Below are 57,343 nucleotides of genomic sequence, written 5' to 3' on the forward strand. Positions count from 1 at the left end.
TGACCTTGATCACCAAGGCCAGAGTCAGACGAAGATCACCAAGTGGGTCACTTTTGATCCGCCGTCAGAGGGTCAGCATTCGACCGTCGCCGAGACTCCTCGGCTGCCGGCCTGTCCGGCCGTCGCCGCTCGGTGATGAGCCATCAGAGCGAGCGTCAACCGAGCGTCGAGACGATCGGTCTCCCTTCGAGCCCGGAGAGGGAAAAGACCGCGCCGCCCCCGACACGGCCCCCCTGGAACACCAGGTCGGACGACGTTCGCGAGCGTACGGCGCGCTTCACGTCGTGCGGTTCGGGAAACAGGTCGAGCATTCCGGCGCGCTTCGACGATCCAGGAGAGTCCACAGGTCAGAAGCCCTTCTGCACAGGTTCCAAAATCGCCACGCACTCCACATGATGGGTCATCGAAAAGATATCGGCCTGAGTTCGTCGCAGAAAAGACCAGGTCAGAGCAATGCCGGTGATTCAGGGCGTTTCTGCAGGTGAGGGTGGGTGTCCCGGGTTCCGCGTGACTTTGAGTGAGTAGCTGACGCGGCTGGGAGGGCGGGGTTCATCCCGGCGTTTGGCTTCGAAGGTGTTCCTCGGTGGTTTCTTCAGTCGTTGACAGCGGCGGTCACGGCGTGGGGGCAGGAGGTCGTGGAGGAGTTCCTGGACGACTTCGAGCCGGGCGGCGCCCAGGGCCTGCGGGTTCGCTGCGGTCTGTCCGGCGGTGGTGAGCCGGGCGAGCCGCACCATCGTGGTGAAGGAGATCCGGTCGGGATCGATCTCTGCCTGTTCGGCCGCGTGGACCTTGAGCACGCACAGTGCCTGGTAGACGGTGAGCAGTGCGTAGATTTCCTGGCAGATGAGCTCGGGGGTCCTGGAGCGCAGGATGAAGCCGGCGCCCCGCAGTCGGTTCTTGAGTTCGGCGAAGCCGTTCTCGATCTCCCAGCGCTGGTGGTAGAGCTGGGCCAACTGCCGTGCGGTTGCTTGCCTGTGGTCGAGCAGGCTGGTCGCGAGGCGGAACTTCTCCACCTGCACCGGCCCGTGCCGGGGGTGGACGGTGACGGTGTAGTCGACGATGCGCACGAGGTGCCCGTCGGGCAGCCCTGTCGGGGTGCGGCCCTGGAAGCGGGCGTTGCCCAGGCGCTGGCTTTCGGCGGGGGTGGGCATGACGGACACGTACGAACCGTCGGGCAGAACCCACAGCGGCGGCAGGACAAGGTTCTTCTTGATCCGCCAGGCGAGGTGGCTCCCGGTCCCCTCGACCAGGCCCCACAGTTCATGGCCGGCGAAGTTGCGGTCGGCCAGCAGCAGTATGCCGGGCCGCAGGGAGGCGAGCAGGCGGCGGGCGAGCTTGTGCTCGCTGAACTGGGCAATCGAGTCGAAGGCGGCGTCGATGACGGCGTGGGTGCCGCACTCGACGAGGGCCATCAGTCTGACCTGTGGGTTTCCGCTCTTGTTGGTGCCGTCGCGGCCGGTGAACCCGAACTCGGTGGCGTTCTCGGGGGTGTCCGGTACGTCCAGCGCGGTGCCGTCCCAGGCGACCAGCCGCAAACCGAAGGCGAATGCTCCCGGGGTCGTGGGGGCCGCCTGGGCACCGCACCGGCGTTCGAAGAGGGCCTGGAACGGCTTGCCGCCCAGACACTGGCGGGCTCGGGTGAGGGCCGAGCTGGTGGGCAGGCGCTGAACGAGCCCGCCAGGCAGGTGCCGCAGTTTCCCGGTCAGAGCCCGCAGGACCGCCCGGTATCCCGGCGGCCCGGCGCTGTCGGAACTGCTGAACAGACACAGGGCCAGGACGAAGTAGACCACCGCGCGGGCCGGCAGAAGCCTGCGGCGGCGCTCAGTCCTTCCGGTCAACTCCAGTACTTCGTCGACTGCTTCGGGTGTGATCTCCTCGGTGAGTACGCCGAGCCGGATCCGGTCGCCGAACTGCGGCTCCGACCGCTTCCGGGGGCTTCGGGACGGCACCGGCCGGACCGCCGTGGTGACGGCTGGGGCAGCAGTGATGGCAGACTGAGCGCCCAACGGGGCTCCCTCGCAGACAGTCGGATCTTGGTCGATCTCCTGTCCTACCGGGAGCCCCGTTGCTCTGTCCCGAGATCATCCGGCACATCATCAGATCGTGGCGGACCGCCTGTGCATCCCAGGTTTCTACTCACCCAGAACAGCCGTCAACGCGCGCTCCACCTGCGCTGATGCACTAAATCACCGGCATTGCATTTCAGAGCCTCTTTGCAGCCGGTTCCAAAATAGCCACGCACTCCACATGCGACGTCATCGAAAAGACGTCAGCTGGCACCACAGCAAGCAAAACACCTGGTCAGAGGCGCGTTTCAGCTCTTCTCGTCGGCCATCCGGGAGCCGGAGCGTCAGCGAACCAACTACCCGACAGCCGTCGAGTGCAGGCAACCCGGACGTACTGACCTGTGGGAACTGTTCATCACCGGCTCGGCTCGTCCGCCCGAGACCCACACATCCGGTCACGCTGCCGCAATGACGGATGCGATGCTGCGGTGCCGGACGACGCCGTGCGCGAAATCGGGTACGCGTGACGTGCCCTCCCGCAGGTCCTCCAGGAACTGCCGGTAGGCGTGGGCAACTGCGTAGGCCGACGCGTCGGCTCGGGAGTCCAGTCGCGGGACGCGAACATACGATTCCGGCACCGTCATGGGGGCGAGCGCGGTGGACGTTCCGCGACCGCCCTCCAGGGTGAGCGGACTGAGCTGCGGGTGGCCGATCGGGGCGGTGAGGACGAGGTCGCCCTCGGTGCCGTTGATCTCCCAGCGAAAGTTGGTTCCTCGGGACATGCCTCCGCGGTAGTGGAAGGTGGCCACCGCTCCGCCCGGCAGCCGCCCCGAGGCCACCACCTGGTCCGCGGCGGTCATCGGCACGGGCCGTCCGCTCTCGGTGTCCACGGCCGACGTACGCCGCGACACCAGTTGGATCCGCAGTTCCTCGGGCTCTCCCAGGACCGACGCGAGTCCGTCGAGAGCGTGACTGAAGGGAATCGTCAGCAGTGTCGCGCCGTTCGCGGCGTCGAGCACATAGTGATCGCCGGGGCCAACGGTGGCACCCCAAGCGCCACCGGAGCCGACCACCGTCGTGGACAGCACCTCCCCCACATAGCCGTCGGCCACGAGATGCCGTGCGTAGGCGAGCACCGGGTGCGACCGCGCCTGGAGCCCGACGACGGTCGGCACGGCGCGACCGCGCGCCGACTGCGCCATGTCCTCGGCCTCCGCGAGCCCGTTGCCCAGCGGCCACTCGCACAGCACGCTCTTGCCGACGCTCAGCGCCGTCTGCACCAGTTCCCGGTGGTGCGGCACCTTCACCGCCACGACCACCAGGTCCACCTCGTCGCAGGCCACCAGTTCGGCAGCCGTCCCGAAGGCACTGGACACACCATGCTTCTGTCCGGAGCGCTCCGCCGATTGTTTCGAACTCGCACTCAGGGCCCTCAGCTCATAACCCGGGACGGCGCGCAGAGCAGGCAGGTGAGAGCGCCCGGCCCAGCTACCGTGCGCCCCAAGTCCTATGATCCCTACTCCGATCGGCTTCCCGGACCGGGCCAGCTCGGCAAGCAGTGACTCAGATGTGTTCATGATGCGTCACCTGTTTCTTTGTGTGAAGGGCACGGGCGTCACTCGCAGTGGCCATGGAGCAGATACGGAAGTGACCCTTCACGCGCCCGGTTCATGAGAGGCGGGGTCGCGTGTCGAGCAGGCGCCCGTGTGGGAGATGCACGCCCGGTGGGTGCGGAGGTCAGCGGATGACGCCGTGGACGGACGTGCAGGACACGGTGCGTTGTGGGTGTCGCGGAACTTCCGGTTCGGGTCACCGAACACGCTGACGGAGACCGTGTCGCCGGAAGGCCCGAAGCCTGAAGCCGGCCTGGCCGTCGGCGGTCAGTTCCACGTGCGTGCAGATGACTTCGGACCGCGCTCGCTGTCCAGCAAAGCCATGAGGGTTGCGGCGTAACGAGTCCCGGCCACCGCACCGGCCGGGACGGCCTCGTCCATCCTGCCGAGGTCAGCCTCGGTCAGGGTGACGTCGATCGCCGTCAGAGCCTCCTCGATGCGGTGCGGTCGGCGGGCGCCCAGGACGGCCACGATGGTGCCGCGCCCGCGGCCCCGGGCGATGACCCAGGCGGTGGCGAGCTGCGCGACGCTGATGCCGTGTGCGTCGGCGAACGGTCGCAGCCGGTCGACCAGGGTGAGGTTCGCGGCGAGGTTGTCGGGGTGGAAGCGGGGCAGCCAGTGGGCGCGTGGGTCACCTCCGGCAGGTTGTCGGTAGGTGCCGGTGAGCAGACCGTGTGCGAGGACCCCGTAAGCGGTGACGCCGATCCCCAGATCGCGGCAGGTGTCCAGGATGCCGTTGGTCTCGGGGTCACGGCTGAACAGGGAGTATTCGATCTGTACGTCGCAGATCGGGTGCACGGCGTGGGCACGGCGGATGGTCTCCGGCCCTACCTCGGAGAGCCCGATGTGGCGTACGTATCCGGCCTGGACCAGTTCGGAGACGGCACCGATCGTGTCCTCGATCGGAGTGTCGGGGGCGAGCCGGGAAGGGCGGTAGATGTCGATGTGGTCGGTGCCGAGGCGGCGCAGCGAGTAGGCGAGCGCGTTCTTCACATGGGCGGGACGGCCCTCGATGCCGACGAAGTTTCCGTCGGGGCCGCGCAGACCGCCGAACTTGACGCTCAGGAGCGCCTTTTCGCGATCGCCGTCGCGGAGGGCGCGACGGATGAGGTCCTCGTTGTGACCCATGCCGTAGAAGTCGGCGGTGTCGAGGAGGGTCACGCCGGCCGCGAGGGCCGCGTGGATCGTGGCGATGGCATCGGCCTCGTCAGCGGGCGCGGTGTGGTCGGACATACCGGCGCAGCCCAATGCGAGAGGGGCGACTTGCGGGCCGCCGGTTCCAAGGGTCCGGGTTCGCATGAATCCTTCTGCGGGATGGAGTGATGAGCACGGCCGTCAGGGGCCGACGAAGCGGCAGACACCTGCTAGCGTTGACATCTCAACACTAGAAAAGGTGAGTTGATATGTCAACACGGGACGTCGGGACTCCCGAGCCGGACGACGCACTGACCGAGGCCGCACTGGATCCCGTCGCCCTCTGGTCTGCCTTCAAGCGCGCCCACGAGATCGTCCGAACCCGTGTGATCGCGGACGCCGCCGAGGCGGCGGGCCTCTCCGAGCCGGACCTGACGATCCTCGCCGCCCTGAACAAGGGCGGGGGGTCCCTGCGCCAGAGCGAGCTCGCCGCATCGCTCGGCTGGGACCGCACCCGCGTCTCCCACCAGCTCACCCGCATGAGCAAGCGTCAACTCGTCATCCGCGAACGCGCCGGCGGTGTCATCGTCACCCTCACCGACACCGGACGCCAGGCCATCACCGCCGTGCACCCCGGCCTCGACGCCGCGGTACGCCGCCACTTCACCGACAAGCTCTCCGCGCAGGAGATCGAAACACTGAACTCTGTTCTCCACCGGCTGTAGCCGCCGGACCACGAAGGCGACAAACCGCACGGGCACGATCACCGGCCCCCGGCCAGATGGTCCTGCCTCCTCTGCTCGACCTGATACACGTCAGCGGGTACGCGCAGGACGCGGCCCACTGCTTCCATGAGCCCAGCGCCCTTCAACCACCGGAAGTCCGGGTCGTCGCCGACCACGTGACCGATCCACTGCCGCGCCGGCCGGGCCGCCACGGGCACGACCACCCGACCGACCCTGAGAGCTCGTCCCGCCGGTCAGAGGACCCGACTCACCAGGTCGCCCCCTTCTGGGCCGCCTCCCGTTCCGCCAGGAAGCCACTGCACCCCGGACGTACCATCGGCGCCTCACCTGCACTGGAGGGATGCGCCACGAACACGATGCCCTCGGCCGCCTCACCCCTCCACCAGAGGACCCGGTTCTCCCGCGAACCCGACACATGACGCTAGGAGTGGGACGCCGAGGACCGCCTGACCGCTGCCACCACTCCTTACGGCGCCCGTCGGCGTTGTCGCTACATTCTCTGGGCCATCACGGCGTCGCAGGACATACCTCATCTCGCGGCGCTCACCTGGGCCACCGCGGCCTGACTCCTGCCCGAACGGAACGCATCCCCACGTTCGGATGCCCGGCGCGCCTACGGCGAAGGGAGCGGGCCGCTCCATGAGCCCATCGGGGCCGACGGTGCACAACACCCATACGCCCCGTTCAGAACGAGCGTCAACTGAGCGTCGAGGCGCTCGGCCTCTCTTCGTACGAGCGAGGGAAGACCGCACCGCCATCCCGGCACGCCCCTCCTGGAACGCCAGGTCAGACGGTGCGCCCCGCATACTACGCGCTTCACGTCATACGCTCCGGGAAACAGGTCAGCGCTCCTGCCGGAAACCTGAGAACCAAGGAAGAACAGCAGCTCAGACGCCCTTCTCGGCAGACTCAAGAATAGCCACGCACTCCACGTGCGCCGTCATCGGAAACAGATCGAACGCCCGCAGCGTCCGCACCCGGTACCCCCCGTCCCGGAAGTACCCCAGGTCCCGCGCCAGGGCCGCCGGGTCGCACGCCACGTACGCGATCCGCCGTGCCCCGAGCGAGGTCAGGTGGTCCACCGTCGCCCGTCCGGCGCCCGCGCGGGGCGGGTCCAGGACGATGAGGTCGACCTCGGTGATCCCGGTGCGCGGCAGGACGCTCTCGACCTTGCCCTGCTCGATCCGGACCCGGTCGAAGTCGGCGAGGTTGTGGCGGGCGTCCTCGACGGCGCGCTTGCCGGACTCGATGCCGAGCACCGCGCCCTTCTCGCCGAGCCGGTCGGCGAGGGCGCCCGCGAAGAGGCCCACGCCGCAGTACAGGTCGAGGGCCGTATCGCCCTTGCGGGGCAGCAGGCCCTGCATGACGGCGGTCACCAGGGTGTCCGCCGCCTTCGGGTGGACCTGCCAGAAGCCGCCGCTGCCGACCCGGTGGGTACGGCCGTCGGCGCGCTCCCGGACGAAGGGGCGGCCGTGGACGCGGTGGACGCCGCCGTCCTTCTCGCCGACCCGCATCACCGACACCGGCCGGTCCAGCTCCACGATCGGCAGGCGTGCGCCCGGCCGCGGAGTGAGGATCACCTGACGGTCCTGCGAGCCCGTCGCCGCGATGGCCTCGATCGAGGCCATGCCGCTCCAGTCGCGTTTCTCCACACCCAGCTCGCTGACGCCCTCCGCGGCGATCATGCAGTGGTCGATCGGCTCGACCTCGTGCGAGCGGTGCCGGCGCAGTCCCGCCCGGCCCGTGTCGGCGTCCACCGCGTACTGCACGCGCGTGCGCCACTGCGGCACCTGGCCCGCCGGCAGCTTGTCGCCCTCGGCCGGCATCACCGTGCCGTCCCAGCCGGCCTCCTCGGGCGTGAGGCCCGCGAGCCGCTGGAGCTGCTCGGCGATCACCTCGCCCTTCATCCGCCGCTGGGCGCCGGGCTTGGCGTGCTGCCAGTCGCAGCCGCCGCAGCGGCCGGGGCCGGAGAAGGGGCAGGGGGCCTCGACCCGGTCCTTGGAGGCCTCCAGGATCTCCACCGCGTCCGCGCGCAGGAAACGGGCGCCCTGCTCGCCCTCGGTCACCCGGGCCACGACCCGCTCGCCCGGCAGCGTGTGCCGGACGAACAGCACCTGCCCCGAGTCGGTACGGGCGATGCAGTGGCCGCCGTGGGCGACGGGGCCGATCTCGACCTCGTACTCCTCGCCCACCAGCGAGCCCACCAGCGAGCCCTCCGGGGCGCCCGCCGGGGAGCCCGCCTGCGACTTCTTCGGTTCTGCCTGCATGGCGGGGTGACTCCACAACGTCGAACGAGGAACGGCCGGACAACAGCCCACCAGTCTACGTGGCTGTCGTCCGGCCGTTCACCATGAGCCGCCCCGCACGGGGATCGGCCCGGTCAGCTCGTGGGGCCCGTCCCCGGCGAACCCGAGCCCGGCGAACCCGGCCCCGGGGCGCTCGAACCCGACGGCTCCTTCGCCTGCCCCTCGACCACGGGGCCGCGCCGGACCGAGCCCGGTGCGCTCCAGTCCTGCCGCTTGCGGGCCCGGTTCTTCGCCGCTTCGGAGGACTGGAGCTGGTAGGGCACCGACGTCACCATCACGCCCGGCGTGAACAGCAGCCGGCCCTTCAGCCGCAGCGCGCTCTGGTTGTGCAGCAGGTGCTCGTACCAGTGGCCGACCACGTACTCGGGGATGATCACGGACACCGCGTCGCGCGGCGACTCCCGGCGCAGGCTCTTGACGTACTCGATGACCGGTCGCGTGACCTCCCGGTAGGGCGAGTCCAGGACCTTCAGCGGCACCTCGATACCGCGCCGCTCCCACTCCTCGCGCAGCGTCTTCGTCTCCGCCGGGTCGACGTTGACGGTGAGTGCCTCCAGGGTGTCGGAGCGCATCAGCTTCGCGTAGGCGAGGGCGCGCAGCGTCGGCCGGTGGATCTTGGAGATCAGCAGCACCGAGTGGACGCGCGAGGGGCGGACGCTGTCGTCGCTGGGGCCCTCGGGGGCGGCGATCTCGGCGGCCACGCCGTCGTAGTGGCGGCGGATCGCGGTCATCGTGCCGTAGAAGATCACCATGCCGAGCAGGGCGACCCAGGCGCCGTGGGTGAACTTGGTGACGAGGACGACGATCAGGACCAGGCCGGTGAAGAAGGCGCCGAAGGTGTTGATCGCCCGCGAGCGGATCATGTGGCGGCGCTTGGCCGGGTCGGTCTCGGTCGCCAGGTGGCGGTTCCAGTGGCGGACCATGCCGGTCTGGCTGAGCGTGAAGGACACGAACACGCCGACGATGTACAGCTGGATCAGACGGGTGGAGTCGGCGCCGTACAGGACGATCAGCAGGGTCGCCGCGCCGGCCAGGAGCACGATGCCGTTGGAGAAGGCCAGGCGGTCGCCGCGGGTGTGCAGCTGGCGCGGGAGGTAGCGGTCCTGGGCGAGGATGGAGCCGAGCACCGGGAACCCGTTGTAGGCAGTGTTGGCCGCCAGGAAGAGCACCAGGGCGGTGGCCGCGGCGAGGATCACGAAGAAGAAGCTGGTCTTGCCGAAGACGGCCTCGGCGACCTGGGTGATCACCGGGTTCTGGACGTAGTCGGAGCCTACGGCCACGCCGTTCTTCATCAGGTCGGCGGCCGGGTTCTCGGCCATGCGGACGTCGGTGACCAGGGCCAGGACGATGATGCCGCAGAACATCGTGACGGCCAGCAGGCCCATGAGGGCGAGCGTGGTGGCCGCGTTCTTCGACTTGGGCTTGCGGAAGGCCGGCACGCCGTTGGAGATGGCCTCCACGCCGGTGAGCGCGGCACAGCCGGAGGAGAAGGCCCGCAGCAGCAGGAAGAGCAGGGCGAACCCGGCGAGCCCCTGGTGCTCGGGCTTGATCGTGTACTCGGCCGTGGGCGCCTGCATCGTGTCACCGAGCACCAGCCCCCGGAAGGCACCCCACGCGATCATGATGAAGACGCCCGCGACGAACACGTACGTCGGGATCGCGAAGAGCTTCCCGGACTCCTTGACGCCCCGCAGGTTCATCAGCGTCAGCAGCACGACGACGGCGGCCGCGCAGGCCACCTTGTGCTCGACGACGAAGGGCACCGCGGAGCCGAGGTTCTCGATGCCGGAGGCGATGGAGACGGCGACGGTCAGGACGTAGTCGACAAGCAGCGCGCTGGCGACGGTGAGGCCGGCCTTGGCGCCGAGGTTGGTGGTGGCCACCTCGTAGTCACCGCCGCCGCTGGGGTAGGCGTGCACGTTCTGCCGGTAGGAGGCGACGACGGTGAACATCAGGACGACGACCGCGACCGCGATCCACGGGCTGAAGTGGTAGGCCGACACACCCGCGATGGACAGGACCAGCAACACCTCCCCGGGCGCGTAGGCCACGGAGGAGAGGGGGTCGGAGGCGAAGACGGGTAGGGCGACGCGCTTCGGCAGGAGCGTTTCTCCGAGCCGATCACTGCGCAGTGCGCGCCCGATCAGAATCCGCTTGGGCACGTCGGTCAGTTTGGACACAACAGTGGATCGTATGCCTTCGAACACCGGGCCGCCCACCCTCCCCCGGGGTCGGGCGGGTGATGCCGTGCCGCGTCTGCCTCACGGGTGAAATCAGCCACGGCGCGGCTACGGAGTGTGCACCCGGAGCGATCGCCATGCCTATATGACAATCCCCCGCCCGCTCCCGTCCCTGGGAGGTTCCATGCACACCACCGCGGAGCTGATCGGTGCCGCAGGCACCCTTGTCGGCCTCGGCATTCTCACCGCCCTCAGCCTGTGGAGCATCAGCCGTCGCTGAGGCCGCCGACCCTGCACGGGGGTGCCGTCCACCGACCGCACGTGTGTAGCTTGGTCGGCGGTCTGAGACCCTGTTACAGCCAAGTCAGCAACACTTGACCTCGGAAGGACGGTCGTGCACATCGTCATCATGGGCTGCGGCAGAGTGGGTTCCGCTCTCGCCCAGACCCTGGAGCAGCAGGGGCACACGGTCGCCGTCATCGACCAGGACCCCACCGCCTTCCGACGTCTTGGCTCCTCGTTCGGCGGCCGCCGGGTCACCGGGGTTGGCTTCGACCAGGACACCCTGCGCGAGGCCGGCATCGAGGAGGCCGGCGCGTTCGCCGCCGTCTCCAGCGGCGACAACTCCAACATCATCGCCGCCCGGGTGGCCCGCGAGATGTTCGGCATCGAGAACGTCGCGGCCCGCATCTACGACCCCCGCCGCGCCGAGGTCTACCAGCGCCTCGGCATCCCGACGGTGGCCACGGTCCGCTGGACGGCCGACCAGATGCTGCGCCGTCTGCTCCCCTCGGGCGCCGAGCCGCTGTGGACCGACCCGACCGGAGGGGTCCAGCTCGCCGAGGTGCACGCCTCCGCCGCCTGGGTCGGCCACAAGATCAGCAAGCTTCAGGAAGAGACGGGCGTCCGTGTGGCGTTCCTCACCCGCCTCGGTGAGGCGGTCCTGCCGACCTCGCAGACGGTGCTGCAGGAGGGTGACCTGGTGCACGTGATGATGCGCACCGACGAGGTGGAAAAAGTGGAGGCGTCGTTCGCCGAGGGTCCGACGGAGGGCGGTCACTGATGAGGGTCGCCATTGCCGGGGCCGGTGCCGTGGGCCGCTCGATCGCGGGCGAGCTGCTGGAGAACGGCCACGAGGTCCTGCTCGTCGACAAGGCGCCGACCGCCATCTCGGTCGAGCGCGTCCCGCAGGCGGAGTGGCTGCTGGCCGACGCCTGCGAGATCACGTCCCTGGACGAGGCGGCGCTCCAGCGCTGCAACGTCGTGATCGCCGCGACGGGCGACGACAAGGTCAACCTGGTCGTCTCCCTGCTGGCGAAGACGGAGTACGGCGTTCCGCGCGTCGTCGCCCGGGTCAACAACCCGAAGAACGAGTGGCTGTTCAACGAGGCCTGGGGCGTGGACGTCGCCGTCTCCACCCCGCGTCTGATGTCGGCCCTGGTCGAGGAGGCGGTGAGCGTCGGTGACCTGGTCCGTCTGCTCCGCTTCAGCCACGGCGACGCCAACCTCGTCGAGCTGACCCTGCCCGAGGAGTCGGCGCTGGCCGGCACCCAGGTCGGCGATGTCGAGTGGCCCGAGGACACCTCCCTGGTCACCATCATCCGCGGCACGCGCGTCCTGACCCCGTCCCGGGAGGACTCGCTGGAGCCCGGCGACGAGCTGCTGTTCGTGGCCGCGCCGGCGCGGGAGGAGCAGTTGGAGGACCTGTTGTCGGTGCGGCGGCAGGAGACCGGCGACTGATCCCTCGGGGACACGACCGATCCCTCGGGATACGACCGATTCCCCGGGGATACGACGACGAGGGCGCCCCCGGTCTCCGGGGGCGCCCTCTCGCTTGCCTCGGGCGGGACGGGGGGCCGGGCGCCGGGACCTACATCCCCCGGCGGTGACGCCCGCTCTCGGTCTCGCCCCGCTCCGCCGCCGCCGTCGCCTTGCGCTCCTCCTCCGCCTTCTCGGCGGCCTCCATCTCCGCGAACACGTCGATCGGCGCCGGGGCCTTCGCCAGGAACACCCACGTCAGCCACACGGCCAGCAGGAACGGCGGGATCTTCAGCGCGATCAGCACCCACCCGAACTGGGTCGTGTCGGCCCACCAGTACAGCGGGAAGAGGATGGCGCACTTGCCGAGCAGGATCAGACCCCAGGCGTAGCTGGCCTTGGCGTACGCCTTCTTGCGGCCCGGGTTGCGGGTGCGCCAGGAGAGGTTCTCCTTGAAGACCGGCCCGAGGATCAGCCCGAGGAGCGGCACCCCGCACAGGGTCGTCACGAGGTACGCCAGCGACAGTCCCAGCGTGTAGAGCATGCCGGGCAGGTAGAAGTCCTTGGCGTTGCCGGTCATCATCGCGAAGACGACACCGAAGGCGACACCGAAGACACCGCTGAAGGCGTGCTTCACGGTGTCCTTCATGGCGAGACGGACCACGACCAGGACCAGCGACACCGCGAGCGCGGCGATCGCCGACATGTGCAGGTCCTTGTTGACCGTGTAGATCGTGACGAAGAGCAGGCCGGGCAGCACCGTCTCGACCATGCCCCGCACCCCGCCGAACGCCTCGAACAGCGCGGCCTCCGTCACCGTGCGGGCGTCGTCCTGCTGAGTGTCTTCGGTCGGCTTGTCGAGCGACGTCACCGGCTACTCCCTACCGAGGGGTCTCAGTTCGTACTTGGGGTTGAACAGCACCCGGCGGCCCCGGCTCATGGAGATCCGGCCCGATGCGATGAGGCGGCGCCCCGGCTCTATCCCGACTATGGAACGCCGGCCCAGCCACACCACGTCCAGTGCGGCCGTGCCGTCGAAGAGCTCGGCCTCCAGGGCCGGGACTCCGGCGCGCGGCCGCAGGGTGACCGTGCGCAAGGTACCAGTAACCGTCACGATCTGCCGGTCCTGGCAGTCTCCGATCCGGATACAGCCGGCGGTGTCCGCGTCCTCCCGCAGCTCCTCGGACTCCAGGTCCTCCTGCGACGAGGAGAGCCGGTCGAGCATGCGCCGGAACCGGCCTGCCGGCTTTTCGGAACGAGGAACAGCACTCATACCAGAAGCGTACCGGGGCGCACTGTCACGACCGTACCCGCCTTCCGGGCCGCCGGACGGCTCGGTTCACACGGTGCTGTCCCCGGGCATCAGCGTCTCCTGGGCAGCGGAAAGGGCCGCACCCCACAGTCGGGTGCGGCCCTTTCCGGAGAACCTGGCGGCCGGCACGCCCGGCGGACCGGGCGGCGGTACGCCTAGCGGACCTCGGTGATCTCCGGTCCGCGCTGGAGCTGGCCCATGCCGCCGGAGAAACGAGAGCCGGCCTCCTCCTGCTGGACGCCCTCCGGAACCATCTGGGCGTCGTTCGGGAGCTTGAGGACAATGGGGTCGCGGGGGGCCATCGGGCCATCGCCGCGGACCACGACCGTGTCCCGGAAGATCTGCTCGAGCAGGCCGGCCGCCTGCGGCTGCACCGCGCCCTGGCCCGAGATCACACCGCGCAGGAACCAGCGGGGGCCGTCCACGCCGACGAACCGCACGACGTGGAAGCCGCCGGTGCCGTCCGGCAGCTGCACCGGCACCTGGGCCCGCAGCTCCCATCCCAGCGGGCCCTCGACCTCGTCGACGATGCCGCCCTGCTGGGTGATGCCGGAGCCGATCTCCTCGCGCACCTCGCCCCAGATGCCCTCGCGCTTGGGCGCGGCGAAGGCCTGGAGCTGGATGGCGCTGTCGCGCAGCACGACGGTGGCCGCGACGATCGCGTCGCCCGCGACCTCGACCCTCAGCTCCATGCCGTCGACACCGGGCACGAAGAGCCCGCCCAGGTCCACCCGGCCCTCGGCGGGGTCACGCACCTCCGAGCTGTCCCAGGGCCCGTCGGGACGGGGCTCCGGCTCCAGCCGGACGCGCTCGCGTTCGCCCTCGCCCTCTACTTCGTCCGCCTCAGTGTCGACACTGTCGACGACCTGCTCGGCCTCGCCGGCCGCGTCCTCGGCGGCACCCTTCTTCTTGCGACGTCCGAACACGTCACTGTCCTTCCCGGTCGGATACGACCGAAGCGTATCGATTCCCACCCGTCGCGCCGCCCACGGCGGCCTGACCGCTTGTGCCGCTCCCGCCGTCCACCGCGGAGTGGCCACCGGTGGACCCGAAGCCCCCCTCGGCCCGCACCGAGTCGGGAAGTTCCGCGACCTCCTGGAAGCGGACCCTCTCGACCTGCTGGACGACCAGTTGCGCAATCCGGTCGAAGCGCTCGAACCGCACGGACTCGCGCGGGTCGAGATTCACCACGATCACCTTGATCTCCCCACGGTACCCGGCATCAACCGTCCCCGGGGCATTCACGAGGGCGACGCCGCACCGGGCGGCGAGCCCCGAACGAGGGTGCACGAAGGCCGCGTACCCCTCGGGGAGCGCGATGGACACTCCCGTGGGCAGGACCGCCCGTTCCCCGGGCGCCAGCTCCCGGCTCTCGGTGGTCCGCAGATCGGCCCCCGCGTCCCCGGGGTGCGCGTACGCCGGAAGCGGGACGTCGGGGTCGACGCGCCGGATCTGCACGGTCAGGGGAGGCCGGCTCACGGGTTCACCTCGAAGGCGCGGGCGCGCCGGACCTGGTCCGGGTCGCTCATGGCGGCCTGGATCTCCTCCTCGCGGCCGTGGTGGACGAAGTGCTCCACCTTGACCTCGACGAAGAGCGCGTCGGCACGGACGGCGACGGGCCCGTCGGGGCCGCCGATCCGCCCGGTCGCGGTCGAGTAGATCTTCCGCCCGGCCACCGCCGTCACCTCGGCCTCCAGGTGCAGTGTCGTGCCGACGGGTACGGGTCGCAGGAAGTCGGTCTCGAGCCGTCCCGTCACGGCGATCGTCCGCAGCAGCCAGTTCAGTGCGCCGAGCGTCTCGTCGAGCGCGCTGGCCAGGACACCGCCGTGGGCGAGACCGGGCGCGCCCTGGTGTGCGGGGCGCACGGTGAACTCGGCGGTGACGGCGACTCCCTCGCCCGCCCGCGCCTCCAGGTGCAGCCCGTGCGACTGCGCGCCGCCACAACCGAAACACTGTTCGTAGTGGGCACCGAGAAGCTCGCCGGGCGCGGGGGCATCGGGGTGCCGAACCGGTTTCACGGCGTCGGCCGGAGGCTGAAGAGCTGCGGAAGTACCACTCACAGCCGCAGACCTTACCCGCGCGTCGGCCGATACCGGTCACCGTGCCAAGCTTGGCTCCATGCAGCTCTCCGCCACCCCCTACGAAGAACGTCTCACCGCCCCCCGCTCGTGGTGGCTCGTCTCGTTCCTCGTGGGCGTCTCCTTCGCCCTGATCCTGCTGCCGTTCGGCACCCTGCCCCTGCTCGGCGGCCTGGTGGGCGGCACCGCCTTCGCGGCGGTCGTGGCCAGTTCCTACGGCTCCGTCCGCATCCGGGTCGTCGGGGACTCCCTGATCGCGGGCGACGCGAAGGTGCCCGTCACGGCGCTGGGTGAGGCGGAGGTGCTGGACCGCGAGGAGGCGCGCGCCTGGCGCACGTACAAGGCCGACACCCGGGCCTTCCTGCTGCTGCGCGCCTACATCCCGACCGCGCTGCGCGTGCAGGTCACCGACCCGGACGACCCGACCCCCTACCTGTACCTGTCGACGCGCGAGCCGGAACGCCTGGCCGAGGCCCTGCGTACGGCCCGGGAGACGGCGGCGTAGCCCCACCGGCAGGCCGCCGCACACGACCGGCAAGGCCCCCTGCCGGCGCCCTGGTGCGCGGCGTACGGCACCGGGGCGTGCGGCGCCGCGAGGAGGCAACGGCGCGGGGACTTCCGGTGCCCCGCCGCACGCGCTGCACGGCGTACGGCGCCGGGCGTGTGGGCGGCACGGAGAGAAGAGGGCGGCGCAGGGGCACCCGGAGGGCCGTCACGCGCGGTCAGCGCGGCGTACGGCGCCGGGGGCGGCGGGGCCGGGCAAGTGGGCCAGGGCACTGCGGGCAGCGCGGCGGACGGCGCTCGGGGCGCCGGGGCAGGGCAGCCGCGGGCAGCCCACAACAGGCACAACAGGCGGCGCCAGAGTCGGCGGGCAGCGGACGGTGCCGCGGACGGCGGACGGTACCGCGGACGGCGGCAAAGGCACTCGCAGCTGTCGCCCACACCGCGCGGAACGCCTCACCCGCACCGCACGAGATGTGCTCAGTCCTCCGACGGTCCGGGGGTCTCGTCGCCGATGGGCAGCGGGTTCTCCGGCTTCTCCAGGGGCGGGAGGGCGGGCAGCGCGTCCCACGGCACCTGGATCTTGCGCAGGTCGGTCCGGACCTTGGCGGCGAGCTTCTTGGTGTCGCGCCGGTTCATGAGCGCGCCGACCGCGGCGCCCACCAGGAACGGCATCAGATTCGGCAGGTCGCGCACCATGCGCTTCATGATCTGCTGGCGCAGTTCGCGCTTCATCTGGCCGCCCAGCGCCCCGTTGAAGGAGGCGGGCTTCAGCACGTCGACGCCGCGTTCGCCGGACCACGAGCGCAGGTACGCGGTGCTGCGGTCCTTGAGGTTCCCCGGCGGGCGGACGCCGTACACCTCGTGCAGTTCGGCGATCAGCTTCAGCTCGATCGCCGCGACGCCGGTGATCTCCGCGGCGATCTCGGTCGGCATCGCGAGCGGTACGGGCATCATCGCCGCCGCGCCGATACCCGCTCCGACAGTGGACGTGGCGTGCGCGGCGCCCGCCACCAGCTTGTCGGCGAGCTGCTCGGGCCCGAGGCCGGGGAACTGCCTGCGGAGCGTCCGGAGATCCCGTACGGGGACCCGCGGGGCCAGTTCGATGACACGGTCGGTGAGATGGGCCAAGCCCGCCCTGGCCCGGCCGCCGCCCTTGCGGACGCCTTCTCTGGCCAGGTCCACGGCCTTGTCCCGGACCACCGCAGCCCGTCGCCGGGCGACGGGCGCGGCGCCCGGTGCCGGGAGGCCACCCCGGTCACCCGTAGCTTCGAGCGAGGCCGATCCCGCCGGGACCACTCCCTGGCCGGATGAGCCTCGCTCGTCGTCACGCACGCCGTGAGGGCCGTCGGACGGCCCCTTGTCCGCTCCCGGAAAGGGGAAGCGGCGCTTCCGAGGAGGGGTCGAGCCAGTCACGGCCGACCCGCCCTCAGTCGCAGTCGCGGCAGATCGGCTGGCCGTTCTTCTCGCGGGCCAGCTGGCTGCGGTGATGCACGAGGAAGCAGCTCATGCAGGTGAACTCGTCCTGCTGCTTCGGCAGCACACGGACGGCCAGTTCCTCGTTGGAGAGGTCTGCGCCGGGCAGCTCCAGCCCCTCGGCGGCCTCGAACTCGTCAACATCGACGGCGGAGGCGGACTTGTCGTTCCGCCGGGCCTTCAGTTCTTCAAGGCTGTCGGAATCGACATCGTCATCGGTCTTGCGTGGGGTGTCGTAATCGGTTGCCATTTCGCCTCTCCCCCTCTGGGTGTCTGCGGTGTCTCCAGCGCACGTAACGCGTGAGAGGCCGGACTTGTGCCCGCCTCGAGGCGGAGATTTTGCCTCACATCAAGGTCTGTTACTCAATCGACACCCAACCGGACTCCTCTTGAGTGATCGGGTTGGATGGCGATGGGGACCGTACACGGTCCGAATGTCGCACTTCAAAGGGGCCTCACCGTGTACTTCCCGTGATCAGGACCCCCGAAAACCCGGAGTTTCCGGGCTTTCCGGCCACCTCCATGATCACTCTGAGTAGATGGCCGGAAAATCGCCCTTGTGATCGATCACACACGAGGGAGCTGGATCACAGCCCCGAAAATTCCGCGCAAAGCGAACATCCCCGCGTGTGTCGGCGACATGATCTCAGAGAGGAAGGGTGACCCGCATCACGAGCCCTCCCCCCTCACGCGGCTGGGCCGTGATGTGACCGCCGTGCGCCCGCGCCACGGACCGGACGATGGACAGGCCGAGGCCGACTCCCTTGTCGCTTCCCGTGCGCTCCGTGCGCAGCCGCCGGAACGGCTCGAAGATGTTGTCTATCTCGTACGCCGGCACGACCGGTCCCGTGTTCGACACGACGAGCACCGCCTGCCCGTGCCGGACCTCGGTGCTCACCTCGACCCAGCCGTCCTCGGGGACGTTGTAGCGCACGGCGTTCTGCAGCAGGTTCAGGGCGATCCGCTCCAGCAGCACGCCGTTGCCCTGCACGATCGCCGTCTCCCGGGTGCCGCGGACCTCCACGCCCTTGGCCTCGGCCTCGCCGTGCACCTGGTCGATGGCCTGCCCGGCGACCTCGGCGAGGTCGACCGGTTTGCGCTCGACGATCTGGTTGTCGCTGCGGGCGAGCAGCAGCAGGCCCTCCACGAGCTGCTCGCTGCGCTCGTTGGTGGCCAGGAGCGTCTTGCCGAGCTGCTGGAGCTCCACGGGCGCGTTCGGGTCGGACAGGTGCACCTCGAGGAGCGTGCGGTTGATCGCGAGCGGGGTCCTGAGCTCGTGCGAGGCGTTGCCCACGAAGCGCTGCTGGGCGGTGAAGGCGCGCTGCAGTCGCTCCAGCATGTCGTCGAAGGTGTCGGCCAGCTCCTTGAGCTCGTCGTCCGGTCCGTCCAGCTCGATACGGCGGGACAGGTCCGAGCCTGCTACCGCGCGGGCGGTGCGCAGGATCCGGCCGAGCGGGCTCAGGACGCGGCCGGCCATCGCGTAGCCGAAGGCGAAGGCGATGACGGCCAGACCGAGCAGGGCGAGGAGGGAGCGGCTGAGGAGGTCGTCCAGGGCGTGCTGGCGCTGCTCGTTGACGCAGTCGTTCAGCGCCTGGTTGAGCTCGGACGCGGGCAGCTCGGCGCTGCGCACCTTGCAGACGTCACTCGTCACCCCGCCGGAGACGATCTTGAAGGGCAGGTCGCTGCCCACGTTCAGCGCGTGCGCGGCGAGCAGGTAGATGATCGACAGCAGCAGGATGCCCGCGATCAGGAACATCCCGCCGTACAGCAGTGTCAGCCGTATCCGGATGGTCGGGCGCAGCCACGGAAAGGGGGCTTGGGGCCTCCTGGGGTCCCAGGTGGGCTTCGGAGGCGCCTGGGGAGGCGCCGGGGTGGCGGCCACGGGATCAGATCCGGTAGCCGGAGCCGGGGACGGTGACGATCACCGGGGGTTCGCCGAGCTTGCGGCGCAGGGTCATGACGGTCACGCGCACGACGTTGGTGAACGGGTCGGTGTTCTCGTCCCAGGCCTTCTCCAGCAGCTGCTCCGCGGAGACGACGGCGCCCTCGCTGCGCATCAGCACCTCCAGGACGGCGAACTCCTTGGGGGCGAGCTGGACCTCCTTGCCGTCGCGGAAGACCTCGCGGCGGTTGGGGTCGAGCTTGATGCCGGCGCGCTCCAGGACGGGCGGCAGGGGCACGCTGGTGCGCCGGCCGAGGGCGCGCACGCGGGCGATGAGCTCGCTGAAGGCGAAGGGCTTGGGGAGGTAGTCGTCGGCGCCGATCTCCAGCCCCTCGACCCGGTCGCTGACGTCGCCGGACGCGGTGAGCATCAGCACGCGCGTGGGCATGCCGAGTTCGACGATCTTGCGGCAGACGTCGTCGCCGTGCACGAGCGGGAGGTCGCGGTCGAGGACGACCACGTCGTAGTCGTTGACGCCGATGCGCTCCAGGGCGGCCGCACCGTCGTACACGACGTCGACGGCCATGGCCTCCCGGCGCAGTCCGGTGGCCACCGCATCGGCGAGCAGCTGCTCGTCCTCGACGACGAGTACGCGCACGTCGCTTGTCCTTCCTGTGTCTGCCCGCGGGGCGCTCCGTGGGCGCACGCGGGCAGGGGTCTTGGTGAGTGTGTGGTCCCATCCTGCCCTTTTCGGCCATAAGTCGGCGGTAAGGCGGGGGTCCCGGGCGATGAACGACGGGTGAGGGGCCCGGGAATGCGAGATTTTCTCGTCGGGTTGAGGTTTCCGCGGAAGAGAGCTGGGGGAGGACGGCTTTACACCCCGCGATCACGCTCTGCATGTGCCGTAGCACCATGTGGCACTCCGACCGCTTTCCGCAGAGCGGGCGTGGGTGCCCGGCACCGTCGCCGCCCAGCGGGGCAGCGCGCTGGGCATCCACCGGAGACGTGATCGCCTCTTCCCAACCGGCACACCCCCGTGCCACCGACCCACGACCCAAGGACGAGGGGGCGCAGCATGGACGCATTCACCGCAGGACTTCTGCAGCGCATAAAGGCGACCGAGTCCGACCTGACGCGGGCTCGCGACGAGGGCGACGACTTCCTCGTCGAGGTGGAGCAGGGCGAGCTCGACGACCTGCGCCGCCTCGCCGCCGAGCACGGTGTGGAGGTCGGCGCGTACGCCGTCTGAAGCAGTTCGCGCATGCGAGGGGCCCCGGCGAATCCAGCGCCGGGGCCCCTTCGCGTGGGCGGCGCCCGCCTCAGTCGTGCCAGGCCCCGAAGTCCTCCAGCAGCCGCTGGAGGGGCTCGAAGACGCCCGGGGTACCCGTGACCGCCAGATCGCGTGAGGGGCGCTCTCCGGGGCGTCCACCGGTCAGCGCGCCCGCCTCCCGGGCGATCAGGTCGCCCGCGGCCAGGTCCCAGGGGTGCAGTCCGCGCTCGAAGTAGCCGTCGAGGCGGCCGGCGGCCACGTCGCACAGGTCGGCGGCCGCGGAGCCGCCGCGCCGGATGTCGCGCAGCAGCGGGATCAGCCGACGCGCGACGTCGGCCTGGTGGGCGCGCACCTCGGTGACGTAGTTGAACCCGGTGGAGACCAGCGCCTGGTCGAGGGGCGCCGTGGCGCGGCAGGCGAGGGTGCGCTCGCCCTCCCAGGCGCCGGTCGCCCGGGCCCCTCCTCCGCGCACCGCGTGGAAGGTCTCGCCGCGCATCGGGATCTCCACGACTCCGACGACCGTCTCGCCGTCCTGTTCGGCGGCGATGGAGACGGCCCAGGTGGGCAGTCCGTAGAGGTAGTTGACCGTGCCGTCGAGCGGGTCGATCACCCAGCGGACGCCGCTGCTGCCCTCGCTGGAGGCGCCCTCCTCGCCGAGGAAGCCGTCGTCGGGGCGGTGCTCCGCGATCAGGCCGGTGATCAGCTTCTCGGCCGCGATGTCCATCTCGGTGACCACGTCGATGGGGCTGGACTTGGTGGCGGCGACCGCGAGGTCGGCCGGGCGGCCGTCGCGCAGCAGCTCGCCGGCCCGGCGGGCGGCCGTCAGGGCGAGGTCGAGCAGGTCCGTGTGCAGGGGGTCGGTCACGGCGGTCCTCACGCGTAGGGGCTGTCGGCGCCCGCCGCGGCGGGCCGAGGGGCACGGGCCGGGCAGCAGCCGACCGGGCAGAGGTCGTGACTCGCGCCGAGCGCGCCCAGGGCGCACGGGGTGACCGGCCGGCCGCTCTCGGTGGAGGCGCGCTCCAGGACGAGCTCGCGGACGGCGGCGGCGAACCGCGGGTCGGCGCCCACGGTGGCCGAGCGGCGCACGGGAAGGCCCAGTTCGCCGGCCTTGGCGGTGGCCTCGGTGTCGAGGTCGTACAGGACCTCCATGTGGTCGGAGACGAAGCCGATGGGGGCCATCACGACCGCCGGGACGCCGGCCGCGTGCCGCTCCTCCAGGTGGTCGCAGATGTCGGGCTCCAGCCACGGGATGTGCGGGGCCCCGGAGCGCGACTGGTAGACGAGCTGCCAGGGGTGGTCCACGCCGGTGCGCTCGCGGACGGCGTCGGCGATCAGCCGGGCGACGTCCAGGTGCTGCCGGACGTACGCGCCGCCGTCGCCGTGGTCCTCCACGGGGCCGGAGGTGTCGGCGGCGGCGGTGGGGATCGAGTGGGTGGTGAAGGCGATGTGCGCGCCGTCCCGGACGTCCTCGGGAAGGTCGGCGAGGGACCGGAGCACACCGTCGGTCATGGGCTCCACGAAGCCCGGGTGGTTGAAGTAGTGCCGCAGCTTGTCGATCTTCGGCAGGGGAAGGCCCTCGGCCTCCAGGGCGGCCAGCGAGTCGGCGAGGTTCTCGCGGTACTGGCGGCAGCCGGAGTAGGAGGCGTAGGCGCTGGTGGCGAGGACGAGGATGCGGCGGCGGCCGTCCTCGACCATCTCGCGCAGGGTGTCCGTCAGGTACGGGGCCCAGTTGCGGTTGCCCCAGTAGACCGGAAGGGCCAGGCCGTGGTCGGCGAAGTCCTTGCGCAGGGCGTCCAGCAGGGCGCGGTTCTGGTCGTTGATGGGGCTGACCCCGCCGAACTGGAAGTAGTGCCGGCCGACTTCCTTGAGGCGTTCCTTGGGGATGCCGCGCCCACGCGTCACGTTCTCCAGGAACGGGACCACGTCGTCCGGGCCTTCCGGTCCGCCGAAGGAGAGCAGGAGCAGGGCGTCGTAGGGGGTGGCATCGAGCGCGTCTGGCATGTCTCGATCCTGCCACCCGGCACTGACAGCCGGAAAACGGCGGGGTGCCGCACAAAAGCGACGCCCGCGGCGGCACGGGGGGAAGGCCCCGCGCGCCGCCGGCGGGACGGGGCGGCAAACGGCAGTGGGGCGCGGGCCTGCGGACGGCGGCGGGCCGGGAGCGGCCGGGGCCGCCGACGGCAGCGGGCCGGGGCGCCGCGGGAGGCGGACCGCACGCCTCGGGGCGGCGGACGGCGGCGGGGCGCGCGCCTGCGGACGGCGGCGGGCCGGGAGCGGCCGGGGCCGCCGACAGCGGCGGGCCGGGGCGCCGCGGGAGGCGGACCGGACGCCTCGGGGCGGCGGACAGGGGAGCCGCGGTCGGCGGGCCACCGGACGGGGGTGGCGCCCGCGTGGAGGGTGTGAAGGGGAGGTGCGTTAGGGTTGCCTAACTCGTAAGCTGTATGAGCTGCGTTCGCGCCTTACCCCCGCGGTCGCGTCCCCCGCATGCCCGACCGAGCCCCGCAGAGCCGCCTTTCCTCGCGCCGTGCCCAGCCGCCCCGCACGCGTGACCGGACCCCCCGGAGACCTCCGTTGCCCAGCCCCTACCGCGCCCTGTTCGCCGCTCCCGGCTCCAAGGGTTTCTCCGCCGCGGGGTTCCTCGGCCGGATGCCGCTGTCGATGATGGGCATCGGCGTGGTCACGATGGTCTCCCAGCTGACCGGGCGCTACGGGCTCGCGGGCGCGCTCTCGGCGGCCATCGCGCTGGCGGCCGCGGCGATCGGACCGCAGATCTCACGCTGGGTGGACCAGTACGGACAGCGCAGGGTGCTGCGCCCCGCGACCCTGGTCGCGCTCGCCGCGTCGGCCGGGCTCCTGCTGGCCGCGCACTTCGACTGGCCGGACTGGGTGCTGTTCGTGTGCGCTGCCGGGATCGGCTCCGTGCCGAGTCTCGGCGCCATGATCCGGGCGCGCTGGGCGGCCGTGTACCGGGGGACTCCCCAGTTGCACACGGCGTACTCCTTCGAGTCCGTCGTGGACGAGGTCTGCTTCATCTTCGGGCCGATCATCTCCATCGGGCTGTCCACCGCCTGGTTCCCCGAGGCCGGGCCCCTGCTGGCGGCGGGCTTCCTCGCCGTCGGCGTCTTCTGGCTGACCGCCCAGCGGGCCACCGAACCGCCGCCGCACCCGCGCGCGCGGGGCGGCGGCGGCACGGCGCTGCGCTCGACGGGCCTGCAGGTCCTGGTGGCGACGTTCGTGGCGACCGGGGCGATCTTCGGCGCGGTCGACGTGGTCACCGTCGCCTTCGCCGACGAGCAGGGCCACAAGGGCGCCGCGAGCCTCGTCCTGGCCCTCTACGCGGCGGGATCCTGCGCGGCGGGCCTGGTGTTCGGGCTGCTGCGCTTCAAGGGGGCGCCGGAACGACGCTGGCTGCTGGGCGTGTTCATGATGGCCGTGAGTATGATCCCCCTCCTACTGGTCGGGAACCTGCCGTTCCTGGCCGTGGCGCTGTTCGTTGCGGGTCTGGCCATCGCTCCGACGATGATCACGACCATGTCCCTCATCGAAGAGCACGTACCTCGCGCGCAACTGACCGAGGGCATGACCTGGGTGAGCACCGGGCTCGCCGTCGGCGTCGCGCTCGGCTCCTCCGTAGCCGGCTGGGTCATCGACGCGGCCGGCGCGCGGGCCGGGTACGGGGTGCCGGCGGTGGCCGGTGCCGTCGCGGCCGCCGTCGGTTTCCTGGGGTACCGCCGGCTCGGCAGGCCGGCTCCGGGTCGGGGAGGCACCGTTGAGCAGCACAGCGAGCGGGAAGAACGGCACGTGGCGTAACTGGGGCGGCACCGTCGTCGCGCGCCCCGCCCGGGAGGTCGTGCCCGCCTCCGCCGACGAGCTGGCCGCGGTCGTGCGCCGGGCCGCCGAGGACGGGCTGAAGGTCAAGGCGGTCGGCACCGGCCATTCCTTCACGTCGATCGCCGCGACCGACGGGGTGCTGATCCGCCCCCACCTGCTGACCGGCATCCGTGACGTCGACCGCGAGAACATGACCGTCACGGTCGAGGCGGGCACCCCGCTCAAGCGGCTCAACCTGGCCCTGGCGCGCGAGGGCCTGTCGCTCACCAACATGGGCGACATCATGGAGCAGACCGTTTCCGGGGCCACCAGCACCGGCACCCACGGCACCGGCCGCACATCGGGCTCCATCGCCGCCCAGATCACGGCGCTGGAGCTGGTCACGGCCGACGGTTCGATCCTCACCTGCTCGAAGGACCGGCACACCGAGATCTTCGCCGCGGCCCGGATCGGACTGGGCGCGCTCGGCGTCGTCACCGCGATCACCTTCGCCGTGGAGCCGGTCTTCCTGCTCACCGCGCGGGAGGAGCCGATGCCGCTCGACGCGGTGCTCGCCGACTTCGACGCCCTCTGGGCGGAGAACGAGCACTTCGAGTTCTACTGGTTCCCGCACACCGGCAGCACCAACACCAAGCGCAACAACCGCAGCGCGGGCCCGCGCAGGCCGGTGGGGCAGCTCGCGGGCTGGTTCGAGGACGAGTTCCTCTCCAACGGTGTCTTCCAGGCGGCCCAGTGGGCCGGCCGGGCGGCACCCGCCACGATCCCGGCGATCGCCCGGGTCTCCAGCAGGGCGCTGTCCGCGCGCACCTACACGGACGTGCCGTACAAGGTCTTCACCTCCCCGCGCCGCGTGCGGTTCGTGGAGATGGAGTACGCCGTGCCGCGGGCGGCCGTGACCGGGGCGCTGCGCGAGCTGAAGGCGATGGTGGACCGCTCGGGCCTGCGCGTCAGCTTTCCGGTCGAGGTGCGCACCGCGCCGGCCGACGACATCACGCTGTCCACCGCCTCCGGACGGGACAGCGCCTACATCGCCGTCCACATGGCCAAGGGGACGCCGTACCAGCCGTACTTCACGGCGGCCGAGCGCATCTTCACCGCGCACGACGGGCGGCCGCACTGGGGCAAGGTGCACACCCGCAACGCCGAGGACCTCGCCCGGGTCTACCCGCGGTTCGCGGAGTTCACCGCCCTGCGGGACCGGCTGGACCCCGACCGTCTGTTCGGGAACGACTACTTGAGGAGGGTCCTGGGGGCGTAGCGGCCCCGGCGGGCGGCCGGTTCCGTTTCGGACGGTTGGGTGAAGTTCGACACGTTCAAGATCGCGGAAATCGGGCAGGGGGCGGCCAAGTCGCACCTCTTGCCAGAAGTTGGGCGGCGCGCCGATCCACGCGCGTGGCCCGAATGGAGTACTGTTTCGAGCCCTGGGCCCGGTCTCCCACCAGGATGTCCGGGGCCTTGCTGGACCGCCAGGAGGGGACGAGTTTGCACAGAGTGGCCGATCGGTCACTCAGCGTGGTGAAATGGTAACCGTGTCATAACGGCGAACCAGGGCCTGTGCCCGACACGCCGGGCAACTCGGCAAGGTTGTGGCAGGCTGCACCCGGGCAGGCCACACTCGACTAGCGGAAGCAGCGACGCACGTGACGTCGGCAGGCACCACCCGGGAGGTCCCCATGCCCGAACTGCGTGTCGTGGCCGTCTCGAATGACGGCACACGGCTGGTGCTGAAGGCTGCGGACAGCACGGAGTACACGCTTCCGATTGACGAGCGTCTGCGCGCCGCCGTCCGCGGCGACCGTCCCCGCCTCGGCCAGATCGAGATCGAGGTGGAGAGCCATCTCCGCCCCCGCGACATCCAGGCGCGTATACGAGCAGGTGCCACGGCGGAGGAAGTCGCGCAGATGGCGGGCATTCCCGTCGACCGCGTCCGCCGCTTCGAGGGTCCGGTTCTCGCCGAACGCGCCTTCATGGCCGAGCGTGCCCGCAAGACGCCCGTCCGCCGCCCCGGTGAGAACGCGGGACCCCAGCTCGGCGAGGCCGTCCAGGAGCGGCTGCTGCTGCGCGGCGCCGAGAAGGACACCGTCCAGTGGGACTCCTGGCGCCGGGACGACGGCACGTGGGAGGTCCTCCTCGTCTACCGGGTCGCGGATGAACCGCACTCGGCTAGCTGGACGTACGACCCGCCGCGCCGGCTCGTCCAGGCCGTCGACGACGAGGCCCGGTCCCTGATCGGCGAGTCCGACGACCTGGCCGCTCCGGAGCCCAGCTTTCCGTTCGTGCCGCGCATCGCCCGGCTGCCGCGCGACCGCTCGATGGACCGCGCTCTCGAACGGCCGACGCTGCCCGCGCAGGCCTCCGAACCGGCCGAGGAGAGCACCGGCGAGCGGGAGCGGGACTCGCTGACCAGCCTGCTGGAGGCGGTCCCGAGCTTCCGCGGCGACCTGGTCGTGCCCGAACGGCCGTCGGAGGAACCGGAGGAGCCCGCCGAGGAACCGGTCGAGGAGGAGCCCCCGGCACCCGCCGCGTCCGCCGGCTCCGCCTACGCCGACGTCCTCATGCCGCGTTCCGTCACCAGCCACCGCGACCGCCTGGTCGGTGCCACCGACCGCCAGGCCGAGGCCGACGGCGTCCGTCCGGGCCGCCGTGCGGCGGTGCCGAGCTGGGACGAGATCGTGTTCGGCACCCGGCGCAAGAAGCAGGAGTAGGTCCCCAGGGACGTCGCCGGTTCGCACGAGGAGTCATACGTGAGGGGGGTCCGCACCGTTCGGTGCGGACCCCCGAGCGTGCCTCACATCACTGCGGGTCGGGACCCACGGCGACCGGTCGGGACGGGTCCGACGACCACTCCGACCACGAGCCGACGTACAGGGCCGCCGGAATGCCCGCCACCGCCAGCGCCAGTACCTCGTGGGCGCCGGAGACGCCGGAGCCGCAGTACACGCCCACCGCCGTGCCGTCGACCGCTCCCAGCGCCTTGAAACGGTCCCCGAGCTCCTCGGCGGGCAGGAACCGGCCGTCCGGGCCCAGGTTCTCGTTCGTCGGCGCGGAGACGGCGCCCGGGATGTGCCCGCCGACCGGGTCGATCGGCTCGACCTCACCCCGGTACCGCTCCCCCGCGCGGGCGTCGAACAGCACACCGGAACGGGCGAGCGCCGCGGCGCCGTCCGCGTCGAGGAGGCCGTCGGACGCGGGCACCGGCCGGAAGTCGCCCTCCGCCGGCACGGGCGCGTCCGTCGAGAGGTCCCCCGTCCAGGAGGGCAGCCCGCCGTCCAGGACGCGCACATCCGGGTGCCCCGTCCAGCGCAGCAGCCACCACGCGCGGGCCGCCGCCCAGCCCTGGCCTCCGTCGTACACGACCACCGGCCGGGCCGCCGACACGCCCGCCCGGCGCATCGCGGCGCCGAACTCCTCGACGTCGGGCAGGGGATGGCGGCCGCCCGTGCCGGGCGCTCCGGCCAGTTCCCGGTCCAGGTCGACGTAGACGGCGCCGGGCAGATGGCCGGAGGCGTACGCGGCGAGGCCGTCGAACGGCGGCTCCCCGGCCGCCTTCGCCACGCCGAGCTGCCAACGGACGTCGAGCACGACCGGCGGGTTCTCCCCCGCCAGGGCGCTCACGAGTTCGGATGCGGAGATGATGGCGTTCATGGCCCCATCCTTGCGCACGGGGTGGCCCCGCCGCCGAGGTCCGGCTACTCTGCTCCGCCGGACAGGACCGGTCACCTGGCGTGCAGAGTCGGGCACCTGCCGTACCAGTCGATCGGCAGTCGCCGGAAATATCACGGAAACGGATCATTAACTGCCTATCGGGCACCCTCCCGGCGCGGGCCGCGCTGCGGCGGCGCGCCCGGGGCGCGCGGCGTCCCGGGTGGTGCGAGCATCGGCACGAGGGCCGGAGGGCGGCAGCGACGCGGCCACCGCGAGGGGCCGAGGAGAGAGCGACGATGACCGAGGCACGTGGATCGGCCGGACGAGACGGCGAGGCACACGCCCGGTACGCACCCGGCACACCCTGCTGGGTGAGCCTGATGGTGCACGGACTGACCACCACCCAGGAGTTCTACGGCGGCCTGTTCGGCTGGGAGTTCCGGCCCGGCCCGCAGCAACTCGGCCCGTACGTGCGGGCCCTGCTGGACGGCCGTGAGGTGGCCGGCATCGGCCAGCTTCCCCCGGACCGCCGCCTGCCCATCGCCTGGACCCCCTACCTCGCCTCGGACGACGTCGACAGGACGGCCGAAACGGTGCGCCTGTGCGGCGGCACGATCGGAGTGGGCCCGCTGGACGCCGCCGAGGCCGGACGCATGGCCATCGGCTCCGACTCCTCCGGCGCCGTCTTCGGCATCTGGCAGGCGGCCGCCCACCTCGGCACGAACATCAGCGGCGTGCCCGGCACACCCGCCTGGAACGAACTGCTGACCTTCGAGTCGGCGAGCGTCGCCAAGTTCTACGAGACGGTGTTCGGCTACGAGCGGGAGCGCGCGGCCTCCGACGACACCGACTACGTCACCCTGCGCGTCGCCGGCCGCCCGGTCGCCGGCATCCGCGGCCTCGGCCGGACGCTGCCCCGTGAGCGGGGACCGCACTGGACGACGTACTTCGAGGTCGCCGACGTCGAGGAGGCGCTCGCTCTGCTGAGCGACCTGGGCGGGCAGGTCCTCGCACCGGCGCGCGACACGGCGCACGGCAGGGTGGCGACGGTGGCCGACCCGGAGGGGGCGCGGTTCGCGCTGGTCCGGAGCCCGCGCTGACGGAGACGGGGGGCGGGCCGGAGGCCGGCCCCCAAGTCGCTCGGGCAAGGGGGACCGACCGTCCCCCAGCCGTAACCCCGGCGGCTCGTGTGCCCCTCAGCCCGCTCCCAGGGCCGTCCTGGCTTCGCCGCCCTCCCAGCCGCCGGGGGTGCGCCACATCACGTCGATCGTGAACACATCACGGATGGAGTCGGCGGACCACGGTTCGGCCGGTGGTCCGGTGAGTACGAGACAGAGGTGGTCGATCTTGGCCGACCGGGTGTGGTCGACGCACCTGACGTCGACGACGGTGGAGGCCTCGGGCTGGCGGTCCGCGCGCAGGAGCGCCGCCATCAGTTCGAAGCGCACGGCTTCGTGGCGCAGGACGGCGGAACGCCCCTGACGTCGCCCCGGAACAGGTCAGCTGAGATCGATCACTCGTGCGGGCTGTCCCTTCCACACGTCGGGCGCTGCCGTGGCGATCACAGCCCCGTTCGGCCGCTTCGCCGTCGGCTCGACGGCATACCGGGCGTGAGCGGGAGCCCAGGACGTCTCACGGGCCACGGCGAGCGAGGCGGGCAGATCCAGGTCCAGCAGCGTGACGCCGGGAAGCGCGGCGACGTGCTCCGCCGTACCGGGCCGCACCCGATCGGCCTTCACCAGCGCACAAGCGGGGGCGTACAGGAACCAGCCCGCCTCGGAATGCGCACGGTGGATCAGGCGTGAGGCGAGCGTGTTTCCCCGGCCCGCCGCCACCATCGCCGTCTCGTCCAGGACGATGTGCAGACCCTCGGTCACCTGGGCCCCGCCTCACCGAGTCGTCGGTCCAACTCGGCGTCGAGTTCCACCTGTTCGCTCGCGCTCGAGTCATAGCCGTTCCATGCCCGTAGGGCGGCGCGTGCCTGGTCGGCGCGGGCGGCTCGTTCCTCGCTAGTGCTCTGACCGCATAGGTTCGCCGGTTCGGATGCCTTACAGGTTGTTCGCGTAGAAGCTGGTGAGTCGTTCGACGGCGGCGTCGACGTATGCGGGTTCGTCGTACATCTCGTAGTGGCCGGCGCCGTCGATCACCATGAGGTCGACGGGGTTGAGGGCCAGCTTCCACAGCTGCATGCCCATGTCGTAGGAACCGGTGTTGCCGATGCGTCCGGCGAGGACGACCTGCAAGGGCTGGGTCATGAGCCGATCGGCCAGGTGGAAGGCGTCGTAGCCCAGCAGGAGGGAGTCGCTGCGCAAGAGGCGCCGGTTCGTGGAGTGTTCGTTACCGCCGCGCTCGGTGCGGTAGTAGGTGACGGCCTGAGTGGTGTCGATGTCGGTCAGACCCGCTGCCGCGGCGTCCTCGAGGGTGTCGGGCAGCCAGTTCACGCGGGTCGTCTCGCCGGAGCGGGCCTCTTCGGTGCGTGCGCCCGCGAGGGCGTCGAGTGCAGCGGCCGGACCGTCGGGGGAGAAGCTGCGGAACGCGTTGCCGATGTTGACGGGGACGACCGTGCCGACCGCTTTGATGCGGTGGTCCGTGCGGGCGGTGTGGACGGCGTAGCCGCCACCGGCGCAGATGCCGAGGACGCCGATGCGCTGCGGGTCGATGCCGGGGGTCGTGGTGAGCAGGTCGATGGCGTAGGAGATGTCCTCGCCTCGGCGGTAGGGGTCTTCGAGGTCGCGGGGCTCGCCCTGGCTCTGGCCCTGGTGGGCGGGGTCGAGGACGAGCGCGGCGATGCCCCGGGCGGCGAGACGGGAGGCGTAGTTGGCGCCGATCTGCTCCTTCACGCTGCTGCCCGGGGTGGAGAGCACCACGGCGCGCAGCGGTGCGCTGCTGTCGGCGTTGTCGGGCAGGTGGAGGTCCGCGGCGAGGTCGATGGGACCGCGCGGGATCGTGAGGTACTGGATCACGCCTGGCTTCCTTCGTGAGATTGTTGTTCCATAGAAGTCCAGTACAAGACGATGTCTTGTACGATCTGGAACTAATACGAAACTGTACCACCTGGAATGGAGGATCGCATGTCGGTCAACGGGGCGCAGCTGTGGACGCTGAACCAGCGGCTGCTGGCAGTCGTGATGGATGCCTGCACGGAGGAGCTGGCCGAGCTCGGGCTGGAGACGAAGGAGTTTTTCGTCCTGGCCGAGGTGGAGGCATCGCCGTACCCGGCCGAGATCGCGACCGCGCTCCTGCTGCCCAAGGCCAGCGTGACGGTCTACGTCCGCAACCTCGTCACCAAGGGCTTCATCCGCCGCGAGATCGACGAGGCGGACCTGCGGCGTCACCGGCTCGTACTGACCGACGAGGGCACGAAAGCACGCGATCGAGCACTTGCAGCCCTCGCGGCGGAGTACGACCGCAGGCTGGCGAGGGTCACCCCCCAGGACCGCGTTGAGCTGCAACGCATCCTCAAAGCGATGCTCGCCTCGCCCGCGTCAGCCCGTATGCGCGAGTGATTCGCCTGTCCGGTGCCCTGCTGCACCATCGGGCTGCGACCGCATGGATTCGTCAGACCGTTCAGGCTGCGGCTGCGAGGGGGCATCCGCCCCAACGAATGCCCTTCTCGCTGCGGACGCGAGCGCGTTCCCGGCGTTGTGCGGCGAGTATGTCGGGGTGGCGGGCGTTGGCATTGCGCCAGCGCAGGTAGGCGTGCAGCGCCCGGGTCTGCACCGTGTGATGCGGATGGTTGGAGTTGGCGAGGGTGAACTGCCGCAGCGGGCCGAAGTGCGCCTCGATCGGGTTGGCCCAGGACGCGTAGGTCGGGGTGAAGCACAGCTCGACCTTGTTCTTCTTCGCCCAGCGGCGGATGTCCGCGCCGGTGTGGGCGGACAGGTTGTCCAAAATGATGTAGATCGGGGCACCGTCGGGCCGGGCGGCGCGGATCGACTTCAGCGCGGCCAGCGTGTTGGCGGTGCCCTTGCGGCGGTGGTTGACGCCCCACAGCCGGTCGTCGCCGACGGAGTAGCAGCCGTGGAAGTAGGTCACGCCGTGCGTGCGGCGGTAGGTCGCCGGTAGACGGTCGGGCTTGCCCTGCCTCGCCCAGCAGGAACCTGTGGTCGGCCTGATGCCCAGGGGCCCGAACTCGTCGAAGGCGAAGACTCGGTCCGGGAAGTGCTCCAGCACGTGCTCGATGCGGTCGAGCTTGGCGTCGCGCTCGAGGTCGGGCGACTCCTTCCATGTCTTGGTGCGCTGGAAAGTGATGCTGCGGCGCAACAGCAGGCACCGTAAGGCTTCACGGCCGATACGGATGACGCGTCCGTGCACGCGGCGCAGGTAGGCGGCGAGTTTACGGACCGACCAGCGGGTGAAGGGCTGGCCAAGCTTGGTGGGGCGGGTGGTGGCCGTCCGGACGACGAAGTCCTCGTCGTCAGGGCTGAGCAGGCGGGGACGGCCTCCCGCCCATCGAGGGTCCAGACAGGCCAGGCCGATCTCGTTGAACCGGTGGATCACGTCCCGCACCGTGTCCTCGTCGGCCTGGACCAGCTGGGCGATCACCGGGACGCGGTTCCCGCCGGCCGACGCGAGCAGCATCATCGCCCGCCGACAGCGCACCGAGCCTGTACTTCCCCGGCGCACGATCTGCTGCAACTTCTGCCCCTCCTGATCGGTCAGTCGGCGCACCTTTACAGGCTCAGCCACCACACCTCCAGCGGTCGGAACGGACGTCATCGCCCATCCAACCGTTCCAACCGCCAACCCGGCGAACCTTCCCGGTCAGAGCACTAGTGAGCAGGGTTTCGGCGAGGTGCGACAGGTAGCCCCGCAGGGACATGCCCTCGGAGGAAGCTATCCGGGCAAGCCGGTCGCGGGCTTCGACGGGGATGCGGATGGTGGCGTCGGACATGCGGACCTCCTCACCCATCGAGGGTACGGGTACGGGTACGTACCGGTACCGGCGGATTCCCCAGCCCCGAGCTGGCTCACCACTCACCAGGCGACGGAAGGAGGCACTCCGCCCAGACGGTCTTGCCCGGTCCGTCCGGGCACGGGTGCCAGTCCCAGCGGGCCGCGAGCTGCGAGACGAGGAGCAGTCCGCGGCCGGTCTCCTCGGTGCCGTCGCCGGCGTGTTCGGGGGCGGTGGGGCGGCGGGGACGGCGTTCGGTGCGGGTGTCGGTGACCTCGACGCGTACGGTGCGGCCGTCGGGGGTGGCGTGGAGGCGGAGGCGGAAGTCCCGGCCGGGGACATGGCCATGGCTCACAGCGTTCGCGGTGAGCTCGGCGACGATCAGCACGATCGCGTCGTGCGGGTCGGTGCCGTACAGGATGCCCCACGCGTCCAGTCGGTCGGCCGCGAGGCGGCGGGCGAGGCGGGCTCCGCGGGGTGTGGAGGTGAAGCACATCCCGAAGGAGCGGCCCGGTGGCGTGGGCGCCTTCAAGGAGGTGCAGGGAGTGGTGGGTTGGGTGATGGGTTGGGTGGTGTCGGTGGGATTGATGGGTTTCGTCGTCACGCCCCTCACGATCCCGTCGGTCGCGTAGCGTGACCAGTGGTGACGCAGCGACAGGGGCGGCTGTACGCGCCATGTCCGCGCGAGTACGCGCTGCGCGCCGTGACGGCGCCCCGGGCCGGGGCGTTGGGGCAAGGAGGCGGTGATGGACATGGCGGAGCGCGAGGACGCGGTGGCGGAGGCCGAGGCGGCTTCCGGATCGCAGGAGAACGGCAACTCGGGAACGGTCGTGAGCCTTGGAGACGGCTGGGACAACGACGACGGCCGGGCGGCGACCGGAGGAGGACGCCGGGCGAGGCGTCGTCGTCGCGTTCGGGCAGACCATGAAGACGCTGCGGCTGCGGGAGGGCCTGGAGCGCGGGGAGTTCGGACGGCGGCTCGGCTACTCGGCGTCCACGGTCGCGTCGTTCGAGCAGGGGCGGAGGATTCCGTCACCCCGGACGATCGAGCGGGCCGACGAGGTGCTGGGGGCGGGCGGGTTGCTGTGCCTGTGGAAGGAGCAGGTGGAGCGGGCGCAGTATCCGGTGTTCTTCCAGGGGATGGCCGCCTTGGAGAAGGAGGCCATCGAGCTGGTCGCCTACGACACCCTGGTGGTCAAGGGTCTGCTCCAGACCGAGGATTACATGAGGGCACTGCTCGCCATGAGGCGTCCCCCTCTGGACGAGGAGATCATCGAGCAGCGAGTGACTGCGCGTTTGGCCCGGCAGGACATCTTCGACCGTCGGCCCGCTCCACTCCTGAGCTTCGTGCTCGACGAGGCGATCCTGCGGCGCCCCTACGGAGGCAAGGCCGTGCTGCGCGGGCAGTTGGAGAACCTGCTGCTGATCGGGCAGAGGCGCAACGTCGAGATCCAGGTCATGCCGGTCGACCGGGAGGACAACGCCGGTGTGAACGGACCGTTCACCGTGGTGACGCGGAAGGACGGCAAGAAGTTCGTGTATGCCGAGGCACAAGGCATCGGCTCGCTACAAACCGACCCGGAGCAAGGGGTTCTGGCCGCCGCCCGCTATGGGATTATCCGATCACAGGCTCTCAGTCCGCGAGAGTCACTGGAGCTCATCGAAGGGTTGCTGGGATCGCTATGAACAACGCTGAGTCCTCGACCGTCGCCTCCGGCCTCGCCTGGTTCAAGAGCAGCTACAGCGGAACCGAGGGCGGTGATTGTGTAGAGGTTGCGCCTGCTACGGCAGTTGTGCACGTCCGGGACTCGAAGGCCGAGGCCGGTCCCATGCTCACGGTCTCGCGTGAGGCCTGGGCGGGGTTCGTCGGGCTGGCCTCGTCGGAGGCGTCCGTCTGACCCTTGTACGGGCGTGAGAGCCCTGCCGGTTCCTTTCGGACGGCAGGGCTCTCGTATGCCGGGGAACGGCGCTTCGGATCACACCGTGAGCTTGACCGCTTCGATCCACGAGTCGTTGTCCCAGGTGCCGGCGTAGCTGAAGTTGTACGTGGTGGAGCCGGGGTCGTTGCACACCGAGCTGGTCCAGCCGTCGTCCTTGACGTAGGCGGACTGGCAGACGGTGCTGGCGCCGTCATCGACGTTGATGATGTGCCCCAGCATGTTCGGGGCGTCCTTCTCGGTGCTTCCGACGTAGTTGTCGACGCCGTCGGCGGCACTCGACCAGGGACCGGGGTAGTACCCCTCGCCATTGGTCGACGCGGGGTTATGGACGTAGGCGTTGCCGGATGTGCCGTTGGTTGCGGACACGGCGACGTTGACGGCCTTGAGCGGTGTCCCCGAGCCCGCCGAGCCCGCCGTCACGCCGTCGCACACGGCCTCGGACCAGCCCTGGTCCGACGTATAGACGCGGTAGCAGATGTGCCGTGCGCTCGGGTCCTTCGCGGCCAGTTGCAGGACCGCGGTCGCCGCGGTCTCCTCCTGTGCCTCGGTCTCCTCCTCCTCGGAACCACCACCCCCGGACCCGTCTCCGGCTCCGTCTCCGTCTCCGTCGGCCTGCTGTGTCTCGGCCGTGACCGGGGGTGCCGTGACGTCGGCGGACGGGGCCTTCGGTGCCTCTGGGGTCGGTGAGGCGGAAGGCGGCAGCGTACTGATGGCGGCTTGTTCGAGCCTTTCGGTGGCGGCGCTGCGCACCTGGGGCTTGTAGGCGATCCACAGCATCACGGCCGTGATCGCCAGCGCCATGGAGAAACTGAGGAAGACCGCCAGCCAGCGCGGCAGGAAACCCCGCTGCACATACGTGCCCTCCACGGCCAGCGGCGGCACACCCGACCGCTGCACCGCCAGGGTGTAGGGCCGGTTCTCCGCCGACCCGAACCAGGTGATCTGCCGCGGCTTCAGCGTCGTCTCCACGAACGCCGCGCGGCCCGGCTCGATCTGCACATTGCTCGGACGTATCTCGTACGACAACTGATCACCGTTGTCGCTGCCGCTCACCGACGCCGTCAGCTTCGTGTTGCCCAGGTTGTCCACGGCCAGTCTCGGACGGCCACGGAAACGGCCCTTCACCGTCGGCGGCACCAGCTCCGCCCGCATTTCCGTGAACGGAGTGATGGTGAGGTTCCCCTCGGGAACCGTCGTCGCCTCCGGATGCTCCGTCGGCGTGATCCGCACCGCGTACGGATTCGGCCCCGCCGTCGCGTCCGGCGTACGCGGCGGAGCGAACGTCAGCTCCACCGACCCCGTCGTCCCCGGATACAACCGCAGCGACTGCGGCTCCACGACGGTATAGGGGGCGACAGAGCCCACCGCCTCGAAGCGGTACTCGTCCACCACGTCACCGGTGTTGCGCAGACGCAGCCGTACCGTCGTACTGCCACCCGGGTCCACGGTCGCGGAGGCGGGTTCGAGGGAAGTCCAGAGGCTCACTCCCGGACTTTAAACGCAGCAAAGGCGCCGAGTCAGGAAGCAATGGGGCAAGAAGAGTGCCCGAAGAGGCGGGACCGGCTGCCCCGCTCTCAGTGGGCGTCAAGTTCGTTCGGGAGAGCCGGCGGGGATGCGCACGGTCTCCACCCAGCCCGGGGGCTGGGGTGCCTCGGGGCCGATCAGGGCGGCGACGAGGCGGCAGGACGGAGTTTCGTCGGGCCAGGGCGTGTACCCGTCGGTGAGGACGACGACGATGCCCGGGCGGTCCCGGGCGGCGAGGGCGGCGGCGATGCCGACGCGCATGTCCGTGCCGCCACCGCCGCCGAGGGCGATCTGCTCGGTGGCCGTCACCCGGGAGACGGCGTGCACGTCGGCGTCGCAGGCGAGGACGGTGACGCGGTTGCCCCGTACCCCGACCTCGCGCAGGACGCCCGTGACCTCGCCCAGGGCGGCGGCGAGTTCCGCGTCGCCCATCGAGCCCGAGGTGTCGACGACGACGGCCACCCGGGGCAGCGGACGGCGCAGGCTCGGCAGGACGACGCCGCGCAGCGCCGGTGTGCGGCGCGACGGGCGGCGGTAGGTGTAGTCGACGGCCCCGCCGGCCCACGCGGCGGCCTCCCGGACGGCGCCGGACAGCGCCTGCCGCCAGTCCACCGTGGGTTCGAGGACCTCCTCGGCCCAGCGCTGCCAGCCCGCGGGCAGGGTGCCGCGGCTGCGCTGGTGGGCGCGCATCGCCTCGGCGGTGTGCCGGCGCAGCGCCTGGGCCTCGACCTCGCCGAGCCGGGCGGGGCCCGCCGATGCCGGGAGTTCCCAGGGCGTGGGACAGCCGTGGGCGCCCGATCCGCAGTCGTGTCCGCGTACGTGCGCCGGCAGCCGCTCCAGGTACGCCTCGAACAACTGACCGGCGGGCAGGCCGAAGAGGCGGGGTTCGGCGCGCCCGTCGGGCAGGCGCAGACCGTCGGCGAGGAGGTCGTCGTTGATCTCGCAGTCCTGCGCGACGTTGACGCGGTGCCGGTCGCGCTGGTCGGCGGCGGGGAGCCGGTCGGCGCGGCCGTGGTGGTCACGCAACAGGTGCGCCACCTCGTGCACCCACACGCCCGCGAGCTCCTCCACGGGGGTCGCGTCGACGAAGGCGGGTGACACGTAGCAGCGCCAGTGCCGGTCGACGCCCATCGTCGGCACCTCGGGGCTGGGCACGAGGGTCAGGGCGTACAGGGCCGACGCGAGATACGGCCGGTCGCTCGCCGCCCGGTAGCGGGCAGCGAGCAGCTTCGTCATGTCCAGGTCCCCGCGGGATGCCGGCATGCCCGCGCGCCTCACCGGCCGCCGGGCAGGGCCCCGGACATCTGTAGCAGGTCCAGGAAGCCGTCGATGCCGGCCGGCACGGGCCAGTCGAGCCGGCGCATCGCCGCCAGGTCGGTGGCGGCCCGGGCGGCCACGTCCGGCACGCCCGCGTCCACCGCCTTGGCCAGGACCGTCCAGCCCGCCTCCCAGCGGGGCCGGGTGAGATCGCTCTGGATGGCGGCGACCACCGCGATGAGGAAGGCCAGTTGGCGGTCGCCGCGCTCGGGCAGCGCGAACGCCTCGGGGTCGGCGAGGACGCGCTCGGGGTCCGGCAGGTCGAGGTTCTCCAGGTACGACAGCAGTTCGATGCCCGCGCCGTCCCCGACGGCGCCGGTGAGCGCGGCGGCCAGCGCCTCGCGGCCGGCGCCGGTCGCGTACCCCGTCGCGAGCAGCCGCAGTGCCATCTCCCAGGTGCGCGGGGACGGCCAGGAGCGACCCCGGCTCTCGGCGTCGGCCGGGATGTGGTGGACCAGGCCCGGCCGGGCGGTGAGGAAGCCGGAGACGGCGCCGCGGGCCCGCGCGACGGCGCCGGGCACCTTGGCCGGGTCGACCGCGGGGACGGCCACCTCCGGCCAGGTCCCCGCCATGCCGCGCGCGACGGTGCGGGGATCGTGGGTCCAGTCGAGGTGGACGAAGCGGTTGGCGAGCGGCGGGCTCAGGTGCCAGCCGTCCGCGGCGCTGGACGGCGGATTGGCGGCGGCGACGATGCGCACCGCGTCGGGCAGGAGGAGGCTGCCGACCCGGCGTTCGAGGACGACCCGCAGCAGCGCGGCCTGCACCGCCGGAGGCGCCGAGGACAGTTCGTCGAAGAAGAGCAGGCCCTGCCCGGCACGGGTCAGCCGGACCGCCCAGTCGGGCGGGGCCATGGGCACACCGGTCACGGCGGGGTCGTCCCCGACGATCGGCAGCCCGGCGAAGTCCGACGGCTCGTGCACGCTGGCGATGACCGTCTCCAGCGGAAGGCCGAGCCCCGCGGCGAGCTGCTCCAGACCGGCCGACTTGCCGATGCCCGGTTCACCCCACAGCAGGACGGGCTGATTGGCCGTCACGGCCAGGGCGAGGGCCTCCAGTTGGGGGTTGGCGGCGGGTTCGGTGCGCCGGGTGCGCAGCCTGCCGACCAGGTCGTCCGCGGCGGCCAGCGGGTTCGCCCCGGTCCGGGCGGCGGTGGGGGTGGTGGGGGCGGTGCTCACAGGTCCTCGTCCTCGCCGTCGTTCTCGTCCTCGCCGTCGTTCTCGTCCTCGCCGTCGTCGTCCTCGTCGTCGTCCTCGTCGTCCTCTTCCCTCTCGTCCATCCACTCGTCCCACCAGTCGGCGCCGACGCCCGGGTGTTCCTTTTGGACGCGCTCCTGGAGGAAGGCCAGGTCGTGGCGCTTGTAGCGGCGGACGGTCTGGGCCAGTGAGAGCTCCGACTCGTCGACCACGTCGATCCGGGCGCCGACGGCGAGGAACGCCTCCACGAGGGCTCTGGAACCACCGTCGTTGACCGCCACGAACAGCGGTGTGCGGTGCCGGTGGTCCAGCGCCTCGAGGTCTAGTCCCTCGGCGAGCAGCCGGGGCAGGAGCGGCTCGTGGTCGAGCTGGTGCAGCACGTGGAGCAGCGTGCGCCCGCCGGCGTCGCGGACCCGGGGGTCCACGCCCGCGTCCAGGAGGGCGAGCACGCCGTGGGTGTCGCCGTGCTGGGCGCGCAGGAAGAGGTCCTGGCGCTGGGCGCGCAGCGCCTTCGGCAGCCGGCCTTCGCCCGACGTCCACGTCTGCTGGACGGCGAAGCACCCGGCGACGGCGCCGCCGAACGCGCGCAGGGCCTGCTCGCGCCGCTGTTCGTCGTCGCTGTGCGGCATGGTCAGCAGACCGCCCGGGCGGAATCCCACCTCGTGCCATGCGCCGCGGCACCTGACCCGGACGGGGGCGGGCGTGGCGGGACCGGGCGGGCCCACGGGACCGCCGGTGACGTCGAGGGCGGGGAACAGCGCCTCGCGGACCAGTGGGTGCAGATGCTGCGGCTCGACCCCGCCGGCCCGCATCAGGTCGAGGTCGGGGAGCCTGCGCCAGAGGGCTTCGGCCAGGAAGGGCACGTTCTCCGTGTCGCCCTGGTCGGCGGCCCTGGCCCGCAGCCCGGTGCCGGGACCGGACGCCGCCGGCTCCAGCAGGACGTTCGTCCGCCAGTCGCCGGCGATGACGAAGCGGTCCCCGAGGCCCTGGTCCGCCAGTCGGCGGATCTCCGGCGCCAGGCGGGTGTGGTCGAGCGCGAGTCCGCCGATGAGCTGCTCGGGGTCGACCCGGTACCAGCCGGGGCCGGTCGGGGGTGTCAGGTCGAGTTCGATCCCGGCCACCGCGAAGGCCGCCCGGACGTCGCCGTTCTGGTGCAGCAGGGTGACCCACTCGGCGCGGGCCGCCGGGTCCGCCGGGCCGGGGTCGGCGGTGGGCAGTTCGTCCGCGGTGCGCGGCCTGCCGTCGGGGTGGAAGAACGGCGGCCGTTCGCCGCCGCACCGCGAGGCCAGTCCGGCGGTGTGCCGGGCGTCCCACAGGTACCGGGCGTGGCGCCAGTCCTCGGTGAGGCGCCCGAAGACGCCTACGGCCTTCTCGCCCACGCCCGTCCCGAACCGCAGGGTGATCCGCTGCGGGCCCTCGATCATCTCGGGCGTGGTGAGGTGGAGGTAGGGCGTGGAGCGGGGGCGTTCGGCCGCGTCCACCGGACGGTAGCGGGCGAGGACCACGGTCCGGCTGGTGTCGAGTGTGGTCCGCCCGCCGAGCAGCCGGGGCAGGTGCCAGCGCACCAGGTCCGGTACCAGGTGGCGAAGGTCGTCCTCCAGAGCCGCGGCGACGTCGTGGCCCCAGTGTTCGGCGACCTCCGGCAGGTCGACGGCGACGTCCACGCCGGCCGCCGCGCACGCCCCGCGCCAGTCGCCGGCCGCACGGCGTTCGGCCGCGCGCTCGATCATGTCCCGGGGCACCGCGTAGCGGCGGATCCGCCGTCGGCTCGCCGCCTCCTCAGGAGGGAAGCTCAGGAGTTCGGGGCGGGGGCGGGGGCGGGGGCTCAACGGTAGACACTTCCTATCGCGCGCAGGTCCGGGTGGGCCCCGGCCGCAGGCCGCAGGCGCCGGCCGAAGGACCGCTTGACCTTCCGGGGCAGACCGGGGCCCAGACCGACGTACTCCAGCGGCGAGTCGTCCGGCACGGCCGCCAGCAGGGACTTCGCGCCCCGACCGGTGAGCCCGGTGTGGCACAGCTCCAGCCGGCGCAGGGGGCTGCCCGGGAGCGCGGCGGCCAGCGCGCGGGCGCCGTCGTCGCCGGTGGAGTTGGTGGTGGCGCCGAGGCTCCGCTCGGACATCGGCCGGCCGAGGTCGAGCGCCTCGATCCCGGCCAGGGCTCCGGCGAGGGCGCGCGCGCCGGCGGGGCCGATGCCGTTGCCGCCCAGTCCGAGACGTACGGGCCGCGTGGAGTCGGCCGCGGCCGCGAGGACGGCGGCACCTTCGTCGCCGAGGTGGTTGGCGGGCAGGTACAGCTCGCGCACCCCCGCGTCGCGGATCAGTGCCGCCAGCAGCCCGGCGGCCTCCGCGGTCAGGCCGTTCCCGCCGAGGAAGAGGCGTTCCACCGGGCGGGGGCGGCTGGTGAGGGCGTCGAGCAGGGCGCGCAGCCCCTCGGTGGTGAGGCCGGTGTTGACCAGGTCGAGGGTGCGCAGCGTGGTGTTGCGGCGGAGCATCGCGGCGAGGGCGAGGGCGCCGTCATCGCCCACCGGATTGCGCTTGAGCCACAGCGCGCGGACCGTGTCGTCCGTCGACAGCGCGGTGGCGAGCGCGCCGGCTCCTTCCGGGCCGATGCGATTGCAGCCGAGGTAGAGCGTGCGCAGGCCGTGGCCGTCGAGGAGTGCCCGCGCGACCGTCGTGGCTCCCTCGTCCCCGATGGAGTTGGTGCCGAGCAGGACGTGCGCGGCGTGCGGGGAGGAGGCGGCGACGGGCATCAGGCGGGCGGCTCCGGCCGGGCCCAGCCCCTGCTTGCACAGGTCGACCCGTCCGTCGGCGCGCACGGTGCCGAGGGGGAAGGTCTCGTCGGTGTCGACCGTCTGCGCCGACCTCAGCCGGGCCAGCAGCGGGTCCAGCCGGGTGGGATCGACGACCGGGATGTCCGGGTGTTCGATCGCCGGGCAGCGTACGGGTGTCGGCTGCGTCATCACCACTCCACCGGTCCATCGCCGGTGCCCGGCTCGCCGAGGGCGGCATCGCCCCCCGCCCGCCCAGGACGGACCGACGCCTATCGATTTCCTCCACGACAAGGGCGGCAAGGCTGGCCGGATTCGAACCGACGTCCTCCAGCTCGATGCTAGGGCGCGACGACCTCTGCGCTACAGCCTTGCCTGGGGTGATCATAGCCATATTCGTTGCGGCGGCGAGGAGTTGTCGGCGACTTCGGCGCCCGGGAACCGGCCTCGGGCAACCGGCCTCCGGGCAACCGGCCTCCGGGCAACCGGCTTCCGGGCAACTGGCCTCCGGGCAACTGGCTTCCGGGCAACCGGCTTCCGGGCAACGGACATGCCGGCGGTGCCTGCCGCGGGCGGCGGTTCGCGACGCGCCGTCGACCGGCGCGGTGCGCGCGTGCCGGCTGAGCGGGGATCAGGCCGGTGTGACCGGCAGCACGTCGGGGGAGAGTGCCGCGGCCCGGGCCGTCGCCGCCGTCATGCGGCGGCGGTGGTGGCGGCGGCAGAGCACCTCGTACCCGACGGTGTCGGCCTGGTCGACGTCGCCGACGACGACCTGGGCCCCCTCGACGACCATCACGCCGCCGACCGTGCGGGCGTTGTGGGTGGCGCGGTCGCCGCACCAGCACAGCGCCTCGACCTGGAGGACCTCGACCCGGTCGGCGAGTTCGACGAGCCGCTGCGAGCCGGGGAACAGCTTGGAGCGGAAGTCGGTCGTGATGCCGAAGGCGTAGACGTCGATGCCGAGGTCGTCGACCACCCGCGCGAGCTGGTCGATCTGCTCCTCGGCGAGGAACTGGGCCTCGTCGGCGATCACGTAGTCCGCCCGCCCGCCGTGGGAGAGGTGGTCGACGAGGTGGGCGTACAGGTCCTGTCCGTCCTTGACCTCGACGGCGTCGGTGACCAGGCCGAGGCGGGAGGAGAGCTTGCCCTCGCCCGCGCGGTCGTCGCGGGTGAGGATCATGCCCTGGAGGCCGCGCGCGGAGCGGTTGTGCTCGATCTGGAGAGCCAGCGTCGACTTCCCGCAGTCCATGGTTCCGGAGAAGAAGACCAGCTCGGGCATGGGGGGATGAGCACCTTTCGGCGAAGGAGAACGGGGATGCGGCGCTTCAGGAGCGTACTTCGAGCAGCGGGACGAGCTGCTCGGCAGGGGTCATCGAGCCGTGGTTGCCGACCATGGCCGACTCGTTGGGCTCCCGCTGGGAGGCGATGAGCAGGACGTCGTCCCGGGCGGCGGCGATCACGTCGCCCAGGCGGGCGTACACGCGCTCGTCGATCCCGGCGGGCGGTCCGAACCAGCCCGCGTCGATCGCCTCGTCCCGCGAGGCCACCCAGAACTGCTCGCCGAGCACCTCGCGCCAGCAGGTCAGGACGTCGTTCTCGGCGCCCGGTACGGCGTAGACGTGCCGGGCGCGGCCCTCGCCGCCCAGCAGGGCGACTCCCGCGCTCAGCTCCCAGTCCTCGTCGAAGTCGATGCGGTGCTGTTCGTCGAAGGGCACGTCGACCATGCCGTGGTCGGCGGTGACGTAGAGCGCGCTGCGCGGCGGGAGCTGCTCGGCGAGGCGCTGGACGAGCCGGTCGACGGTCATGAGCTGGCCGCGCCAGGTGTCGGAGGCGACGCCGTAGCGGTGACCGGCGCCGTCGAGTTCCGAGTAGTACGTGTAGACCAGGGAGCGGTCGCCGGCCGCGAGCCGGGCGGCCGCCAGGTCCATCCGCTCCTCGCCGGTCAGGCGTCCGAGGAACGTTCCGCCGCTGAGCGCGACCTTGGTCAGGGGGGTGTTCTCGAAGGTGGGCGAGGACACCTGCGCGGCGTGCACACCGGCCGCGGCCGCCAGCTGGAACACCGTGGGGTGCGGCTGCCAGGCGCGCGGCTCGGTCCACGGCTGCCAGCGCAGCTGGTTCATCAGCTCGCCGGTGGCGGGATCGCGCACGGTGTAGCCGGGCAGGCCGTGGGCGCCCGGCGGGAGGCCGGTGCCGACGGAGGCCAGGGAGGTGGCGGTGGTCGCCGGGAAGCCGGCGGTGAGCGGGCGGCCGGTGCCGCCGCGCGAACTGCCGAGGAGTGCGTGCAGGTAGGGCGCCTCGTCCGGGTGGGCCTTGAGCTGTTCCCAGCCGAGGCCGTCGATCAGGAAGACGCAGGCGCGGTCGGCCGGGGCCAGTTCGCGGATCGCCGCGGTCATACCGGGTACGCCCATGCCGGCGGCCAGCGTGGGCAGCAGGTCGGCGAGGGAGCCGGTGCCGTACTCGGGGACGGGGGCGGAGGAGAGGGCGAGGGGTTCCGGGTGGTCCCAGACGGGCTGAGCCATCAGCGGGTGGGGTCCGCGGTCGCCTCGGAGAGCGCCTGGGCGAACACGAGGGCCTGGCGCACCGTCTCCGGTCCGTCCCCGGCCTCGCTGACGCGCAGGCTGAGGTCGTCCGCCGTCGAGTTGCCGGTGTAGCCGTGGTCGGCGTCGCAGTTCGGGTCGCCGCAGGCGGCGGGCTCCAGGTCGATGCGCGACACGGCGCCCCAGCCGATCGTCAGCACGACCTCGCGGGGCAGGGTGCCGGGCGTGTACGACTCGGGGTTGGCGACCACGCGGCTGACCACGACGGACGAGATCCGGCCGAGCTTCACGGACTCGGTGGACGTCGTGGCGTAGGGGGTCGGGGAGGTGGTGTCGGCGGCCTGCTCGTCGGTGTGGCTGACGATGAAGCGGTTGCCGGTGAGGACCAGCACGGTCACGTGCCGGCGGACCTCGTTCTGGTCGAAGGTGGTCTCCTGGTGGACCAGGTACGACCGGATGGGCTCGCCGCCCACGGCGGCCTCCACCGCCTCGGCCACGAGGGCCGGGTAGTAGCCGCTGCGCTCGATCGCCGCACGCAGCCCCTGGGTCGTCGTACTGGTCTTGGCCATGCGGTCCATCCTACGGGGACCCACTGACTGCGAGGGACCTCTCACGACCGAGGGGAAACCTCACGTCCCCCGGGAGCGTCCGGGCGCGGGGAGCCGCGTGACACCGGGTGCGTCCAGGGCGATCCAGAGGCGCGGCCCAGGCCAGAGGCGCGGCCCAGGCCAGAAGCAGCGAGCCGGCCGCGTCCGCCGGGAGTGTCCGGATGTGGGTCCTGGGGGGCGGGAGTGCTCGGGGGCGAGCGCACCGGGGGTGCCCGGGACGGGGAAACTCAGGGGCGCCGGGAACCACCCGGGTGTGGGGACCCAGGGGGCACGCGCGTGTGGGGCACGCGCGTATGGAGGACCCCGGGGAGCACCGGGTGCCTTCGGGCACGGGGAACCAAGGGGCGCCGGGAACCACCCGGGTGTGGGGCACGCGCGTGTGGAGGACCCAGGGGGCACCGGGTGCCTTCGGGCACGGGGAACCAAGGGGCGCCGGGAACCACCCGGGTACGGGGAACCCAGGGGGCACTCGCATGTGAGGAACCCCGGGGGGAACCGGAGCACCCGCACGTGGGGGACCCGGGGCACCGGGTGCCCGTCGGACGGGAGAACGACGCGAGAACCCCGAGGGCGCCGAGGGCGCCGAGGACGCCGGGAAGCGCGCGGCGGCGGGGCTTCGGGCGGGGCCGTCGGGAAGCGCTCGCGGTCGTCAGTACGCCGGGAGGGTCCGCGGGCCGAGGTCGTCGCGGGCGGGTGGGGGCGCGAGACGGACGGAGGCACCCAGGACGCTCAGGCCGTGCGGGGCGACGACGACCGGTTCCAGCGTGACGGCGACGACCTCGGGGTGGTCGTCGACCAGCCGGGAGACGCGCAGCAGCAGCTCTTCGAGCGCGGGTGTGTCGACGGGGGCCGAGCCGCGCCAGCCGAACAGGAGCGGTGCCGTCCGGATCGAGCGGACCAGGGACGTCGCGTCACGGTCGGTGACCGGGACCAGGCGGTGCGCCATGTCGCCGAGCAACTGGGAGGCGGCGCCGGCCAGCCCGAACGAGAGCACGGCTCCGGCCGCCGGGTCGATGACGGCCCGGACGACGGTGTCCACCCCGCGCGGGGCCATGGCCTGGACGACCGGACGCACCTCCTGCGGCCTGCCGAAGAGGCCGGTCAGCTCGGCGTAGGCCCGGCGCAGCTGCTCCTCGTCCGCGAGGTCGAGCCGGACGCCTCCGAGGTCGGCGCGGTGACGCAGGTGGGGGGCGGTGGCCTTGAGGGCGACGGGGTAGCCGAGGGCCCGGGCGGCCCGCGCGGCCTCGTCCGGGGTCGGGGCCGGGGTCGCCCGGCGTACGTCGATGCCGTACCGGCCGAGCAGCGCGCAGGTCTCGTCGGTGCCGAGGGTGAGGCCCTGCCCGCGCGCGAGGAGGCCGACGATCAGCTCGGCGGCGCCCTTCTCGTCGATGTCGTCGTACTCGGGCACCTTGCCGGGGTCGGCGGCCTCGCGGCGCCACTGCGCGTACTTCACGGCCTCGGCGAGGGCGCGGACCGCGCGTTCGGCGGCCGGGTAGGCGGGGATGAGGTGGGCGCCCTCAGGGGCCTCTGCCTCAGGGGCCTCTGCCACACGGGCCTCGGTTACGGGGGCCTCGGTCGCAGGGGCCTTGGCCACAAGGGCGGGGACCGGGACGGCGGTGTCCGGGGACCCCGGCGCCGCCGTTCCCGGGGCAGGCGCCGCCGTTCCCGGGGCAGGCGCCGCGGCCCGGGGGCGGGGGGCGGTGCTCGTGGCGGCCGACAGTGCCTCCGCGAGGCCGCCGAGCTCCACGTGCACCACGAGGACCGGCTTGGCGGGGCCGGTGGCCGCGGCCGAGCGCAGCGCCTGCGCCAGCTCCGCGTCACCGGGCGACGCCTCGCCGATCGCGGGGATGGCCGTCACCACGACCGCGTCGCAGGTCTCGTCGGCCAGGGCGCCCGTCAGCGCCGTGTGGAAGTCCTCCGCCGACGCCTCCGTGGTCAGGTCCCGCGGCGGCAGCGGGCGCAGCCCCTCGGCGAGGCACGCGTCGTACGTCAGCAGGCCGAGCGACTCGGAGTTGCCCAGGATGGCCACCCGGGGGCCGCCCGGCAGCGGCTGGCGGGCGAGCAGCAGGCCGGCGTCGACCAGTTCGGTGATGGTGTCGACGCGGATCACGCCGGCCTGCCGCAGCAGCGCCGACACCGTGGCGTGCGGCAGCCGGGTGGCGCGTACGGCGTGCCCCTGGGGGGCGGATCCGGCGCCCTGCACCACCACCAGCGGCTTCGCCGCCGCCGTACGCCGGGCCAGGCGGGTGAACTTGCGGGGGTTGCCGATGGACTCCAGGTACATGAGGGCGACGTCGGTGTCGGGGTCGTCGTACCAGTACTGGAGGACGTCGTTGCCTGAGACGTCCGCGCGGTTGCCGGAGGAGACGAACGTGGACACGCCGGTGACGCCGGTGACTCCTCCGCCCCGGCGGTGCAGACGGGAGAGAAGGGCGATGCCGATGGCACCGGACTGGGCGAACAGGCCGATGCGGCCGGTGCGGGGCATCTGCGGAGCCAGCGACGCGTTCAGCCGCACCCCGGGTGAGGTGTTGATGACGCCGAAGGCGTTGGGACCGATGATCCGCATGCCGTACGCGCGCGCGTGCCGCACGAGTTGGCGCTGGCGCTCGCGTCCGTCGGGACCGCTCTCGGCGTAGCCGGCGGAGAGGACGACGAGTCCCTGCACGCCGTGCTCGCCGCACTCGGCGACGACCTCGGGCACCTGCTCGGCGGGGACGGCGACGACCGCGAGGTCGACGGGGCCGTCGACCTTGCGCACCGAGCGGTGGGCGGGTATCCCGTCGAGTTCTTCCAGGTCCTCGGGGAACGCCTTGTTCACGGCGTACAGACGGCCGGTGAAGCCGGCCTGCCGCAGGTTGCCGAGGACGCTGCGGCCGACGCCGCCGGGGGCGCGGCCGGTGCCGACGACGGCGACCGAGCCGGGCACCAGCAGCCGGCGCACGGAGCGGGCCTCGGCGCGCTGCTCCCGCGCGCGCTGGACGGCCAGGGAGCGCTCGGTGGGTTCGAGGTCGAACTCCAGGCGGACGACGCCGTCCTCGAAGCTGCGTTTCTGGGTGTACCCGGCGTCCGTGAACACCTTGATCATCTTGGTGTTGGCGGGGAGCACCTCGGCGGCGAACCGGCGGATGCCGCGCTCGCGCGCCACGGCCCCGATGTGCTCCAGGAGCGCGGAGGCCACACCCCTGCCCTGGTGGGCGTCCTGCACGAGGAAGGCGACCTCGGCCTCGTCGGCCGGGGCGGAGGCGGGCATGCCGTCGGCGCCGATGCGGTCGTAGCGTACGGTGGCGATGAACTCGCCGCCGACCGTGGCCGCGAGTCCCACCCGGTCCACGAAGTCGTGGTGCGTGAAGCGGTGGACGTCCTTGGCGGACAGACGCGGGTAGGGCGCGAAGAAGCGGTAGTACTTCGACTCGTCCGAGACCTGCTCGTAGAAGCTGACCAGGCGCTCGGCGTCGTCGACGGTGATGGGGCGGACGCGCGCGGTGCCGCCGTCGCGCAGCACCACGTCGGCTTCCCAGTGGGCGGGGTACTCGTGCCGGTCCGGCGCGCTCTGCATGGGGCCCAGAGTACGGCTCGCGTACGACAACGGCGCGGGGCACTCTGTGGAGGACGGAACGTCGGGCCGAGGCCGCGGCCCGGCGACCACGGCGGCACGGGACAGCACCGTTCCGGGCACGCTTCACGTGTGGAACACTGGTCTAGACAACCCTGAACACCGAAGGGCAGCAACACATGGCTGAGCGCCGCGTCAACGTCGGCTGGGCCGAGGGCCTCCACGCCCGCCCCGCCTCCATCTTCGTCCGAGCCGCCACGGCCGCAGGCGTCCCGGTGACGATCGCCAAGGCGGGGGGCAACCCCGTCAACGCGGCCTCCATGCTGGCCGTCCTCGGCCTGGGCGCCCAGGGCGGCGAGGAGATCGTCCTGGCCTCCGAGGCCGAGGGCGCGGACATCGCCCTCGACCGGCTGGCCAAGCTGGTCTCCGAGGGGCTCGAGGAGCTTCCCGAGACCGTCTGAGCCCCGCTCACCGCGCGCACGCAGCCGCGCCGCCCCCACCGGGCGGCGCGGCTCCGCCCTTTTCGGAGGCGCGCCGAGGGATTCGGAGCCCTGCCGAGGGGTTCGGAGGGCCTGCCTGCCGACAGATGCGGAGCCCTGCCGAGGGTTCGAGGGCCTGCCGAGGGTTCGGAGGGCCTGCCGCAGATGCGGAGCCCTGCCGAGGGTTCGGAGGGCCTGCCGAGGGTTCCGACGGCCTGCCGGGAGATTCGGAGGGCCTGCCGGGGGAAATTGTCGGAAGCAGGCCGAATCAAGCGCGTGAGCATGCGGACGACGCGCCACCAGAAATTCTGCGGCGCGCCGAGAAATGGGCAGCGGAAATACACCTCCGCCGAATATCCCTTCTTTGTATACGGCCCTCGTGTTAATGACGCGGGCCCGACATGTTTACGACGTGTTGCGAAGTCCTCACACGGTCCTGGCGTTCTCCGCCCGCGAAGCGCAGCCGGTGCGCGGTGGAGGAGCGCTCGGTGTGGAGCGCCGTGAGCGACCGCGCGCGATCGCCGTCCCCGCGCGCCACCGCGTCCACGATCGCGCCGTGCTCCGCCCAGGACTCCACCGGGTTGGCCGGCGCCTCCACCGCGTACATCCACGCGATCTTGTGCCGGAGCTGGGTGAGCGTCGAGGTCAGGGCATGGCTGCCGGAGGCCTGGGCGAGCGTCTCGTGGAACCAGCCGCCCAGGGAGCGCAGATCCTCACTGCTGCCCCTTCTGGCGCGCTCCTGGCCCAGCCGGACGAGGCCGCGCAGCACCTTGAGGTGCGCCTCGGTGCGCCGCTGGGCGGCCCGGGAGGCGCCGAGCGGCTCCAGGAGCGTGCGCATCTCCAGCAGGTCGGCGGCCTCCTGCTCGGTCGGTTCGGCGACGCACGCGCCCGCGTGCCGCCGCGTGACGACGAATCCCTCCGCTTCCAGCGTGCGCAGCGCCTCCCGGACGGGGACGCGGGAGACGCCGTAGCGGCGGGCGAGGAGTTCCTCGGTGAGGCGGCTGCCGCGCTCGTAGACACCCGCGACGATGTCGTCCCGGATGGCCGTGCACACCGAGTGCGCCGGAATACGCATGACCGACCTCCGCCTTAATCCCCGTGAAACGTCGACGAATGACGTGTGTTCAGTGACTCTATTGCAGTGAGCCGCACATTCCGACGGTGAGCCGGAATCCAGGGATATTTTTTGGACAGCGAGGCGCAGGAAAACGGCGAAAGCCCCGGCCGCAGGGGCCGGGGCGGGAGGATGTGTCGCCGGGTGCCGTGACAGGTGGGGACGCGTCGCCGGGCGGGGACGCGTCGCCGGGCGGGCACGCGTCGCGGGGCGGTGCCGGCGGGCGGGTGGTGCCGGCGGCCGGTGGTGCCGGCGGTTCGCATGCGTCACCGGGTGGCGCCGGAGGCCGAGCCCCCGGACGTCGTCAGAGGCTCACACCGTGCTTGCGGAGGTAGGCGACCGGGTCGATGTCCGAGCCGTACTCGGCGCTCGTGCGGGCCTCGAAGTGCAGGTGCGGGCCGGTGACGTTGCCGGTCGCGCCGGAGAGGGCTATCCGCTGGCCGGCGGTGACCTTCTGCCCCACCGAGACGCTGATCGACGACAGGTGGCCGTACTGGGTGTACGTGCCGTCGCTCATCCGGAGCACGATCTGGTTGCCGTAGGCACCGCCCCAGCCCGCCTCGACGACGGTGCCGGCCCCGACCGCGTGCACGGTGGTGCCCGTCGAGGCGTGGAAGTCGATGCCGGTGTGGCTCCCGGACGACCACAGGGAGCTGCTCGCCCGGTAGGAGGTGGAGACGTAGGAGCCGGTGATCGGCGCCACGAAGGTGTTGAGGCGCTTGCGCTCGGCCTCACGGGCGGCGCGGGCACGTGCCTCGCGCTCCTCCTTGACCCTCTCGGCGGCCTCGGCGGCGGCTTCCTTGCGCGCGGCCGCCGCCTGGGCGGCCTGCTTCTGCGCGGTGGCCTGCTCGTCGATCCGCTCGGCGACCGTGTCGCCGATGGTGACGACGGGGATGAGGCCGGTCTGCTCGGCGGAGGGCTCCGCGGCGAGGGCGGGACCGGAGGCGGCGGTGCCGATGACGCCGGTGGTGGTGAGCGCCGCGATGCCCGCCGCGCGGGCGGAGGTGCGCTTCATCCGGCCGGGACGACGGTGCTTCCCGGTGGCGCAGGTGAACGCCATGAAGTTGAGCGGTCCTTTCCTTCCCTCTCGCCTACCGGGTTAGCTGACGGGTTCGGAGCAGGAAGGTCTCCTACGGACCCCCTCGCGACACGCGCGGGCGTCCGATTCACCCCAGGGACTTCATCGTTGGGTCCCCGGCTCCCCTGGCTCGCGCCGTACGGGGACTCGGCGATGGCTGTCCGGTGCCGCGGATGCGGCGCACTGCCCGACGAACAGCCCGGACGAACCTAGACGCGCCCGCGATCAATCCCCAAACGTGCCGCGGTTTTTGTAGCGCATGCCACAGGGCAGACAGGCAGCCTCTCCCCCAATTCGGACATCCCTTTCAGACATCGGAAGACATCGAAGGGCCCTGGTGACCGGCCGGTCACCAGGGCCCCGCACACACCCGTGTCACCTCGGGGCGCGTGCCTCGCCGTGGGTGGTGGAGCCCCGCGGCTACTCGGCCGGGACGACCTTCACCTCACCGATGCCCAGGGCCTGGACCGCGTCCTTGATCCGGCCCGCGTCACCGACGAGCACGGTCACCAGGCGGTCCACCGGGAAGGCGCTGACGACCGCCGCGGTGGCCTCCACGGTGCCGGTCGCGGCGAGCTGCTGGTACAGCGTCGCCTGGTAGTCGTCGGGCAGGTGCTGCTCGACCTGGTCGGCCAGGGTGCCGGCCACGGCCGCGGCGGTCTCGTACTTCAGCGGCGCGACCCCGACCAGGTTCTGCACGGCGACGTCCCGCTCGGCGTCGGTGAGCCCCTCGGCGGCGAGGGTGCGCAGCACCTTCCAGAGGTCCTCCAGCGCGGGGCCGGTGTTGGGGGTGTCCACGGAGCCGCTGATGGCGAGCATCGCGGCGCCCGTGCCGTCCGGCGCGGAGCGCAGCACCTGGCCGAAGGAGCGCACGCCGTAGGTGTAGCCCTTCTCCTCGCGCAGGACGCGGTCCAGGCGGGAGGTGAGGGTGCCGCCGAGGCAGTACGTGCCGAGCACCTGCGCGGGCCACACGCGCGCGTGCCGGTCGGGACCGACGCGGCCGATCAGCAGCTGCGTCTGGACGGCGCCGGGGCGGTCCACGATGACGACCCGGCCGGTGTCGTCGGCGGTCACCGGCGGCACCGGCCGCGGCTGCGCCGAGGAGCCCGTCCAGGCGCCCAGGGTGTCCCCGAGGAGCCCTTCCAGGTCGATGTCCGTCAGATCGCCGACGACCACCGCGGTGGCCGTGGCGGGGCGGACGTGCTTCTCGTAGAAGGCCCGGACGGCCCCGGAGTCGATCTTCTCGACCGTGTCGGCGGTGCCCTGGCGCGGACGCGACATGCGCGTGCCGGCCGGGAAGAGCTCCTTGGAGAGCTCCTTGGCGGCACGCCGGGAGGGGTTGGCCAGCTCGTGCGGGATCTCGTCGAGGCGGTTGCGCACCAGGCGCTCGACCTCGCTGTCGGCGAACGCGGGCGCCCGCAGGGCGTCGGCGATCAGACCGAGGGCCTTGGCCAGGCGGGAGGCCGGAACCTCCAGGCTCAGCCGGACGCCGGGGTGGTCGGCGTGCGCGTCGAGGGTGGCGCCGCAGCGCTCCAGCTCGGCGGCGAACTCCTCGGCGGAGTGCTTGTCGGTGCCCTCCGAGAAGGCCCGCGCCATGATCGTGGCGACACCGTCGAGACCGGTCGGCTCGGCGTCCAGGGGCGCGTCGAGGAAGATCTCGACGGCGACCACCTGCTGCCCCGGGCGGTGGCAGTGCAGGACGGTCAGGCCGTTGTCGAGCGTCCCGCGCGCGGGGGCCGGGAACGCCCACGGCCTGGCGTCGCCCGCCTGCGGCTGGGGGTGGAAGTCCATCGTGGCGAGCTCGGTCACTTGGCCGCCTCCTCGTTCTCGTCCGCGTCGGGGGTGTCGTCGGTGCCCTCGGCGCCTTCGGCGCCTTCTTCAGCGCCCTCAACGGGCTCGTAGACCAGCACGGCCCGGTTGTCGGGGCGCAGGCGGGCCTCGGCGATCTCCCGCACCTCCTCCGCCGTGACGTCCAGCACGCGCTGGACGGCGGTCAGGGCGAGCTGCGGGTCGCCGAAGAGCACGGCGAAGCGGCACAGTTCGTCGGCGCGGCCGGCGACCGTGCCGAGACGGTCCAGCCACTCGCGCTCCAGCTGGGCCTGGGCCCGCTCCATCTCCTCCGGCGTGGGGCCCTCCTCGGCGAACCGGGCGAGCTCCTCGTCGATGGCGGCCTCGATGACGGGCACCTCCACGTCGCCGGAGGTCTTCACGTCCAGCCAGGCCAGGGAGGGCGCGCCGGCGAGCCGCAGCAGGCCGAAGCCGGCCGCCACCGCCGTACGGTCGCGGCGGACGAGGCGGTTGTAGAGGCGGGAGGACTCGCCGCCGCCGAGGACGGTGAGCGCCAGGTCGACGGCGTCGCACGCGCGCGTACCGTCCTGCGGCACACGGTAGGCGGCCATCAGGGCGCGGGCCGGGACCTCCTCCTCGACGACCTCGCGCAGCTGCTCGCCGATGGTGTCGGGCAGGGAGCCGTCACGGGGTGCGGGCTTGCCGTCGTGGGCGGGGATGGAGCCGAAGTACTTCTCGATCCAGGCGAGCGTCCGCTCCGGGTCGATGTCGCCGACGACCGACAGGACGGCGTTGTTGGGCGCGTAGTAGGTGCGGAAGAACGCGCGCGCGTCCTCCAGCGTCGCCGCGTCCAGGTCGGCCATCGAACCGATCGGGGTGTGGTGGTAGGGGTGGCCGTCCGGGTAGGCGAGGGCGGTCAGCTTCTCGAAGGCCGTGCCGTAGGGGACGTTGTCGTAGCGCTGGCGGCGCTCGTTCTTGACGACGTCCCGCTGGTTCTCCATGGACTCGTCGTCCAGGGCGGTCAGCAGGGAGCCCATGCGGTCGGCCTCCAGCCAGAGCGCGAGCTCCAGCTGGTGGGTGGGCATGGTCTCGAAGTAGTTGGTGCGCTCGAAGCTCGTGGTGCCGTTGAGCGAGCCGCCCGCACCCTGGACCAGCTCGAAGTGGCCGTTGCCCTTGACCTGGGCGGAGCCCTGGAACATCAGGTGCTCGAAAAGGTGAGCAAGACCGGTACGCCCCTTGACTTCGTGGCGCGAACCGACGTCGTACCAGAGGCACACCGCCGCTACAGGGGTCAGGTGGTCCTCTGAGAGCACCACGCGCAGGCCGTTGGCCAGGCGGTGCTCGGTCGCTGTCAGGCCCCCGGAGCCTGCCTGGGCTGTGGCCGTGTGACCCATGGGCATGTACGTCCCTTCCGATCGCGGACGCGGTCGTCGAAACCGCGCTTTTCCTGCCGGTCCTGCCACTGTATGCAAGCGCGCGGAGCGTCGGCGAAGTTCCCGGACGACGTACGCCCAGAGCGAGATCGCGTAGCCTGCGGGCAGCCGTGCAGGAGACACCCCTCCGGCCGGGCCGGACGCCGACGCCCGGGCCCCGGCCCGCGCTGTCAGTGCCACGGTCCACAATGGTCCGCATCAGATCTCGTCACACGCTTCAGCAAGAGTGAGCCGAAGGGCCGCGAGCGTCCCGTAGGCGAGCGCCCAGGAAACAGGAGGAGCCGGCAGCGATGGCCCGCCGCAGCACGAAGACCCCGCCGCCCGACGACTCGTACGAGGAGAAGATCCTCGACATCGACGTCGTGGACGAGATGCAGGGCTCCTTCCTCGAGTACGCGTACTCGGTCATCTACTCCCGCGCCCTGCCGGACGCACGCGACGGTCTCAAGCCGGTGCACCGCCGCATCGTCTACCAGATGAACGAGATGGGCCTGCGCCCCGAGCGCGGCTACGTGAAGTGCGCCCGTGTCGTCGGCGAGGTGATGGGCAAGCTGCACCCGCACGGCGACGCGTCGATCTACGACGCCCTGGTGCGCATGGCCCAGCCCTTCTCCATGCGCGTGCCCCTGGTCGACGGCCACGGCAACTTCGGCTCGCTGGGCAACGACGACCCGCCGGCCGCCATGCGGTACACGGAGTGCCGTCAGACCATGGCGACGAGCCTGATGACGGAGTCGATCGACGAGGACACGGTCGACTTCACGCCCAACTACGACGGCCAGGAACAGGAGCCGGTGGCACTGCCCGCCGCCTTCCCGAACCTCCTGGTCAACGGCTCCTCCGGCATCGCGGTCGGCATGGCCACCAACATGCCGCCGCACAACCTGGGCGAGGTCGTCGCCGCCGCCCGCCACCTGATCCGCTACCCGAACGCGGACCTGGACGCCCTGATGCGGCACGTCCCCGGTCCCGACCTGCCCACCGGCGGCCGTATCGTCGGCCTCTCCGGCATCAGGGACGCGTACGAGACGGGCCGCGGCACCTTCAAGATCCGCGCCACCGTGTCGGTGGAGACCGTGACCGCCCGCCGCAAGGGCCTGGTGGTCACGGAGCTGCCCTTCGCGGTCGGCCCCGAGAAGGTCATCGCCAAGATCAAGGACCTGGTCGGCTCGAAGAAGATCCAGGGCATCGCCGACGTCAAGGACCTCACCGACCGCGAGCACGGCCTGCGCCTGGTCATCGAGATCAAGAACGGCTTCGTGCCGGAGGCGGTCCTGGAGCAGCTCTACAAGCTGACGCCGATGGAGGAGTCCTTCGGCATCAACAACGTGGCGCTGGTGGACGGCCAGCCGCTCACGCTGGGCCTGAAGGAGCTGCTCGAGGTCTACCTCGACCACCGCTTCGAGGTCGTCCGGCGCCGCAGCGAGTTCCGCCGGAGCAAGCGGCGCGACCGCCTCCACCTGGTGGAGGGCCTGCTCACGGCGCTCGTCGACATCGACGAGGTCATCCGCCTCATCCGCTCCAGCGAGAACAGCGCGCAGGCCAAGGAGCGCCTGATCGAGCGCTTCGCCCTGTCGGAGATCCAGACCCAGTACATCCTGGACACGCCGCTGCGCCGGCTGACCAAGTACGACCGCATCGAGCTGGAGGCGGAGAAGGAGAAGCTCAACGAGGAGATCGCCGAGCTGACCCGGATCCTGGAGTCCGACGCGGAGCTGCGCAAGCTGGTCTCGGGCGAACTGGCCGCGGTGGCCAAGAAGTTCGGCTCCGAGCGCCGTACGGTCCTGCTGGAGTCGGCGGGCACCACGGCCGCCGCCGTACCGCTCCAGGTCGCCGACGACCCGTGCCGGGTGCTGCTCTCCTCGACGGAACTGCTGGCCCGTACGGCGAACGCCGAGCCCTTCACCGAGGACGCGGACGGCAGGCGCACCAAGCACGACGTGATCGTCTCCGCGGTGCCGGCCACCGCCCGCGGGGAGATCGGCGCGGTCACCTCGACGGGCCGGCTGCTGCGGATCAACGTCATCGACCTGCCGCGGCTCCCGGACACGGCGTCGGCGCCGAACCTCTCGGGCGGTGCCCCGCTGGCGGAGTTCGTCTCCCTGGAGGGCGACGAGACGGTGGTCTGCCTGACCACCCTCGACGAGTCGTCCCCGGGTCTGGCGATCGGCACGGAGCAGGGGATCGTCAAGCGCGTGGTGCCCGACTACCCGTCCAACAAGGACGAGTTGGAGGTCATCACCCTCAAGGAGGGCGACCGGATCGTCGGCGCGATCGAGCTGCGCACGGGTGAGGAGGACCTGGTCTTCATCACCGACGACGCCCAGTTGCTGCGCTACCAGGCCTCGCAGGTGCGCCCGCAGGGCCGCCCGGCCGGCGGCATGGCGGGCATCAAGCTCACCGAGGGCGCCAAGGTGATTTCGTTCACGGCGGTGGACCCGGCGGTGGACGCGGTGGTCTTCTCCGTGGCCGGCTCGCGCGGCACCCTGGACGACTCCGTCCAGACGACCGCCAAGCTGACGCCGATCGACCAGTACCCGCGCAAGGGCCGCGCCACGGGCGGTGTGCGCTGCCACCGGTTCCTCAAGGGCGAGGACTGCCTGGCCCTGGCCTGGGCGGGTGCCGCCCCGGCGCGAGCCGCGCAGAAGAACGGCACTCCCGCCGAGCTCCCGGAGATCGACCCGCGCCGCGACGGCTCGGGCGTGTCGCTGGCGAAGACGGTGTCGGTGGTGGCGGGACCGGTCTAGGGGCTGTCGTCACATTCCCGTCTGCCCTGCGACGCCCTGCACGCTCCCCCACTGCCTGAACGGCGTGGGCGGTGCCCCCACTCGCCGCACCGGGCCCTGACCCGAGTACATCCAGTACGAGGGTCAGGGCCCGGCACTCCCCCAGCCCTCGGCCGGGGGGACCCCCAGAGCACGCACCTGACGCCGCCAGGCCCGCCCTTCGGGCGACGACGGGAATGTGACGACAGGACCTGGGGCCCCGTGGAGGGCTCCTCCCGGGAGCCCTCCAGATCCTCAAGGTCCTCGAAGGCCGTCCAGATCCTCAAGGCCGCCCCGATCCTCAAGGTCCTCAGGGTCCTCAAGGTCCTCCGGGGCACCGGGGTCGTCGAGGCCGTCGCGGTCCTCGGCGGCCTCGGGGGCATCGAGGGCCCGGGGATCTCCGGGGCCCGCAGGGTCCTCAGGGTCCTGTACGTAGCGCAGGACGCCCCACATGCCGTGCTCGTCGGCGTGCGGGGCGTCGCTCGCGCAGGCCTCCAGTTCCTTGCCGAGGGCGTCCGCGTCGATGCCGGAGCCGATGAGGACGAGCTGGGTGAGGCGCTCCTCCCCGGCTCCCCAGGGCTCGGGGTAGAAGCGCAGGAAGGGGCCGACGGC

General features: G+C 71.8%; 51 protein-coding genes, 1 tRNA gene and 1 riboswitch (1 of these 53 cut by a window edge). Of the genes, 14 read left to right on the forward strand and 38 right to left on the reverse strand.

The genetic code is table 11. From position 1 onward, the window contains the following. Positions 1–464: 464 nt before the first annotated feature. From ACIP67_RS32990 to ACIP67_RS33000, 3 genes are all read right to left on the reverse strand, one after another. On the reverse strand, positions 465–2,006 hold the full coding sequence (locus ACIP67_RS32990; RefSeq protein WP_401696710.1) for an IS4 family transposase: 1,542 nt from the start codon (positions 2,004–2,006) through the stop codon (positions 465–467). Between the two features lie 455 nt (positions 2,007–2,461). Beyond that, entirely contained in the window at positions 2,462–3,583 is a 1,122-nt protein-coding gene (locus tag ACIP67_RS32995) for a Gfo/Idh/MocA family protein (protein ID WP_401696711.1), read from the reverse strand. Positions 3,584–3,886: 303 nt separating this feature from the next. After that, positions 3,887–4,918, reverse strand: coding sequence for an aldo/keto reductase (locus ACIP67_RS33000; RefSeq protein WP_401696713.1), 1,032 nt, complete (start codon positions 4,916–4,918; stop codon positions 3,887–3,889). Positions 4,919–5,022: 104 nt separating this feature from the next. Between ACIP67_RS33000 and ACIP67_RS33005 the strand changes: the two genes are divergently transcribed. Then, positions 5,023–5,478 (forward strand): MarR family winged helix-turn-helix transcriptional regulator, encoded by a 456-nt coding sequence (locus ACIP67_RS33005; RefSeq protein ID WP_401696714.1) that lies wholly within the window; start codon positions 5,023–5,025, stop codon positions 5,476–5,478. A 908-nt stretch (positions 5,479–6,386) separates the two neighbouring features. Here ACIP67_RS33005 and ACIP67_RS33010 read toward each other — a convergent pair. Together ACIP67_RS33010 and ACIP67_RS33015 are read right to left on the reverse strand one after the other, a co-directional pair. Then, on the reverse strand, positions 6,387–7,766 hold the full coding sequence (locus tag ACIP67_RS33010) for a class I SAM-dependent RNA methyltransferase (protein WP_401696715.1): 1,380 nt from the start codon (positions 7,764–7,766) through the stop codon (positions 6,387–6,389). 113 nt (positions 7,767–7,879) lie between these two features. After that, on the reverse strand, positions 7,880–9,985 hold the full coding sequence (locus tag ACIP67_RS33015) for an APC family permease (RefSeq protein ID WP_401696716.1): 2,106 nt from the start codon (positions 9,983–9,985) through the stop codon (positions 7,880–7,882). A 394-nt stretch (positions 9,986–10,379) separates the two neighbouring features. Here ACIP67_RS33015 and ACIP67_RS33020 point away from each other — a divergent pair, with 394 nt between their 5' ends. Continuing rightward, entirely contained in the window at positions 10,380–11,048 is a 669-nt protein-coding gene (locus tag ACIP67_RS33020) for a potassium channel family protein (RefSeq protein ID WP_401696718.1), read from the forward strand. Then, positions 11,048–11,725 carry a potassium channel family protein gene (locus ACIP67_RS33025; RefSeq protein ID WP_401696719.1) on the forward strand — a complete coding sequence of 226 codons (678 nt, stop codon included), beginning with the start codon at positions 11,048–11,050 and terminating at the stop codon, positions 11,723–11,725. Before ACIP67_RS33020 ends, ACIP67_RS33025 begins: the two co-directional genes overlap by 1 nt. A gap of 130 nt (positions 11,726–11,855) precedes the next feature. On the opposite strand, the gene ACIP67_RS33030 is transcribed toward ACIP67_RS33025, so the two are convergent. The 5 genes from ACIP67_RS33030 to ACIP67_RS33050 form a co-directional block, all read right to left on the reverse strand. After that, positions 11,856–12,614 (reverse strand): DUF3159 domain-containing protein, encoded by a 759-nt coding sequence (locus ACIP67_RS33030; protein ID WP_401696721.1) that lies wholly within the window; start codon positions 12,612–12,614, stop codon positions 11,856–11,858. Between the two features lie 3 nt (positions 12,615–12,617). After that, positions 12,618–13,016 (reverse strand): OB-fold nucleic acid binding domain-containing protein, encoded by a 399-nt coding sequence (locus tag ACIP67_RS33035; protein ID WP_385070595.1) that lies wholly within the window; start codon positions 13,014–13,016, stop codon positions 12,618–12,620. 194 nt (positions 13,017–13,210) lie between these two features. Next, positions 13,211–13,981, reverse strand: coding sequence for a DUF3710 domain-containing protein (locus ACIP67_RS33040; protein WP_389515671.1), 771 nt, complete (start codon positions 13,979–13,981; stop codon positions 13,211–13,213). Between the two features lies 1 nt (position 13,982). Next, a complete protein-coding gene (gene dut, locus ACIP67_RS33045) occupies positions 13,983–14,534 on the reverse strand; it encodes a dUTP diphosphatase (protein ID WP_401696722.1) in 552 nt (183 codons plus the stop codon). Beyond that, positions 14,531–15,115, reverse strand: coding sequence for a PaaI family thioesterase (locus tag ACIP67_RS33050; protein WP_401696724.1), 585 nt, complete (start codon positions 15,113–15,115; stop codon positions 14,531–14,533). Before ACIP67_RS33050 ends, dut begins: the two co-directional genes overlap by 4 nt. Positions 15,116–15,173: 58 nt before the next feature. Between ACIP67_RS33050 and ACIP67_RS33055 the strand changes: the two genes are divergently transcribed. After that, positions 15,174–15,638, forward strand: coding sequence for a DUF3093 domain-containing protein (locus ACIP67_RS33055; protein ID WP_401696725.1), 465 nt, complete (start codon positions 15,174–15,176; stop codon positions 15,636–15,638). 476 nt (positions 15,639–16,114) lie between these two features. Here the strand turns inward: ACIP67_RS33055 and ACIP67_RS33060 are convergent, their stop codons facing one another. The 4 genes from ACIP67_RS33060 to ACIP67_RS33075 form a co-directional block, all read right to left on the reverse strand. Next, positions 16,115–17,050, reverse strand: a complete 936-nt coding sequence (locus ACIP67_RS33060; RefSeq protein ID WP_401696726.1) for a hypothetical protein — start codon at positions 17,048–17,050, stop codon at positions 16,115–16,117. Positions 17,051–17,063: 13 nt separating this feature from the next. Continuing rightward, positions 17,064–17,360 carry a DUF4193 domain-containing protein gene (locus ACIP67_RS33065; protein WP_003993510.1) on the reverse strand — a complete coding sequence of 99 codons (297 nt, stop codon included), beginning with the start codon at positions 17,358–17,360 and terminating at the stop codon, positions 17,064–17,066. Positions 17,361–17,756: 396 nt separating this feature from the next. Continuing rightward, on the reverse strand, positions 17,757–18,992 hold the full coding sequence (locus ACIP67_RS33070) for a sensor histidine kinase (RefSeq protein WP_401696727.1): 1,236 nt from the start codon (positions 18,990–18,992) through the stop codon (positions 17,757–17,759). A gap of 4 nt (positions 18,993–18,996) precedes the next feature. Next, positions 18,997–19,650 (reverse strand): response regulator transcription factor, encoded by a 654-nt coding sequence (locus tag ACIP67_RS33075; protein ID WP_003993508.1) that lies wholly within the window; start codon positions 19,648–19,650, stop codon positions 18,997–18,999. A 417-nt stretch (positions 19,651–20,067) separates the two neighbouring features. On the opposite strand from ACIP67_RS33075, the gene ACIP67_RS33080 reads away from it, so the two are divergent. Further along, on the forward strand, positions 20,068–20,241 hold the full coding sequence (locus ACIP67_RS33080; protein WP_401696728.1) for a hypothetical protein: 174 nt from the start codon (positions 20,068–20,070) through the stop codon (positions 20,239–20,241). Positions 20,242–20,311: 70 nt separating this feature from the next. On the opposite strand, the gene ACIP67_RS33085 is transcribed toward ACIP67_RS33080, so the two are convergent. After that, positions 20,312–21,127 (reverse strand): inositol monophosphatase family protein, encoded by an 816-nt coding sequence (locus ACIP67_RS33085; RefSeq protein WP_401696730.1) that lies wholly within the window; start codon positions 21,125–21,127, stop codon positions 20,312–20,314. An 8-nt stretch (positions 21,128–21,135) separates the two neighbouring features. Then, the gene (locus tag ACIP67_RS33090) at positions 21,136–22,263 is read right to left on the reverse strand and encodes a ferrochelatase (protein WP_401696732.1); all 1,128 of its coding nucleotides are present in this window, start codon (positions 22,261–22,263) and stop codon (positions 21,136–21,138) included. Between the two features lie 570 nt (positions 22,264–22,833). Between ACIP67_RS33090 and ACIP67_RS33095 the strand changes: the two genes are divergently transcribed. The 3 genes from ACIP67_RS33095 (at position 22,834) to sepH (ending at position 26,798) form a co-directional block, all read left to right on the forward strand. After that, positions 22,834–24,072, forward strand: coding sequence for an MFS transporter (locus ACIP67_RS33095; RefSeq protein ID WP_401696734.1), 1,239 nt, complete (start codon positions 22,834–22,836; stop codon positions 24,070–24,072). Further along, positions 24,032–25,351, forward strand: a complete 1,320-nt coding sequence (locus ACIP67_RS33100; protein WP_401696735.1) for a D-arabinono-1,4-lactone oxidase — start codon at positions 24,032–24,034, stop codon at positions 25,349–25,351. The genes ACIP67_RS33095 and ACIP67_RS33100 overlap by 41 nt, the downstream gene beginning before the upstream one ends. Before the next feature lie 415 nt (positions 25,352–25,766). Next, complete coding sequence (gene sepH, locus ACIP67_RS33105; protein ID WP_401696737.1) at positions 25,767–26,798, forward strand: septation protein SepH; 1,032 nt, start codon at positions 25,767–25,769, stop codon at positions 26,796–26,798. 88 nt (positions 26,799–26,886) lie between these two features. Here the strand turns inward: sepH and ACIP67_RS33110 are convergent, their stop codons facing one another. Further along, entirely contained in the window at positions 26,887–27,738 is an 852-nt protein-coding gene (locus tag ACIP67_RS33110; RefSeq protein WP_401696738.1) for a sulfurtransferase, read from the reverse strand. 296 nt (positions 27,739–28,034) lie between these two features. Here ACIP67_RS33110 and ACIP67_RS33115 point away from each other — a divergent pair, with 296 nt between their 5' ends. Beyond that, positions 28,035–28,838, forward strand: coding sequence for a VOC family protein (locus tag ACIP67_RS33115; RefSeq protein WP_401696739.1), 804 nt, complete (start codon positions 28,035–28,037; stop codon positions 28,836–28,838). A gap of 96 nt (positions 28,839–28,934) precedes the next feature. On the opposite strand, the gene ACIP67_RS33120 is transcribed toward ACIP67_RS33115, so the two are convergent. From ACIP67_RS33120 to ACIP67_RS33130, 3 genes are all read right to left on the reverse strand, one after another. Beyond that, positions 28,935–29,186, reverse strand: coding sequence for a hypothetical protein (locus ACIP67_RS33120; protein WP_401696740.1), 252 nt, complete (start codon positions 29,184–29,186; stop codon positions 28,935–28,937). Between the two features lie 51 nt (positions 29,187–29,237). Continuing rightward, positions 29,238–29,615 (reverse strand): hypothetical protein, encoded by a 378-nt coding sequence (locus tag ACIP67_RS33125; RefSeq protein WP_401696741.1) that lies wholly within the window; start codon positions 29,613–29,615, stop codon positions 29,238–29,240. Between the two features lie 171 nt (positions 29,616–29,786). Further along, on the reverse strand, positions 29,787–30,701 hold the full coding sequence (locus tag ACIP67_RS33130) for an alpha/beta hydrolase (protein ID WP_401696742.1): 915 nt from the start codon (positions 30,699–30,701) through the stop codon (positions 29,787–29,789). A gap of 108 nt (positions 30,702–30,809) precedes the next feature. Between ACIP67_RS33130 and ACIP67_RS33135 the strand changes: the two genes are divergently transcribed. After that, entirely contained in the window at positions 30,810–31,244 is a 435-nt protein-coding gene (locus tag ACIP67_RS33135) for a MarR family winged helix-turn-helix transcriptional regulator (RefSeq protein ID WP_401696744.1), read from the forward strand. Between the two features lie 61 nt (positions 31,245–31,305). Here ACIP67_RS33135 and ACIP67_RS33140 read toward each other — a convergent pair whose 3' ends face one another. The 3 genes from ACIP67_RS33140 to ACIP67_RS33150 form a co-directional block, all read right to left on the reverse strand. Next, positions 31,306–32,427, reverse strand: a complete 1,122-nt coding sequence (locus ACIP67_RS33140) for an IS630 family transposase (RefSeq protein WP_401696746.1) — start codon at positions 32,425–32,427, stop codon at positions 31,306–31,308. Continuing rightward, positions 32,420–32,632 carry a hypothetical protein gene (locus ACIP67_RS33145; protein WP_401696748.1) on the reverse strand — a complete coding sequence of 71 codons (213 nt, stop codon included), beginning with the start codon at positions 32,630–32,632 and terminating at the stop codon, positions 32,420–32,422. The genes ACIP67_RS33140 and ACIP67_RS33145 overlap by 8 nt, the downstream gene beginning before the upstream one ends. Before the next feature lie 76 nt (positions 32,633–32,708). Continuing rightward, positions 32,709–33,236: an ATP-binding protein gene (locus tag ACIP67_RS33150; RefSeq protein ID WP_401696750.1), complete on the reverse strand. Its 528-nt coding sequence runs from the start codon at positions 33,234–33,236 to the stop codon at positions 32,709–32,711. 320 nt (positions 33,237–33,556) lie between these two features. On the opposite strand from ACIP67_RS33150, the gene ACIP67_RS33155 reads away from it, so the two are divergent. Next, positions 33,557–34,318 (forward strand): helix-turn-helix domain-containing protein, encoded by a 762-nt coding sequence (locus ACIP67_RS33155; protein ID WP_401696945.1) that lies wholly within the window; start codon positions 33,557–33,559, stop codon positions 34,316–34,318. Further along, the gene (locus ACIP67_RS33160; RefSeq protein WP_401696751.1) at positions 34,315–34,530 is read left to right on the forward strand and encodes a DUF397 domain-containing protein; all 216 of its coding nucleotides are present in this window, start codon (positions 34,315–34,317) and stop codon (positions 34,528–34,530) included. The genes ACIP67_RS33155 and ACIP67_RS33160 overlap by 4 nt, the downstream gene beginning before the upstream one ends. A gap of 78 nt (positions 34,531–34,608) precedes the next feature. Here ACIP67_RS33160 and ACIP67_RS33165 read toward each other — a convergent pair whose 3' ends face one another. The 10 genes from ACIP67_RS33165 to ACIP67_RS33210 form a co-directional block, all read right to left on the reverse strand. Further along, entirely contained in the window at positions 34,609–36,057 is a 1,449-nt protein-coding gene (locus ACIP67_RS33165) for a hydrolase (protein ID WP_401696752.1), read from the reverse strand. A 99-nt stretch (positions 36,058–36,156) separates the two neighbouring features. Continuing rightward, positions 36,157–37,359, reverse strand: a complete 1,203-nt coding sequence (locus ACIP67_RS33170; RefSeq protein WP_401696754.1) for a VWA-like domain-containing protein — start codon at positions 37,357–37,359, stop codon at positions 36,157–36,159. Positions 37,360–37,370: 11 nt separating this feature from the next. After that, positions 37,371–38,588 carry an AAA family ATPase gene (locus ACIP67_RS33175; protein ID WP_401696755.1) on the reverse strand — a complete coding sequence of 406 codons (1,218 nt, stop codon included), beginning with the start codon at positions 38,586–38,588 and terminating at the stop codon, positions 37,371–37,373. After that, positions 38,585–40,435, reverse strand: a complete 1,851-nt coding sequence (locus ACIP67_RS33180) for an ankyrin repeat domain-containing protein (RefSeq protein WP_401696757.1) — start codon at positions 40,433–40,435, stop codon at positions 38,585–38,587. Before ACIP67_RS33180 ends, ACIP67_RS33175 begins: the two co-directional genes overlap by 4 nt. Next, positions 40,432–41,565, reverse strand: a complete 1,134-nt coding sequence (locus ACIP67_RS33185) for a gala protein (RefSeq protein ID WP_401696759.1) — start codon at positions 41,563–41,565, stop codon at positions 40,432–40,434. Before ACIP67_RS33185 ends, ACIP67_RS33180 begins: the two co-directional genes overlap by 4 nt. 108 nt (positions 41,566–41,673) lie before the next feature. After that, positions 41,674–41,746, reverse strand: a tRNA-Arg gene (locus ACIP67_RS33190). Between the two features lie 258 nt (positions 41,747–42,004). Continuing rightward, complete coding sequence (locus tag ACIP67_RS33195) at positions 42,005–42,652, reverse strand: thymidine kinase (protein ID WP_401696760.1); 648 nt, start codon at positions 42,650–42,652, stop codon at positions 42,005–42,007. 46 nt (positions 42,653–42,698) lie between these two features. Continuing rightward, complete coding sequence (locus ACIP67_RS33200) at positions 42,699–43,892, reverse strand: alkaline phosphatase family protein (protein WP_401696762.1); 1,194 nt, start codon at positions 43,890–43,892, stop codon at positions 42,699–42,701. Next, complete coding sequence (locus ACIP67_RS33205) at positions 43,892–44,488, reverse strand: DUF5998 family protein (RefSeq protein WP_401696764.1); 597 nt, start codon at positions 44,486–44,488, stop codon at positions 43,892–43,894. Before ACIP67_RS33205 ends, ACIP67_RS33200 begins: the two co-directional genes overlap by 1 nt. A 679-nt stretch (positions 44,489–45,167) precedes the next feature. Then, complete coding sequence (locus tag ACIP67_RS33210; RefSeq protein ID WP_401696765.1) at positions 45,168–48,077, reverse strand: GNAT family N-acetyltransferase; 2,910 nt, start codon at positions 48,075–48,077, stop codon at positions 45,168–45,170. Positions 48,078–48,253: 176 nt separating this feature from the next. Between ACIP67_RS33210 and ACIP67_RS33215 the strand changes: the two genes are divergently transcribed. Continuing rightward, on the forward strand, positions 48,254–48,535 hold the full coding sequence (locus ACIP67_RS33215; RefSeq protein WP_389515717.1) for an HPr family phosphocarrier protein: 282 nt from the start codon (positions 48,254–48,256) through the stop codon (positions 48,533–48,535). A 400-nt stretch (positions 48,536–48,935) separates the two neighbouring features. On the opposite strand, the gene ACIP67_RS33220 is transcribed toward ACIP67_RS33215, so the two are convergent. From ACIP67_RS33220 to ACIP67_RS33235, 4 genes are all read right to left on the reverse strand, one after another. Further along, a complete protein-coding gene (locus tag ACIP67_RS33220; protein WP_401696766.1) occupies positions 48,936–49,628 on the reverse strand; it encodes a GntR family transcriptional regulator in 693 nt (230 codons plus the stop codon). A 343-nt stretch (positions 49,629–49,971) separates the two neighbouring features. Beyond that, on the reverse strand, positions 49,972–50,727 hold the full coding sequence (locus ACIP67_RS33225; RefSeq protein WP_401696768.1) for a M23 family metallopeptidase: 756 nt from the start codon (positions 50,725–50,727) through the stop codon (positions 49,972–49,974). A 13-nt stretch (positions 50,728–50,740) separates the two neighbouring features. After that, positions 50,741–50,908: riboswitch (cyclic di-AMP (ydaO/yuaA leader) on the reverse strand. A 257-nt stretch (positions 50,909–51,165) separates the two neighbouring features. Beyond that, on the reverse strand, positions 51,166–52,554 hold the full coding sequence (locus tag ACIP67_RS33230; RefSeq protein ID WP_401696770.1) for a M16 family metallopeptidase: 1,389 nt from the start codon (positions 52,552–52,554) through the stop codon (positions 51,166–51,168). Next, a complete protein-coding gene (locus ACIP67_RS33235; protein WP_401696773.1) occupies positions 52,551–53,933 on the reverse strand; it encodes a M16 family metallopeptidase in 1,383 nt (460 codons plus the stop codon). Before ACIP67_RS33235 ends, ACIP67_RS33230 begins: the two co-directional genes overlap by 4 nt. A gap of 323 nt (positions 53,934–54,256) precedes the next feature. Here ACIP67_RS33235 and ACIP67_RS33240 point away from each other — a divergent pair, with 323 nt between their 5' ends. Continuing rightward, a complete protein-coding gene (locus ACIP67_RS33240) occupies positions 54,257–56,713 on the forward strand; it encodes a DNA topoisomerase (ATP-hydrolyzing) subunit A (protein ID WP_401696774.1) in 2,457 nt (818 codons plus the stop codon). A gap of 273 nt (positions 56,714–56,986) precedes the next feature. On the opposite strand, the gene ACIP67_RS33245 is transcribed toward ACIP67_RS33240, so the two are convergent. Beyond that, positions 56,987–57,343: the 3' end of a CobW family GTP-binding protein gene (locus ACIP67_RS33245; protein ID WP_401696775.1), read on the reverse strand. Its footprint extends 858 nt past the window's final position; the window shows 357 of its 1,215 coding nt (coding positions 859–1,215); the start codon falls outside the window, past its right edge — the gene reads right to left on this strand; its stop codon occupies positions 56,987–56,989.

The sequence above is a fragment of the Streptomyces sp. NPDC088812 genome (assembly GCF_044750285.1).
GTDB lineage: Bacteria > Actinomycetota > Actinomycetes > Streptomycetales > Streptomycetaceae > Streptomyces.

Bases quoted from the DNA above. Each gene is read 5' to 3' on its own strand.
- ACIP67_RS33205 (WP_401696764.1), bottom strand. From the start codon at position 44,488: ATGGACCGCATGGCCAAGACCAGTACGACGACCCAGGGGCTGCGTGCG.
- ACIP67_RS33235 (WP_401696773.1), bottom strand. From the start codon at position 53,933: ATGCCCATGGGTCACACGGCCACAGCCCAGGCAGGCTCCGGGGGCCTG.
- ACIP67_RS33225 (WP_401696768.1), bottom strand. From the start codon at position 50,727: ATGGCGTTCACCTGCGCCACCGGGAAGCACCGTCGTCCCGGCCGGATG.
- ACIP67_RS33115 (WP_401696739.1), top strand. From the start codon at position 28,035: ATGACCGAGGCACGTGGATCGGCCGGACGAGACGGCGAGGCACACGCC.
- ACIP67_RS33090 (WP_401696732.1), bottom strand. From the start codon at position 22,263: ATGCCAGACGCGCTCGATGCCACCCCCTACGACGCCCTGCTCCTGCTC.
- ACIP67_RS33200 (WP_401696762.1), bottom strand. From the start codon at position 43,892: ATGGCTCAGCCCGTCTGGGACCACCCGGAACCCCTCGCCCTCTCCTCC.
- ACIP67_RS33025 (WP_401696719.1), top strand. From the start codon at position 11,048: ATGAGGGTCGCCATTGCCGGGGCCGGTGCCGTGGGCCGCTCGATCGCG.
- ACIP67_RS33135 (WP_401696744.1), top strand. From the start codon at position 30,810: ATGTCGGTCAACGGGGCGCAGCTGTGGACGCTGAACCAGCGGCTGCTG.
- ACIP67_RS33240 (WP_401696774.1), top strand. From the start codon at position 54,257: ATGGCCCGCCGCAGCACGAAGACCCCGCCGCCCGACGACTCGTACGAG.
- ACIP67_RS33195 (WP_401696760.1), bottom strand. From the start codon at position 42,652: ATGCCCGAGCTGGTCTTCTTCTCCGGAACCATGGACTGCGGGAAGTCG.
- ACIP67_RS33035 (WP_385070595.1), bottom strand. From the start codon at position 13,016: ATGAGTGCTGTTCCTCGTTCCGAAAAGCCGGCAGGCCGGTTCCGGCGC.
- ACIP67_RS33005 (WP_401696714.1), top strand. From the start codon at position 5,023: ATGTCAACACGGGACGTCGGGACTCCCGAGCCGGACGACGCACTGACC.
- ACIP67_RS33160 (WP_401696751.1), top strand. From the start codon at position 34,315: ATGAACAACGCTGAGTCCTCGACCGTCGCCTCCGGCCTCGCCTGGTTC.
- ACIP67_RS33170 (WP_401696754.1), bottom strand. From the start codon at position 37,359: ATGCCGGCATCCCGCGGGGACCTGGACATGACGAAGCTGCTCGCTGCC.
- ACIP67_RS32995 (WP_401696711.1), bottom strand. From the start codon at position 3,583: ATGAACACATCTGAGTCACTGCTTGCCGAGCTGGCCCGGTCCGGGAAG.
- ACIP67_RS33220 (WP_401696766.1), bottom strand. From the start codon at position 49,628: ATGCGTATTCCGGCGCACTCGGTGTGCACGGCCATCCGGGACGACATC.
- ACIP67_RS33080 (WP_401696728.1), top strand. From the start codon at position 20,068: ATGGACGCATTCACCGCAGGACTTCTGCAGCGCATAAAGGCGACCGAG.
- sepH (WP_401696737.1), top strand. From the start codon at position 25,767: ATGCCCGAACTGCGTGTCGTGGCCGTCTCGAATGACGGCACACGGCTG.
- ACIP67_RS33110 (WP_401696738.1), bottom strand. From the start codon at position 27,738: ATGAACGCCATCATCTCCGCATCCGAACTCGTGAGCGCCCTGGCGGGG.
- ACIP67_RS33185 (WP_401696759.1), bottom strand. From the start codon at position 41,565: ATGACGCAGCCGACACCCGTACGCTGCCCGGCGATCGAACACCCGGAC.
- ACIP67_RS33155 (WP_401696945.1), top strand. From the start codon at position 33,557: ATGAAGACGCTGCGGCTGCGGGAGGGCCTGGAGCGCGGGGAGTTCGGA.
- ACIP67_RS33145 (WP_401696748.1), bottom strand. From the start codon at position 32,632: ATGTCCGACGCCACCATCCGCATCCCCGTCGAAGCCCGCGACCGGCTT.
- ACIP67_RS33010 (WP_401696715.1), bottom strand. From the start codon at position 7,766: ATGCAGGCAGAACCGAAGAAGTCGCAGGCGGGCTCCCCGGCGGGCGCC.
- ACIP67_RS33215 (WP_389515717.1), top strand. From the start codon at position 48,254: ATGGCTGAGCGCCGCGTCAACGTCGGCTGGGCCGAGGGCCTCCACGCC.
- ACIP67_RS33210 (WP_401696765.1), bottom strand. From the start codon at position 48,077: ATGCAGAGCGCGCCGGACCGGCACGAGTACCCCGCCCACTGGGAAGCC.
- ACIP67_RS33000 (WP_401696713.1), bottom strand. From the start codon at position 4,918: ATGCGAACCCGGACCCTTGGAACCGGCGGCCCGCAAGTCGCCCCTCTC.
- ACIP67_RS33065 (WP_003993510.1), bottom strand. From the start codon at position 17,360: ATGGCAACCGATTACGACACCCCACGCAAGACCGATGACGATGTCGAT.
- ACIP67_RS33055 (WP_401696725.1), top strand. From the start codon at position 15,174: ATGCAGCTCTCCGCCACCCCCTACGAAGAACGTCTCACCGCCCCCCGC.